General features: G+C 71.7%; 39 protein-coding genes and 2 tRNA genes (1 of these 41 running past the window's edge). 6 read left to right on the forward strand and 35 right to left on the reverse strand.

Translation table 11 applies throughout. From position 1 onward, the window contains the following. Window positions 1-107: 107 nt before the first annotated feature. Both ACZ6A9_RS19740 and lepA read right to left on the reverse strand, forming a co-directional pair. The gene (locus tag ACZ6A9_RS19740) at window positions 108-1,982 is read right to left on the reverse strand and encodes an AMP-dependent synthetase/ligase (protein WP_468987247.1); all 1,875 of its coding nucleotides are present in this window, start codon (window positions 1,980-1,982) and stop codon (window positions 108-110) included. Window positions 1,983-2,231: 249 nt separating this feature from the next. Beyond that, window positions 2,232-4,100, reverse strand: a complete 1,869-nt coding sequence (gene lepA, locus ACZ6A9_RS19745) for a translation elongation factor 4 (RefSeq protein ID WP_468987250.1) — start codon at window positions 4,098-4,100, stop codon at window positions 2,232-2,234. Between the two features lie 254 nt (window positions 4,101-4,354). Here lepA and rpsT point away from each other — a divergent pair, with 254 nt between their 5' ends. Further along, the gene (rpsT, locus tag ACZ6A9_RS19750; RefSeq protein WP_073931938.1) at window positions 4,355-4,621 is read left to right on the forward strand and encodes a 30S ribosomal protein S20; all 267 of its coding nucleotides are present in this window, start codon (window positions 4,355-4,357) and stop codon (window positions 4,619-4,621) included. Between the two features lie 217 nt (window positions 4,622-4,838). On the opposite strand, the gene ACZ6A9_RS19755 is transcribed toward rpsT, so the two are convergent. The 9 genes from ACZ6A9_RS19755 to leuS form a co-directional block, all read right to left on the reverse strand. After that, window positions 4,839-5,234 (reverse strand): nuclear transport factor 2 family protein, encoded by a 396-nt coding sequence (locus tag ACZ6A9_RS19755; RefSeq protein ID WP_468987253.1) that lies wholly within the window; start codon window positions 5,232-5,234, stop codon window positions 4,839-4,841. Window positions 5,235-5,338: 104 nt separating this feature from the next. Next, window positions 5,339-6,328, reverse strand: coding sequence for a DNA polymerase III subunit delta (holA, locus tag ACZ6A9_RS19760; RefSeq protein ID WP_468987255.1), 990 nt, complete (start codon window positions 6,326-6,328; stop codon window positions 5,339-5,341). Between the two features lie 55 nt (window positions 6,329-6,383). Continuing rightward, the gene (locus tag ACZ6A9_RS19765; protein ID WP_468987256.1) at window positions 6,384-6,629 is read right to left on the reverse strand and encodes a hypothetical protein; all 246 of its coding nucleotides are present in this window, start codon (window positions 6,627-6,629) and stop codon (window positions 6,384-6,386) included. Window positions 6,630-6,652: 23 nt separating this feature from the next. Further along, a complete protein-coding gene (locus tag ACZ6A9_RS19770) occupies window positions 6,653-7,504 on the reverse strand; it encodes an arylamine N-acetyltransferase family protein (RefSeq protein ID WP_468987258.1) in 852 nt (283 codons plus the stop codon). A 4-nt stretch (window positions 7,505-7,508) separates the two neighbouring features. After that, the gene (locus tag ACZ6A9_RS19775; RefSeq protein ID WP_468987261.1) at window positions 7,509-10,136 is read right to left on the reverse strand and encodes a ComEC/Rec2 family competence protein; all 2,628 of its coding nucleotides are present in this window, start codon (window positions 10,134-10,136) and stop codon (window positions 7,509-7,511) included. Then, a complete protein-coding gene (locus ACZ6A9_RS19780) occupies window positions 10,133-10,801 on the reverse strand; it encodes a ComEA family DNA-binding protein (RefSeq protein ID WP_468987263.1) in 669 nt (222 codons plus the stop codon). The genes ACZ6A9_RS19775 and ACZ6A9_RS19780 overlap by 4 nt, the downstream gene beginning before the upstream one ends. 1,351 nt (window positions 10,802-12,152) lie before the next feature. Further along, window positions 12,153-12,998, reverse strand: a complete 846-nt coding sequence (locus ACZ6A9_RS19785) for a DegV family protein (RefSeq protein ID WP_468987264.1) — start codon at window positions 12,996-12,998, stop codon at window positions 12,153-12,155. A 127-nt stretch (window positions 12,999-13,125) separates the two neighbouring features. Beyond that, window positions 13,126-13,875 (reverse strand): hypothetical protein, encoded by a 750-nt coding sequence (locus tag ACZ6A9_RS19790; protein WP_468987265.1) that lies wholly within the window; start codon window positions 13,873-13,875, stop codon window positions 13,126-13,128. A 160-nt stretch (window positions 13,876-14,035) separates the two neighbouring features. Next, window positions 14,036-16,909 carry a leucine--tRNA ligase gene (gene leuS, locus ACZ6A9_RS19795; protein ID WP_468987266.1) on the reverse strand — a complete coding sequence of 958 codons (2,874 nt, stop codon included), beginning with the start codon at window positions 16,907-16,909 and terminating at the stop codon, window positions 14,036-14,038. Between the two features lie 485 nt (window positions 16,910-17,394). Here leuS and ACZ6A9_RS19800 point away from each other — a divergent pair, with 485 nt between their 5' ends. Continuing rightward, complete coding sequence (locus ACZ6A9_RS19800; protein WP_468987268.1) at window positions 17,395-18,687, forward strand: cytochrome b/b6 domain-containing protein; 1,293 nt, start codon at window positions 17,395-17,397, stop codon at window positions 18,685-18,687. Then, entirely contained in the window at window positions 18,684-20,294 is a 1,611-nt protein-coding gene (locus ACZ6A9_RS19805; protein ID WP_467083378.1) for an NADH-ubiquinone oxidoreductase-F iron-sulfur binding region domain-containing protein, read from the forward strand. The genes ACZ6A9_RS19800 and ACZ6A9_RS19805 overlap by 4 nt, the downstream gene beginning before the upstream one ends. A 109-nt stretch (window positions 20,295-20,403) precedes the next feature. Here ACZ6A9_RS19805 and ACZ6A9_RS19810 read toward each other — a convergent pair. The 9 genes from ACZ6A9_RS19810 to ACZ6A9_RS19850 form a co-directional block, all read right to left on the reverse strand. Then, window positions 20,404-20,476 (reverse strand) — tRNA-Ala (locus ACZ6A9_RS19810). 123 nt (window positions 20,477-20,599) lie between these two features. Beyond that, window positions 20,600-20,833, reverse strand: a complete 234-nt coding sequence (locus ACZ6A9_RS19815; RefSeq protein WP_004931461.1) for a hypothetical protein — start codon at window positions 20,831-20,833, stop codon at window positions 20,600-20,602. Window positions 20,834-20,836: 3 nt separating this feature from the next. Further along, window positions 20,837-21,010: a hypothetical protein gene (locus tag ACZ6A9_RS19820; RefSeq protein ID WP_189555778.1), complete on the reverse strand. Its 174-nt coding sequence runs from the start codon at window positions 21,008-21,010 to the stop codon at window positions 20,837-20,839. Window positions 21,011-21,211: 201 nt separating this feature from the next. After that, window positions 21,212-21,284, reverse strand: a tRNA-Ala gene (locus ACZ6A9_RS19825). 132 nt (window positions 21,285-21,416) lie between these two features. Beyond that, the gene (locus ACZ6A9_RS19830) at window positions 21,417-22,082 is read right to left on the reverse strand and encodes a histidine phosphatase family protein (RefSeq protein WP_468987269.1); all 666 of its coding nucleotides are present in this window, start codon (window positions 22,080-22,082) and stop codon (window positions 21,417-21,419) included. After that, window positions 22,073-22,519: a ribosome silencing factor gene (rsfS, locus tag ACZ6A9_RS19835; protein WP_468987271.1), complete on the reverse strand. Its 447-nt coding sequence runs from the start codon at window positions 22,517-22,519 to the stop codon at window positions 22,073-22,075. The genes ACZ6A9_RS19830 and rsfS overlap by 10 nt, the downstream gene beginning before the upstream one ends. A gap of 95 nt (window positions 22,520-22,614) precedes the next feature. After that, window positions 22,615-24,336 carry a LytR C-terminal domain-containing protein gene (locus tag ACZ6A9_RS19840; RefSeq protein WP_468987272.1) on the reverse strand — a complete coding sequence of 574 codons (1,722 nt, stop codon included), beginning with the start codon at window positions 24,334-24,336 and terminating at the stop codon, window positions 22,615-22,617. A 16-nt stretch (window positions 24,337-24,352) separates the two neighbouring features. After that, window positions 24,353-24,991, reverse strand: coding sequence for a nicotinate-nucleotide adenylyltransferase (nadD, locus tag ACZ6A9_RS19845; protein WP_468987273.1), 639 nt, complete (start codon window positions 24,989-24,991; stop codon window positions 24,353-24,355). 70 nt (window positions 24,992-25,061) lie between these two features. Further along, a complete protein-coding gene (locus ACZ6A9_RS19850) occupies window positions 25,062-25,226 on the reverse strand; it encodes a hypothetical protein (protein ID WP_190095271.1) in 165 nt (54 codons plus the stop codon). Window positions 25,227-25,598: 372 nt separating this feature from the next. On the opposite strand from ACZ6A9_RS19850, the gene ACZ6A9_RS19855 reads away from it, so the two are divergent. Then, window positions 25,599-26,717 (forward strand): M48 family metallopeptidase, encoded by a 1,119-nt coding sequence (locus tag ACZ6A9_RS19855; protein WP_468987275.1) that lies wholly within the window; start codon window positions 25,599-25,601, stop codon window positions 26,715-26,717. A gap of 205 nt (window positions 26,718-26,922) precedes the next feature. Here the strand turns inward: ACZ6A9_RS19855 and ACZ6A9_RS19860 are convergent, their stop codons facing one another. The 5 genes from ACZ6A9_RS19860 to proB all read right to left on the reverse strand — a co-directional run bounded on the left by ACZ6A9_RS19860 (window position 26,923) and on the right by proB (window position 31,789). Further along, complete coding sequence (locus tag ACZ6A9_RS19860; RefSeq protein WP_468987276.1) at window positions 26,923-27,996, reverse strand: SCO2583 family membrane protein; 1,074 nt, start codon at window positions 27,994-27,996, stop codon at window positions 26,923-26,925. Window positions 27,997-28,071: 75 nt separating this feature from the next. Continuing rightward, on the reverse strand, window positions 28,072-28,638 hold the full coding sequence (locus ACZ6A9_RS19865) for an SCO2584 family spore wall biosynthesis protein (RefSeq protein WP_468987279.1): 567 nt from the start codon (window positions 28,636-28,638) through the stop codon (window positions 28,072-28,074). Between the two features lie 99 nt (window positions 28,639-28,737). After that, window positions 28,738-30,024, reverse strand: coding sequence for a glutamate-5-semialdehyde dehydrogenase (locus ACZ6A9_RS19870; protein ID WP_468987281.1), 1,287 nt, complete (start codon window positions 30,022-30,024; stop codon window positions 28,738-28,740). 64 nt (window positions 30,025-30,088) lie between these two features. Further along, window positions 30,089-30,541 carry a hypothetical protein gene (locus ACZ6A9_RS19875; protein ID WP_468987796.1) on the reverse strand — a complete coding sequence of 151 codons (453 nt, stop codon included), beginning with the start codon at window positions 30,539-30,541 and terminating at the stop codon, window positions 30,089-30,091. Between the two features lie 141 nt (window positions 30,542-30,682). After that, window positions 30,683-31,789: a glutamate 5-kinase gene (gene proB / locus ACZ6A9_RS19880; RefSeq protein WP_468987284.1), complete on the reverse strand. Its 1,107-nt coding sequence runs from the start codon at window positions 31,787-31,789 to the stop codon at window positions 30,683-30,685. A gap of 253 nt (window positions 31,790-32,042) precedes the next feature. Here proB and ACZ6A9_RS19885 point away from each other — a divergent pair, with 253 nt between their 5' ends. Next, complete coding sequence (locus ACZ6A9_RS19885) at window positions 32,043-34,160, forward strand: hypothetical protein (RefSeq protein ID WP_468987286.1); 2,118 nt, start codon at window positions 32,043-32,045, stop codon at window positions 34,158-34,160. Here the strand turns inward: ACZ6A9_RS19885 and ACZ6A9_RS19890 are convergent. The 10 genes from ACZ6A9_RS19890 to ACZ6A9_RS19935 all read right to left on the reverse strand — a co-directional run bounded on the left by ACZ6A9_RS19890 (window position 34,129) and on the right by ACZ6A9_RS19935 (window position 56,812). Further along, window positions 34,129-35,355: a glycosyltransferase family 2 protein gene (locus tag ACZ6A9_RS19890; RefSeq protein WP_468987289.1), complete on the reverse strand. Its 1,227-nt coding sequence runs from the start codon at window positions 35,353-35,355 to the stop codon at window positions 34,129-34,131. The genes ACZ6A9_RS19885 and ACZ6A9_RS19890 overlap by 32 nt on opposite strands. A 207-nt stretch (window positions 35,356-35,562) precedes the next feature. After that, window positions 35,563-37,668, reverse strand: a complete 2,106-nt coding sequence (locus ACZ6A9_RS19895) for a hypothetical protein (RefSeq protein ID WP_468987291.1) — start codon at window positions 37,666-37,668, stop codon at window positions 35,563-35,565. A gap of 148 nt (window positions 37,669-37,816) precedes the next feature. Further along, window positions 37,817-39,313, reverse strand: coding sequence for a D-ribitol-5-phosphate cytidylyltransferase (locus ACZ6A9_RS19900; RefSeq protein WP_468987294.1), 1,497 nt, complete (start codon window positions 39,311-39,313; stop codon window positions 37,817-37,819). 767 nt (window positions 39,314-40,080) lie between these two features. Next, entirely contained in the window at window positions 40,081-41,526 is a 1,446-nt protein-coding gene (gene obgE, locus ACZ6A9_RS19905; protein ID WP_468987296.1) for a GTPase ObgE, read from the reverse strand. Window positions 41,527-41,632: 106 nt separating this feature from the next. Beyond that, window positions 41,633-41,887, reverse strand: coding sequence for a 50S ribosomal protein L27 (rpmA, locus tag ACZ6A9_RS19910; protein ID WP_055632588.1), 255 nt, complete (start codon window positions 41,885-41,887; stop codon window positions 41,633-41,635). Between the two features lie 14 nt (window positions 41,888-41,901). After that, complete coding sequence (gene rplU, locus ACZ6A9_RS19915) at window positions 41,902-42,222, reverse strand: 50S ribosomal protein L21 (protein ID WP_004931419.1); 321 nt, start codon at window positions 42,220-42,222, stop codon at window positions 41,902-41,904. A gap of 642 nt (window positions 42,223-42,864) precedes the next feature. Next, window positions 42,865-49,779, reverse strand: a complete 6,915-nt coding sequence (locus ACZ6A9_RS19920) for an RHS repeat-associated core domain-containing protein (protein WP_468987299.1) — start codon at window positions 49,777-49,779, stop codon at window positions 42,865-42,867. Window positions 49,780-49,908: 129 nt separating this feature from the next. Next, window positions 49,909-53,559: a LamG domain-containing protein gene (locus tag ACZ6A9_RS19925; RefSeq protein WP_468987300.1), complete on the reverse strand. Its 3,651-nt coding sequence runs from the start codon at window positions 53,557-53,559 to the stop codon at window positions 49,909-49,911. Window positions 53,560-53,633: 74 nt separating this feature from the next. Beyond that, a complete protein-coding gene (locus tag ACZ6A9_RS19930; protein ID WP_468987301.1) occupies window positions 53,634-55,289 on the reverse strand; it encodes an FG-GAP repeat protein in 1,656 nt (551 codons plus the stop codon). Continuing rightward, window positions 55,286-56,812, reverse strand: a complete 1,527-nt coding sequence (locus ACZ6A9_RS19935) for a VCBS repeat-containing protein (RefSeq protein WP_468987302.1) — start codon at window positions 56,810-56,812, stop codon at window positions 55,286-55,288. Before ACZ6A9_RS19935 ends, ACZ6A9_RS19930 begins: the two co-directional genes overlap by 4 nt. Before the next feature lie 719 nt (window positions 56,813-57,531). On the opposite strand from ACZ6A9_RS19935, the gene ACZ6A9_RS19940 reads away from it, so the two are divergent. Next, window positions 57,532-57,671 carry the start of an acyltransferase gene (locus ACZ6A9_RS19940; protein ID WP_468987303.1) on the forward strand. 463 nt of this gene lie beyond the right edge of the window, so 140 of the gene's 603 nt are visible here — the first part of the coding sequence; the start codon lies at window positions 57,532-57,534; its stop codon lies beyond the right edge, outside the window.

Genomic DNA, 57,671 nt, shown 5'->3' on the forward strand with positions numbered 1-57,671 from the left:
TTTCCGGTTGGGTTCGGGGGGATCGGCCGATCCGCAGGCACCCCGCCCCCGCTCGTGCTCCGCGGGCAGCCCCTCACGGGGCGCCCGAGCGCCTCAGGCCGCGCGTCTCACGCCTCGCGGGCGCCCTCGTACATCTCCTCGATGAGGTGCTTGTATTCGCGCTCCACCACCGGGCGCTTCAGCTTGAGGCTCGGGGTGATCTCGCCGTGCTCGACGTCGAGGTCCCGGGGCAGGAGGCGGAACTTCTTGATGGTCTGCCAGCGCTGCAGGCCCTCGTTGAGCTGCTTGACGTAGCCGTCGACCATCTCGACCGTGGCGGGCGCGGCGACGATGTCCGCGTACGCCTTGCCCTCCATGCCGTTCTCGGCCGCCCAGGCCGTGAGGGCGGCCTCGTCGAGGGCGATGAGGGCGGTGCAGTAGTTCCGGTCGGCGCCGTGCACCAGGATGTTGGAGACGTACGGGCAGACCGCCTTGAACTGGCCCTCGACCTCGGCGGGGGCGATGTACTTGCCGCCGGAGGTCTTGATGAGGTCCTTCTTGCGGTCGGTGATGCGCAGGTAGCCGTCGGCGGACAGCTCGCCGATGTCGCCGGTGTGGAACCAGCCGTCCTCCTCCAGGACCTCGGCGGTCTTGTCGGGCAGGTTGTGGTAGCCCTGCATGATGCCGGGGCCGCGCAGCAGGATCTCGCCGTCGTCGGCGATGCGGACCTCGGTGCCGGGCAGCGGCTTGCCGACGGTGCCGGTGCGGTAGGCCTCGCCCGGGTTGCAGAAGGAGGCGGCGGAGGACTCGGTGAGGCCGTAGCCCTCCAGGATGTGGATGCCGGCGCCGGAGAAGAAGTAGCCGATCTCGGGGGCGAGGGCGGCGGAGCCGGAGACGCAGGCGCGCAGGTTGCCGCCGAAGGCCTCGCGGATCTTGGCGTAGACGAGTTTGTCCGCGACGGCGTGCTTGGTGCGCAGGCCCGCGGGGGCGCTCGCGGTGCCGGTGCGGCGGAAGTTGTCCTGGGTGACCTTGGCGTACTCGCGGGCGACGCCGGAGGCCCACTGGAAGATCTTGTACTTGGCGCCTCCGCCGGCCTTCGCCTTGGCGGCGACGCCGTTGTAGACCTTCTCGAAGATGCGGGGCACGGCCGCCATGTAGGTCGGCCGGACCACCGGCAGGTTCTCGATGATCTTGTCGACGCGGCCGTCGACGGCGGTGACGTGACCGACCTCGATCTGGCCGGAGGTGAGCACCTTGCCGAAGACGTGCGCCAGCGGCAGCCACAGGTACTGCACGTCGTCGCCGTTGACCAGGCCGGTCGCGGCGATCGCCTTGGCCATGTAGGACCAGTTGTCGTGGGGCAGGCGGACGCCCTTGGGGCGGCCGGTGGTGCCGGAGGTGTAGATGAGCGTGGCGAGCTGGTCCTTGGTGATCGCCGCGACCCGCTCCTTGATCAGCTCCGGCTCCTTCTGGAGCCGGCCGGCACCGAGCTTCTCCAGGTCGGCGAGGGTCATCACGAAGTCGTCGGTGTCGGCGCCCGCCGGGTCGATGACCACGACACGGGTGAGCTCGGGCAGCTCGGCGCGCTTGGCCACCGCCTTGGCCGCCTGCTCGGCGTTCTCCGCGATGAGCACCCGGCTCTGGGAGTCGGACAGGATGTAGGCGGACTCGTCGGCGTTGGTCTGCGGGTAGATCGTGGTGGTGGCGGCGCCCGCGCAGAGGATGCCGAGGTCGGCGAGGATCCACTCGACGCGGGTGGCGGCGGCCAGTGCCACGCGCTCCTCGGGCTGGACGCCCAGCTCGATCAGGCCGGCCGCGATGGCGTGGACCCGTTCGGCGGTGCCCGCCCAGGTGAGGGACTTCCAGTCGTCCGGGCCCTCGCCGGAGGCCGGCGGGACCGGGTAGCGGTAGGCCTCGGCGTCCGGTGTGGCCGCCACACGCTCCAGGAACAGGGCCGCCACGGTCGGCGGTCGGTTCTCGATCAGTGTCTGTGTGTCGCTCACGACGTCCTCCGGGGCCCGCGACGGTGCGGCTGGCTCAGTGTGCGGCTGGGGTTTCCTCGCGCCGTTGTTTAACTCGCGAGTAACTATCGAGCACGGACAGAGTAAAGGCCGACCGGCCTCGGCGTAAGGGGCCACGGCCTGTTACTTCATACAGAGGACCGCCCCGCTGACACGCGGGGGCCCGCCGCACCGACGTGCGACGGGCCCCCGTTCCGCCCGGTTCGCGGAGTGACCCGCGGTAACCTACGGCTACTTCTTGCCCTTGCCGGATCCCGCGCTCTCGTCGCTGGACAGCACGGCGATGAAGGCCTCCTGCGGGACCTCCACGGAGCCCACCATCTTCATCCGCTTCTTGCCCTCCTTCTGCTTCTCCAGCAGCTTCCGCTTGCGGGAGATGTCACCGCCGTAACACTTGGCGAGGACGTCCTTGCGGATGGCGCGGATGGTCTCGCGGGCGATGACCCGGGAGCCGATGGCGGCCTGGATGGGCACCTCGAAGGCCTGGCGCGGGATGAGTTCGCGCAGCTTGGCGACGAGCCGCACGCCGTACGCGTACGCCGCGTCCTTGTGGGTGATCGCGGAGAACGCGTCCACCTTGTCGCCGTGCAGCAGGATGTCGACCTTGACCAGGCTGGAGGTCTGCTCGCCGGTGGGCTCGTAGTCGAGGGAGGCGTAGCCGCGGGTCTTCGACTTCAGCTGGTCGAAGAAGTCGAAGACGATCTCGGCGAGGGGAAGGGTGTAGCGGATCTCCACCCGGTCCTCGGAGAGGTAGTCCATGCCGAGCAGGACACCGCGCCGGGTCTGGCACAGCTCCATGATGGAGCCGATGAACTCGCTGGGGGCCAGGATGGTGGCCCGCACGACCGGCTCGTAGACCTCGCTGATCTTCCCCTCGGGGAACTCGCTCGGGTTGGTGACGGTGTGCTCGGTGCCGTCCTCCATGAGGACGCGGTAGACCACGTTCGGCGCGGTGGCGATCAGGTCGAGGCCGAACTCGCGCTCCAGGCGCTCGCGGATCACGTCGAGGTGCAGCAGGCCGAGGAAGCCGACGCGGAAACCGAAGCCCAGGGCGGCGGAGGTCTCCGGCTCGTAGACCAGGGCCGCGTCGTTGAGCTGGAGCTTGTCGAGGGCCTCGCGCAGCTCCGGGTAGTCGGAGCCGTCGAGGGGGTAGAGGCCGGAGAACACCATGGGCTTGGGGTCCTTGTAGCCGCCCAGCGCCTCCTCGGCGCCCTTGTGCTGGCTGGTGACGGTGTCACCGACCTTGGACTGCCGGACGTCCTTCACCCCGGTGATCAGGTAGCCCACCTCGCCGACGCCGAGACCGTCGGCCGACAGCATCTCCGGCGAGTTGGTGCCGATCTCCAGCAGCTCGTGGGTGGCGCCCGTGGACATCATCCGGATGCGCTCGCGCTTGTTGAGCTGGCCGTCGATGACTCGGACGTACGTCACGACACCGCGGTAGGAGTCGTAGACCGAGTCGAAGATCATCGCGCGGGCGGGGGCGTCCTTGACGCCGACCGGGGCCGGCACCTCGGCGACCACGCGGTCCAGCAGCGCCTCGACGCCGAGACCGGTCTTCGCGGACACCTTGAGCACGTCGTCCGGGTCGCAGCCGACCAGGTTCGCCAGCTCCTCGGCGAACTTCTCCGGCTGCGCGGCCGGCAGGTCGATCTTGTTGAGGACCGGGATGATCGTGAGGTCGTTCTCCATCGCCAGGTAGAGGTTGGCGAGGGTCTGCGCCTCGATGCCCTGGGCCGCGTCCACGAGGAGGATCGTGCCCTCGCAGGCGGCGAGGGACCGGGAGACCTCGTAGGTGAAGTCGACGTGCCCGGGGGTGTCGATCATGTTGAGGATGTGCGTGTTGCCCTTGTCGTGGGTCGGCGCCCACGGCAGGCGCACGGCCTGGGACTTGATCGTGATGCCGCGCTCACGCTCGATGTCCATGCGGTCGAGGTACTGAGCGCGCATCTGCCGCTGCTCGACCACTCCGGTCAGCTGGAGCATCCGGTCGGCGAGCGTGGACTTGCCGTGGTCGATGTGGGCGATGATGCAGAAGTTGCGGATCAGCGCCGGGTCGGTACGGCTCGGCTCGGGCACATGGCTGGGGATCGCGGGCACGCAGGGTCCTGATTCTTGAGGCGTCCGCATACGTGTGCTTGTCCGTCTGCGGTCTCGGGTCGGATCGATACGTAGCTTCCATGGTCCCACGGCCGCGGACCCGGGACGGGTTTGGGCCACCGAATGGGCCGCTGGTAACGTGGGGGGCTGTGTCTCATGCCCTCTCGGTGAGAGGCACGTCTTCGGAAAATCACCCGGCGCAGGACCGTGCGGCACCCGTGCGGCCCCGTGCCAGAACCTGTAGAGGCTCATTCGTGGCGAACATCAAGTCCCAGATCAAGCGGAACAAGACCAACGAGAAGGCGCGGCTGCGCAACAAGGCCGTCAAGTCCTCTCTGAAGACCGCGATCCGCAAGGCCCGTGAGGCCGCTGCCGCGGGTGACGTCGAGAAGGCCACCGAGTACCAGCGCGTCGCCGCGCGTCAGCTCGACAAGGCCGTCTCGAAGGGCGTCATCCACAAGAACCAGGCCGCCAACAAGAAGTCGGCGCTGGCGCAGAAGGTCGCGGCCGTCAAGGGCTGAACAACCCTTTTGATCTGATCGCCGGCGGGACCCCGGGCGGGCCCTCTCTCTCCGCCCCCGGCCGGCACCCCGAGCCCGTACGCGGCCTGCGTTCGCCACGCGGGTACGGGCTCACACGCTTCATCCCGAAGGCCCCGCCGCCGCCCTTCCCCAGGGTCGGAGGACGGGGTCTTCGGTCGTTTCCCCCAGCACCGGACGTCGTCCCCGGCGGACGCCGTCAGGACCAGAAGTCGTCGGCCTCGTCGATGTCCTCGACGCACTCGTCGACGTCCGTGATCTTGTCGCCGACGATCCTGAAGACGTAACAGCCGGCCTGGTCGAAGGTTCTGCCCTGCCGCTCGGCATGTGTCCGGTGCACCGCCACCACGTGCCCCCGGCCGTCGACGAGGAGGTCACGCAACTCGACCTCGAGCGTCCCGCCGGCCTCGCGGGCGAGCCGTCCGTAGAAGTCGATGATCGCGTCCTGGCCCTTGAAGTCGCCCGCCAGGGGGTGGCGTCCGGGCACGTGATACGTGACGTCCGCGGCCATCAGGCCGCGCAAGGTCTCCATGTCGCCGCGCGAGAACGCCTCATACCCCTTGCGCGCGAGCATCGCGTGCGGATGTTCAGCCATAGCGCTCGCCACCTTCCCACTGCCGGGCGGTCGAAGGCTGACACGCCCCATTCTCCTCCCCGCCGGGCCGGAAGCGACCCGATCACGGACACCTGCCCCGGGTCCTACGCCCGGCCCTTCGACCGCGCCGCCCGCGCGATGGTGACGACCGCCTTCTCCAGGGCGTACTCCGGGTCGTCCCCGCCGCCCTTCACTCCCGCGTCCGCCTCGGCGACGGCACGCAGCGCCACGGCCACGCCGTCCGGGGTCCAGCCGCGCATCTGCTGCCGGACCCGGTCGATCTTCCAGGGCGGCATGCCCAGCTCCCGGGCGAGGTCGGCGGGCCTGCCGCCGCGCGCCGACGACAGTTTGCCGATCGCCCGCACTCCCTGGGCCAGCGCGCTGGTGATCAGCACCGGCGCCACCCCGGTCGACAGCGACCAGCGCAGGGCCTCCAGCGCCTCCGCCGCGCGGCCCTCGACCGCACGGTCGGCGACCGTGAAGCTGGAGGCCTCGGCCCGCCCGGTGTAGTAGCGGCCGACGACCGCCTCGTCGATGGTGCCCTCGACGTCCGCGACCAGCTGGGTCACAGCCGAGGCCAGCTCACGCAGATCGCTGCCGATGGCGTCGACCAGAGCCTGGCACGCCTCCGGGGTGGCCGAGCGCCCGGCGGTCCGGAACTCGCCCCGCACGAACGCCAGCCGGTCCGCCGGCTTGGTCATCTTCGGGCACGCCACCTCGCGCGCCCCCGCCTTGCGCGCCGCGTCGAGCAGTCCCTTGCCCTTGGCCCCGCCCGCGTGCAGCAGCACGAGGGTGATCTCCTCGGCGGGCGCCCCGAGGTACCCCTTGACGTCCTTGACGGTGTCCGCCGACAGATCCTGCGCGTTGCGCACGACGACGACCTTGCGCTCGGCGAAGAGCGACGGGCTGGTCAGTTCGGCGAGGGTGCCGGGCTGGAGCTGGTCCGGGGTCAGGTCACGGACGTCCGTGTCGGCGTCGGCGGCCTTCGCGGCGGCCACCACCTCCCGCACGGCACGGTCGAGCAGCAGGTCCTCCTGGCCCACGGCGAGCGTCACCGGGGCGAGGGGATCGTCGGTTGCGGTCTTCCTGGCCATCGCGACAAGCATCCCACGCGCCACCGACAACGCCGTCCGGGCGTCCGCGGTCCTCCTACGGCTCCTCCCGCCAGCCCTCCCACGCGGCGACGAACTCGTTCAGCTCACCCGCATCGAGCCGTTCCGCCTCGTCGCGCAGGACGACGAGCCACTGCGCGTCCTCCGCGTCGTCCTCCCCGGCGAGCGCGTCCCGCACCAGCCTTGGTTCCTCGTCCACGCCGAAGCGTTCCCCGAGCGCCTCGGCCACCTCCTCCGCGGCGTCACGGTCGGGCAGCACCAGCACATGTCGCACATCACTCACACGGGTCATTGTCCGGTACCGGTTCAGCCGCTCCGCCCGGTGACCTGCACCGTGGGCACCCGGTCCAGCGTGATCCCGAACCGGTCCCGGTAGAGCGCCAGCACCTCCTCGTCCGTCCCGGCCTCCCGCTGCCGCCGGGTCCCGTCGGGCGCCGTGACCGTGAACCGGCGGCCGCTGAGCGTGATCCGTCCTCCGTCGTCGGTGATCCGCGAGCAGACGAGGGACCGCGAGAAGTGGGAGGCCGGCGAGCTGCTGTGCCACCAGGCGCCGACCGTGAAGTCGTCGAGCACCCTCGGCCGCACCTCCAGGCGGTACACCGGCCGACCGTCGTGGATCACGTCCAGGTCCGCCGCTTCCACCGTGCCGTGCCCGCCGCGCACCCCGGCCGCGTCGGCTCCGGCCTCGACGATCCGGAAGGTGCCGCCGGGGTCCTGCTGCTCGCCCCGCTCCCCGAAGGCGAGCGGGAGGTGGAAGTGCGCCCCGAAGCCGACGTCGACCAGCCGGTCACCGCCGTCCACCGTCCGCACCCGCAGCGCGAGATGGCCGTAGGGGATGCCGAGCCGGCCCCCCTCCCCGTACACCCGCGCGGCGAGCAGGGTGACGTCGTAGCCGAGGGCGGCGAGCAACGCCCCGAACGCGCCGTTCAGTTCGTAGCAGAATCCGCCCCGCCGGGCCTCCACGACCTTGTCCAGCAGCCGCTTCTCCTCGAGCACGATCTCCTCGCCGAAATGGATGGACAGGTTCTCGAACGGCACGGTCCCCAGATGCCGCAGGTGCAGCTCGCGCAGGGCGTCCACGGTGGGCCAGGCGGGCTGTTCGGCGCCCAGCCGGCGCAGGTAGGCGTCGGTCGCCGCAGAGTCGATGCCGTCAGTCATGCCCTCAGTTTCGCGCCACGCCGAGCTCCGCGCCCCCTTCTTCGCCACTCCCGCCACCTGCGTTTCCGCCCCCTCCGTTCTTGTCGTTCTCGCTCCCGTCGTCGCCTCCGGTCACCGCCAGCGCTCCGTCCCGGTCGGTCCGCAGCACCTGCGCTCCCCCGGCGCGCAGCGCGGCGACCGTGCCGGGCGCCGGGTGTCCGTAGCTGTTGTCCCGGCCGGTGCTGATCAGCGCCAGGCGCGGGTCGGCCAGGCGCAGCAGGCCCGGGTCCTGGTGGGCGGAGCCGTGGTGGGCGACCTTGAGGACGTCCACGCCGGCCAGGCTCCGGGCCGCCGGTGACCTCGCCAGGGCTCGCTGGGCCGGGGGTTCGAGGTCACCGAGGAGCAGCAGGCGCAGGCCCGCCGTGCGGACGAGCATGGCCACGCTGGCGTCGTTGGGGCCCTCCGACGACGGCGGGTGGGTGCCGGACGGTGGCCACACCACCTCCCAGGACAGGCCGCCCGCGCGCCGGGCCTCACCGGCGGCGGCGTGGGTCAGGGGGATGCGGCGGGCGGCGGCGAGTCTCCGTACGAACGCGGCCTGGTCGGGGGGTTCCTCGAGGGCCGTCGTCCCGATGGCGCCCACCTGGCGTCCGCGCAGGACGCCGGGCAGGCCCGCCACATGGTCGGCGTGGAAGTGGGTCAGGACCACGAGCGGGACGCTGGTGACGGCGAGGGAGCGCAGGCAGCGGTCCACCAGGGCGGGGTCGGGGCCGGCGTCGACGACGACGGCGGACCCCTCGCCCGCCGCCAGCACCGTCGCGTCGCCCTGCCCCACGTCGCACATCACCATCCGCCAGCCCGGTGGCGGCCAGCCCGTGATCACCTTCGTGAGCGGGCGTGGCTGCACCACCAGCAGGATCAGCAGCAGGGCGGCGGCACCGCACCACCAGGGGTGTGCCAGGAGCCGGCGGCCCACGAACAGCGCGGCCAGGGTGGCGGCGCCGAGTGCTGCCGCTCCGGGCCATCCACCGGGCCAGTCCACGCCCGCGCCGGGCAGCGCCGCACCGGTTCTGGCGACCCCGGCGATCCACTCAGCGGGCCAGCTCGCGCACCAGGCCAGTGCCTTCGCCGCCGGCATCAGGGCCGGCGCCGTGGCCAGGGCCAGGAAGCCCAGCACCGTGGCCGGTGCGAGCGCGAACTCCGCGAGCAGGTTGCACGGGATCGCCACCAGGCTCACCCGGGCGGCGAGCACGGCGACCACCGGTGCGCAGAGTGCCTGGGCGGCGCCCGCGGCGGCCAGCGCCTCCGCGAGGCGGGGCGGTACGCCTCTGCGGCGCAGTGAAACGCTCCAGCGCGGAGCGAGGGTGAGCAGCGCGCCGGTGGCCAGTACGGAGAGGAGGAAGCCGTAACTGCGGGCCAGCCAGGGGTCGTAGAGCACCAGGAGCAGCACGGCCGTGGCCAGGGCGGGGATCAGCGATCTGCGGCGGCCGGTGGCGAGCGCGAGCAGGGCGACGGATCCGCAGGCCGCGGCCCGCAGCACGCTGGGGTCGGGCCGGCACACGACGACGAACGCGAGGGAGAGCGCCGCGCCCAGCAGTGCCGTGCTCCGCAGGGAGATGCCGAGTCGGGGGGCGAGTCCGCGGCGTTCGGCGTTCTGGGCCAGGCCGGGCGGGCCGAGGAGCAGGGCGAGGAGGATGGTGAAGTTGGCGCCGGAGACGGCGAGGGTGTGGGTGAGGTCGGTCTCCCGGAACGCCTCGTCCAGCTCCGGGGTGATTCTGGCGGTGTCGCCCACGACCAGTCCGGGCAGCAGTGCCCGGGCGTCGGACGGCAGTCCGTCGGTGGCCTCCCGCAGTCCGGCCCGCAGCCGGCCCGCCAGCCGCTGCGGGCCGGAGGGCCCGCTCACCGTCCGGGGTCCGTCGCGGCCCTTCACGCGCAGGACCGCCGCGAACCGGTCACCGCCCGCCCTCGCCGGGGCGAGCCGCGCCTCGACCCGCAGCCGGGTGGAGGGAAGCAGGCCGAGCCAGGGGGAGCTCCGCTCGCCTCGGGGCGCGGTGTGTGCGCCCGAGGGGAGGTCGACGATCAGCAGGACGGGTGCGCGGGTCTCCCGCGCCTCTCCCCCGGCCCGTTCCACGCGCCGCACGTCGGCCTCGATCAGTACGGACGCCTGGGCCACGTGAGGGCCGCTGACCCTGGGCCGGGTGAGCCGGGGGTCGGCGGTGACCACGGCCTCCGCGGTGAGCCGCGCGTACTCCCGCGCCAGCGCGGGGACGGGACCCCGCCTCAGGTCCGCGCCGTGCAGGCCCGCCGAGCCCGCGGCGGCGGCGACGCAGAGCAGCACGGCGGCGGTGGCGTGGGCGGTGGCCCGTGCCCGCTCCGAGCGGCGGTTCCGGGGCACCAGGAGCGCGCCGGCCACCAGGAGGCACAGGGCGACGGCCCCCGCCACGGGGGTGGGTGGCGCGTGCAGCGTCAGGGCCGCCGTGGCCCATGCGGCCAGGGCGGGCGGGACCAGTCGGAGGTCCGGCGGGCCCTCCTGCCTCGGATGCGCGGCGCCCAGTCGCTTGCCGGAGGCGGCGTGGACGGTCCGGCGGGTGGCGGCGGTCGGGGCGGCCGGGTCCGACGTCCCGCCGCCCGCGGCCGTGCGGGGTGCCGTCATGGCCGTACGCGGTCCCGGAGGTCCGCGAAGCGGCGGTCGCCGATGCCGTTGACTTCGCGGAGTTCGTCCACCGAGCGGAAACCGCCGTTCCGGGTGCGGTAGTCGATGATGTGCTGGGCCAGCACGGGGCCGACCCCGGGAAGGCCGTCGAGCTGGTCGAGCGTGGCGGTGCTGAGGGACACCGGAGCGGAGGGGCTGCCGGCTGCCGCGGCAGCACCGGGATCGCCGCCGGCGGGGGCCGCGCCCGGCGGCGCCGGGGCCCCGACGAGCAGGTGTTCGCCGTCGACGAGGAAGCGGGCGCGGTTGAGGGCGTCGGTCTTGGTGCCGGGGCGGACTCCGCCGGCCGCGCGGAGCGCGTCCTCGACGCGGGAACCGGCCGGCAGGCGGTGGATTCCGGGCTGCCGTACCTTGCCGCCGACGTCGACCACGATCTCGGGCGCCGCCGGGCCGCCGGACCGCGCCGCGGCGGCTGCCGGTGCCGACGTCGGGCTGTCCGCCGCTTCCGCCCCCTCCCCGCCGGGGACGGCCGCCCGGACCACTTCCGGGGCCCGCACCGGCTGGGTACGGCCCGCCCAGAAGTGCTGCACGGCGAATCCGAGGACGAGCACGAGCAGCGCCGACAGGGCGAGCACGCTGCGCCGCTCCAGGCCGCATCGCGTCTGCATCCACAGGGGAAGCCGCTCCCGCAGCGCGAACGCCGCCCGGTACGGTCGCCGGATCGGAGGATCCTCCGGCTCGCGGCTCGCGGGCGGCCCGGGCTCGGGCGCTCCCTCGGGCCTCCCTCGACCGGCGGGATCCGGGCCGTCCGTCCGGTCGGCGCCGACAGCGGCCCGAGTCGGCAAAGGTCCTTGGGCAACCGTCCTGCCCACCGTCCCCGAACGCCCTGGGACCACTGACGCCTCCGCCCTCACCGGGCCTCCCGGAGCGGCCGCGCCCGGGCGGGCACACGAACCCACCGAGCCCCGCGGAGGCGTCCCGGCCGCCCGCCGCTCCCCCACCACAGCGCCCCCGGCAGCCGCGCCCGGGCCCCCGCCCGACCGCACGGAGTCCCAGAGAGGTGCCACGGCCGCCCGAAAGTCCACCACCACGCCATCACCGGCATCCGCTCCTGGGCCGACACCCGGGCGTCCCGGCCCGAGCGAACGTGCCACCGCCGCCCGCCGGTCCACCAGCACCCTGCGGTCCGCAGGGGCTACGCGTGGAGGAGCGCCCGGACCCCGCGCTGCCGGCGGAGGTGCCACGACCGTCCGGCGGCGGCCCCTCGCGGTGAGGTCCCTCCCCTCCCCGGCCGTCCCGGGCGGCGGAGCACCCGCGCTTCCTGAGGCGAACGCCCGTGCCACCGCTGCCCGTCGCTCAGCCCTGGTCCGGATCGCGGCCCCAGGGCCCGCGGGAACCTCACGGCCCGCGGGAGCCTCACGGCCCGTGGGAGCCTCACGGTCACCGCCCCGGAGCCGGGCCTCCCCGGCAGCACCCTCCGGAAGCCCGGGTGCGGAAGCCTCGCGGTCGTCTCCGGCGGCCCTCTGCGCACCGGAGGTGTGAGGCGCCCCGGCGCCGGGTGCCCGCTGCCCCGTCGTCGCAAGGCCGGCGGCGGCCGACCGGTCCGCGGGAGTGGAACGGTGCACGGCCGCCTGCCCCACGGCCTGCCCACCGTGGTCGGGTCCGCTCCGTGCCCAGCTCGGGGCCCGCCTGGTGCCTGCGCCTCCGGCCGGGGCGGGACCCCTTTCGTCGCCGCCTTCGCCGAACAGGGCCTCGGCACGCCGCCGGAGTTCCTCCGCCGAGGCGTGCTGTGCGTGTCGCGCCCGGGACCGGGGCCTGCCGTCGCGGCGGTGGCGGGCGCGGCTGTCGGAGCCCGGGCCGCGGCCCGGCCCGCCGGTGGGGGTCGCCGTGCGTGAGCGTGATCGAAGTGCCATGCGAGGAGGATCCGGCACATCGGCCCATTCGCGTCGATCTTGGTGGATTCCCGTGGACGACTGCCGGGTTGTGGACAACTCCGTCACCCGTGCGAGCGGGCCGGCCTCACCGGGCGGAGACGACGACCCCCAGCAGCCCGGGGCCCGTGTGTGCCCCGATCACCGCGCCCACCTCGCTGACGTGCAGGTCGGCCAGTCCCGGCAGCCGGGTGCGCAGCCGGTCCGCGAGGGCCGACGCGCGGTCGGGGGCGGCGAGGTGGTGGACGGCGACGTCGACCTCCGCGCCGCCCGCCCGGTCGGCGGCGATCTCCTCCAGGCGGGCGATCGCCTTGGACGCCGTACGTACCTTCTCCAGCGGTTCGATGCGGCCCCCCGCCAGCTGCAGCAGCGGCTTGACCGCGAGCGCCGAGCCCAGCAGGGCCTGCGCGGCGCCGATCCGGCCGCCCCGGCGCAGATAGTCGAGCGTGTCGACGTAGAAGTAGGCCGAGGTGCCCGCCGCCCGTTTCTCCGCGGACGTGACCGCTTCGTCGACGGTGCCGCCCGCTTCCGCGGTCTCCGCCGCCGCCAGCGCGCAGAACCCGAGCGCCATGGCGATCATCTGGGTGTCCACCACCCGGACCGGCACCGGTGCCTGGCGGGCGGCGACGACGGCCGCGTCGTAGGTTCCGGAGAGCTCGGCGGAGAGGTGCAGGGAGACGATGCCCCTCGCGCCGGACTCGGCGGCCCTGCGGTAGGTCTCGGCGAAGACCTCGGGGCCGGGCCGGGACGTCGTCACCGGGCGCCGCTTCTGCAGAGCCTGGGCGAGGGAGCGGGTGGAGATCTCGGTGCCCTCTTCCAGGGCGCGGTCGCCCAGCACCACGGTCAGGGGTACCGCCGTGATGCGGTGCCGCTCCATCGTCCGGGCCGGAAGGTAGGCCGTTGAATCGGTGACGATCGCGACATGGCGGGACATGAGCTGGAGGTTACCTGGCGTGGTGCCCGTGCGGCAGTCCGGCCCGGCGGGCCGTGTCCGGCCGTGGCCGGAACACACCCCGCTCACACACCGCTCGTCCGCCGCTCGTCCGCCGCTCGGGCGGTCCTCAGGTGGTGCTCTCGGGGCGCGGCTTCTTCTGCCAGGGGTAGGTGGGACGCGGCGCGGGCGGGTCGAGGGCGGGCCGCGCGGCGTCCTGTTCGGCCCGGTGCTCGGGAGAGGCGGCCTCCGGGGCGTCCGGCCAGGTCTGGCCGGCCGTCGGGGCGTCGGCGGCGGGGGCGTCGGGCCAGCGCGGGGGCGCGGCCGGCTGTTCCGTCGTGGTCCAGTGGCGCAGCGCCCCGGTCTCCACGTCGATCTGCCGGCTCAGGGAGTCCAGGTCGTCGCCGGAGAAGCGGTGGGCACGGTCGCGGACCGCCCAGCGCAGGGAGTCGGCGGAGCTCGTGATGCGCTCGGTGCGCTCGCGCAGTTCGGGCAGGCGCGCGGAGAGGGTGGTGCGGTCCGGTTCGGACTCCAGGCGCCTGAGTTCGCCGTCCAGTTCGTGGCCGTGTGCGCTCAGGCGCTGGAAGAGGCCGAGGGACTCCTTGACCGACTCGTCCTCTCTCGCCGCGGCCTCCAGCGCATCCTGCGTGGCGCGCATGGAGGTGCGCAGCTTGAGGCGGAGCTGGGCGATCTCCCCGGCCGGGCCGGTCTGGGCGAAGGCCTTGGCCCTCAGGGTGTGGTCCTCGACCGTGCGGCGGGCCTGGGTGATGTGCCGGTCGGCGCTGCGCTTGGCGGCGCCGACGACCTTCACCGTGGCGTAGACACCGAGCACCACCAAGAGCACGAAGAGCAGGGCGACCACTGCGAACACCGCTTCCACGAGGCTCCTCCTCCGGGCCCTTCGGCCTGTACCGGCGCACTCCGCGCCGCTCTTCAACGGTAAACGCAACGGGCAGGTCAGGAGTTCCTCCAGAACCCCGAACCTGCCCGTAGGGGACTGCCCGGAGCCGCCGGTGAACGCCCGGCCCCGCGCGCTCACCTCACGCCGGGACGATGTTGACCAGCTTCGGCGCCCGCACGATCACCTTGCGGATCCCGGCGCCGTCCAGCGCCGCGACCACGCGCTCGTCGGCCAGCGCGGTCTTCTCCAGCTCCTCCTCGGAGATGCCCGGGGACACCTCCAGGCGCGCCTTGACCTTGCCCTTGATCTGCACGACGCAGGTCACGCTCTCGTCGACCACGTACGCCGGGTCGGCCACCGGGAAGTCCCGGTGCACCACCGAGCCGGTGTGCCCCAGCCTGCGCCACAGCTCCTCGGCGACGTGCGGGGCCAGCGGGGCGATCAGCAGCACCAGGGACTCCGCGACCGTGCGCGGCAGCGCCCGGCCCCGCTTGGTCAGGTGGTTGTTCAGCTCGGTGACCTTGGCGATGGCGGTGTTGAAACGCATGCCCTCCAGGTCGCCGCGCACCCCGTCGATCGCCTTGTGCAGGGCGCGCAGGGTGTCCTCGTCGACCTCGTCGGTGTCGGCGACGGTCACCTCGCCGGTCGTCTCGTCGACGATGTTGCGCCACAGCCGCTGCAGCAGCCGGAACTGGCCGACCACCGCGCGGGTGTCCCACGGCCGCGACACGTCCAGCGGGCCCATGGCCATCTCGTACAGGCGCAGGGTGTCGGCGCCGTACTCGGCGCAGATCTCGTCCGGAGTGACCGCGTTCTTCAGGGACTTGCCCATCTTGCCCAGCAGCCGGGAGACCCGCTCGCCCTGGTACCAGTAGCCGCCGTCGTGCTCCTCCACCTCGGCGGCCGGTACGGCGATGCCCCGGCTGTCGCGGTAGACGTAGGCCTGGATCATGCCCTGGTTGAACAGCTTGTGGAACGGTTCCGCCGAGGAGACGTGCCCCAGGTCGAACAGCACCTTGGACCAGAAGCGGGCGTACAGCAGGTGCAGCACGGCGTGCTCGGCGCCGCCGACGTACAGGTCGACACCCCCGTGCGGCATGCCCTCGCGCGGGCCCATCCAGTACTGCTCGATCTCCGGGTCGACCAGCTTCCCGGAGTTGTGCGGGTCAAGGTAGCGCAGCTCGTACCAGCAGGAACCGGCCCAGTTGGGCATGGTGTTGGTCTCGCGGCGGTACCGTCGCGGGCCGCGGCCGTCGCCCAGGTCCAGGGTGACGTTCACCCAGTCCGCGTTGCGGGACAGCGGCGTCTCGGGCTGGGTGTCGGCGTCGTCCGGGTCGAAGGTGCGGGGGCTGTAGTCCTCGACCTCGGGCAGTTCCAGCGGCAGCATCGACTCGGGCAGGGCGTGGGCGATGCCGTCCTCGTCGTAGACGATCGGGAAGGGCTCACCCCAGTAGCGCTGGCGGCTGAACAGCCAGTCCCGCAGGCGGAAGTTGACGGTGCCCTCGCCGTGACCCCCGCGCTCCAGCCACTCGATGATGCGGGTCTTGGCCTCGGCGACGCCCAGGCCGTCCAGGGAGACCTCGTCGTTCGACGAGTCGATGATCTTCGCGTCGTGGGAGGAGAAGGCGTTCTCCCAGGTGGAGGTGTCGGTGCCGCGGCCGTCGGTCGGCTCCACGATGCAGCGGATCGGCAGCTCGAAGGCGCGCGCGAACTCGAAGTCGCGCTGGTCGCCCGCCGGTACGGCCATGATGGCGCCGGTGCCGTAGCCCATCAGCACGTAGTCGGCGATGAAGACGGGGACCTGCTCGCCGTTGACCGGGTTGGTGGCGTAGGCGCCGATGAAGACACCGGTCTTGTCCTTGGCCTCGGCCTGTCGCTCGACGTCGGACTTGGAGGCGGCCTGCGCGCGGTAGGCGGCGACGGCCTCGGCCGGGGTCGCGTGGCCGCCGGTCCACACGTCGTGGGTGCCCTCCGGCCACTCCTGGGGCGTGAACTTCTCCACCAGCGGGTGCTCGGGCGCCAGCACCATGTAGGTGGCGCCGAACAGGGTGTCGGGGCGGGTGGTGAAGACGGTGATGCTCTCCCCGTCGATGGGGAAGCCGACGCGGGCGCCCTCGGAGCGGCCGATCCAGTTGCGCTGCTGCAGCTTGATCGCCTCGGGCCAGTCCAGGGCGTCCAGGTCGTCGAGCAGCCGGTCCGCGTAAGCCGTGATGCGCATGTTCCACTGGCGCAGCTTGGCCTTGAACACGGGGAAGTTGCCGCGCTCGGAGCGGCCGTCGGCGGTGACCTCCTCGTTGGCCAGCACGGTGCCCAGGCCGGGGCACCAGTTGACGGGCGCGTCGGAGGCGTAGGCCAGGCGGTACTGGCCCAGCACGTCGGCGCGCTCGGCCTCGCTCAGCTCGCCCCAGGAGCGGTCGCCGGGGACGCCGCGCTCACCGGATTCGAACAGCTCGACCAGTTCGGCGATCGGGCGGGCGCGCTTCGCCTCGTCGTCGTACCAGGAGTTGAAGATCTGCAGGAAGATCCACTGGGTCCACTTGTAGTAGTCCGGGTCGATCGTGGCGAACGACCGGCGCTTGTCGTGGCCCAGGCCCAGCCGGCGCAGCTGGGCCTTCATGTTCTCCATGTTGGCCTCGGTGGACACGCGCGGATGCGTGCCGGTCTGCACCGCGTACTGCTCGGCGGGCAGGCCGAAGGCGTCGAAGCCCAGGGTGTGCAGGACGTTGTGCCCGGTCATGCGCTGGAAGCGGGCGAAGACGTCGGTGGCGATGTACCCCAGGGGGTGGCCCACGTGCAGGCCGGCACCGGAGGGGTAGGGGAACATGTCCATGATGAACTTCTTGGGGCGGGCGGCCAGCTCCGCGTCGCCCGCCAGGTCACCCTTGGGGTTGGGAGCCGCGTACGTCCCCTCGGCGTCCCAGAAGTCCTGCCAGCGTGCCTCGATCTCGGCGGCCAGGGCGGCCGTGTAGCGGTGCGGCGCGGCCTCCGCGGCTGCGGGGTTCGTCTCGCTCATGATCCTCAATGCTCCATCGATCGTCTCTGCCTGCTGCTGCGGCTGGGCGGAAATGAAAAATCCCCTCGCACAGGAGGGGACGCCGCGCCGATTCCGGCCTGCCGGGTCACCGGCGGTCGGGACTGATCAGCGCGGCTCGCTAAGCAGAAGGCGTACGGCACGCATGGCGTCAGGGTACCGCAGCAGCCGATCCGGCCGCGACGCACGCACCCGCCCGTTTTGACCCAAGGTCAAAGGTTACTTCGCGTAACAACCGCTGAGGGGCATCACAACGGCCGGATCGTCTTTTGATAACAGCGCAATAACTCAAACCTCGTACTGATCGGTACGCCGAGGCTTAGAGTTCGGCAGCGGGACCGCTTTACCGAACCGTTCGGAGTTGCCCCCATGAACCCTCGTCCAGACAGCAGCCCTCCCCCCGCTCGGGGCCGGTCGGCTGCGACTCCGTCGTGCCCGCTCCACGTCGTGACGTCGGGAGGTAGGTCGTGAGGCCGGACGACAGCACGGCGGACGACTGGTTCGCCGAGTTCCTCAACTTCGGCGTGGGCGTCCTCTCGCTCGTCTGCCTCAGCTGCTCGGTGATCTGGGGCCTGGTCGCCCAGGACCGCATCCTGCTCGGACCGCGCCAGCGGATCCTGGCGCAGGCGGTGCACCGCACCACCGCGGTCGCCTCGGTCGTCTTCCTGCTGATCCACATCGTCATCAAGCTGGCCCTGGACCACACCACCTGGATCGCCGCGGTGATCCCCTTCGGACTGGCGCTCACCGACGACGAGGCCGTCGCCGGCCGGTCCTTCCTCATCGGACTCGGCACCCTCGCCGGAATGCTGATGATCTTCGTCGCCATCACCGGCGTGCTGCGCAACCGCTTCGCCTCCCCGGCGCCGGTCGCGGCCCGCTGGCGGGCGATGCACATGCTGGCCTACCCGGCCTGGTGCGCGGCACTGATCCACGGCCTCTACGCGGGTCGAGCGGCCAAGCCGATCTTCCTGATCCTCTACGGGCTGTCGCTGCTCGGCGTCATGGCGGCCCTGCTCGTGCGCGCCTCCCCGCCGCACGTCAAGCGCAGAATCGCCGACCGGATCACCGCCCTGCTCGGCACCTCCGACCCGTGGGGCCGTGAGCAGCTGGAGGAGAGCCGGGCCCGGACGGCCGAGTCCGCCCTGCCCGGATACGACGGCGGTCGCGGCTCGGCACGGGGCGAGCGGCGCCCGCGCGGCGAACGCCCGTCGTACGACACCGGTGAGCGCCCGATGTACGGGGGCGGCGGCCCGCTGTACGAGACCGCCGAGCGCGCGCCCGCCCCGGAACCGGCGAACGGTTTCGCGGCCGCCTACCGCGCGGTGTCGACGCCCGGCCGGCCCCCGGCCGCCCAGCAGCCCCTCACCGACGCGACCGCCCGCATGGAACTGCCGCTGGACCTCCAGCCCACGGATGCCTTCCCGCGCGTGGACGGACCCTCCAGCACCTCGGGCAGCTGGCCCATCCCGTCCCCGCCGCCGGTCGGTGAGGCCCCGCCCTCGGCGTACGACCCGCTCAACGACACGGGATACACCATCCCGGCGTATGACAATTCGGTCGGCTCCGGTTTCGGTTCGAGTGATGTGTACGACACCGGTGAGACGAACGGCCTCTACGGCACGTACAACCCGGGTGACACGTACAACAGCGGTCCCGCCAATGAACCACTCCCCGGTGCGTCGCCGTCGTCCTCCTACGACTTCGACGCACCGGGTTCGGGCGAACCTTGGAACACGCCCTCCGGAGGCTTTAAGTGAACGAGGCCCTGCCCGACGTACCCGAAGTCCGCGTGGTCGGCCTTCCCCAGCTCACGTCGGGCTTCGACCTTGTCGACCGGCTCGATCTGCCCATGCACCTCAAGGTGCACGGGCCGCTCGAGCCCCTGGGCGGTGAGCAGCTCGCGCAGCTCGCCGAACGCATCAACCTCAGGGGCCGCGGCGGCGCGGGCTTCCCCTTCCACAAGAAGCTGCGCTCGGTGGCCGAGACGGCCATCAAGCGCGGCGTGCGGCCGGTCGTCGTCGTCAACGGAAGCGAGGACGAACCGGCCTGCCGCAAGGACACGGTGCTCATCAACCGTGCTCCGCACCTCATCCTGGACGGCGCGCTGCTGTGCGCCGAGGCCATGGGTGCCCGCACGCTCGTGGTGGGGGTCACCCGGGAGTCCACCCAGCGCTCCATGGAGGCCGCGCTCGCCGAGCGCGGCCTGAACAACGGCCGCCGCTCCGCGCTGCGCGCCCGCGTGCAGCGCAACCCGGTCCGCATGGTGACGGGGGCCGCGGCCTCCCTGATCCGGTCCATCGACGGCGGTCCGGCGATCCCGCCCGGCCGCAAGACCAGCGCCTCGAAGAACGGTGTCGGCGGCGCGCCCACACTGCTGTCCAACGCCGAGACGTTCGCGCAGCTCGCCATCGCCGCCCGCATCGGCCCGGAGCGCTACGGCAACACGGGGCTGTACGACGAACCGGGCACCGTGATGCTCACGGTGTCCGGGGCGGTGGCCCGCCCGATGGTGATCGAGGTGCCGACGGGTGTGCCGCTGCGCTACGTCCTCCAGCTCGCCGGTGCCCCGCCGATGCCGCAGGGGGTGCTGACGGGCGGCTACCACGGCAAGTGGATCGACGCGGCGACCGTCAACGAGGCGATCGTCTCCCGCAACTCCCTGGACGCGGTGGGAGGTTCGCTGGGCGCGGGCGCGATCCTGCCGATCAGTCAGGACACCTGCCCGCTGGGCGAGTCGCTGCGGGTCGCGCAGTGGCTGGCCGAGGAGAGCGCCGGCCAGTGCGGCCCCTGCTACCTGGGGCTGCCGGCGGCCGCGCGCGGACTGGAGGACATCCTCAACGGGGGCGGTCCGGCCGCCCTGGAGGCCGTCAAGCAGGTCGCCAGGAACGTGAAGCGGCGGGGCGCCTGTTCGCACCCCGACGGCTCCGCGATGTTCCTGGAGTCCACCGTCAAGGCGTTCACCGACGACCTCGCCGCCCATGTCCTCGGCAACGGCTGCGGACGGCCCGTGGCGGGCGTCCTGCCCCTCTTCGAGGGAGGCAGGGCCCCTACGGGCATTCCGGGCGGCGGGGGCGAGGAGAACGGGCCCAGCCGCCAGAAGATCTACGTCGACTGGACGCTGTGCCGGGGCCACGGCCTGTGCGCGGACATCCTCCCGGAGGTCTTCCAGCTCGGCGCGGACGGCTTCCCGACGGTGGCTCAGGCGCAGGTGCCGCGTTTCGCGGAGGCCAAGGCGCTGCGCGCGGTGCGCCGCTGTCCGGCGCTGGCGCTGCGCATCGAGGACGAGGCCCCGCAGGCCAAGGCGCCGTCGCGCAACCTGCCGGTGCTGTCCCAGGGGCGCGGCCGGCGGGCCCTGGGCCGCTGAGACCCGGGGGGGTTCGTCCGGCGTCACCCGCCGGGCGGGCCCTCGCACCTGCCGGCCCCCAACGAGCGAGGGCGGACCATCCGTTCGGATGGTCCGCCCTCGACTTCTGTGGAGCTAAGGAGAATTGAACTCCTGACCTCCTGCATGCCATGCAGGCGCTCTACCAACTGAGCTATAGCCCCTTGCCCTGCTCCGCCCGGTTTCCCCGGCGGCGTCGCCAACTTTACACGGTCCACCCGGTCCAACACCAAATCGGTTTCGCTCCGCCCGGCCATGTCCGGAATGCCCCAGGGTCACGGGCGGGATCACGCGGTGACGAACGAATAGAAACGCTTGAGCGTGCAGTGCTCCTCGAGCAGCCGCCCGTAGATCGGCTCACCCTCGAGTTCGCGGTACGTCTCGATGGGGTCGCCTTTTATGATCAGCGCCCGCGCGCACTCCTCGCACCAGTACTGGTACTCGGGATTGATCGGCTCCATGTCGCGGACGATGGGCGTGCCGCTGCCGCACCAGTCGCACTTCCGCCTGTGTGCACCCATCGATCAGCTCCAGCTGTGGCCGCAGGCCGTGCACACGAAGGAGATCCCGCCGTTGTCCCCGAGCACCTGGGCGACGTGCGCGGAACCGCAGGAAGGGCAGCTGAGCCGGGTCGAGGTCCGTCGGGTCGACACCGCTCCGAGGAGGTGGTCGACCTCCTCGAGGATGCTCCCTGGCATCACAACTCCCTCCCGTCGGGCCGCGCCCCCTTCCGGTCGTTTGATTCTGCCACGACCGGGCCGACACGGTCAGCGACGCCGTGGTACCGGTCGGGACACGGCTGGACGTCTCGCGGAGGTATACGCCCGAGGGGGCCGTCCTGCTCATCGGCGGACAACGAAAAAACCCGCCTCCCTGAGGGAGGCGGGATCTTCGTCATGTGGAGCTAAGGAGAATTGAACTCCTGACCTCCTGCATGCCATGCAGGCGCTCTACCAACTGAGCTATAGCCCCTGGTTGCCGCGGAGTGCGGCTTCCCGGTGTTTCGCCCCGCTCCGCGGGGCGAACAAGAAGAACTCTAGCCTGCGACCTGCCAGAAAGTGAAATCCGGGTCCCGGGGCGTCCCGGGGCCGGATCGGGGAGCTCTCAGTCGTCGTCGCCGAGCACGGGTTCCGGCAGGGTGCCGGCGTTGTGCTCCAGCAGGCGCCAGCCCCGTGCGCCCTCGCCCAGGACGGACCAGCAGCAGTTGGTGAGGCCGCCCAGGCCCTCCCAGTTGCGCGGGTCCATGCCGAGCAGCCGGCCGATGGTGGTGCGGATGGTGCCGCCGTGGCTGACCACGACGAGCGTGCCGTCCTCCGGTAGCTTCTCGGCGTGCCGGAGCACCACGGGGGCGGCACGGTCGGCGACCTCGGTCTCCAGCTCTCCCCCGCCGCGGCGGACGGGCTCGCCGCGCTTCCACGCGGTGTACTCGTCGCCGTACCTGGCGATGATCTCGTCGTGCGTCAGCCCCTGCCAGACGCCCGCGTAGGTCTCCCGCAGTGCCTCGTCGTGGGTGACGTCGAGGCCGGTGAGCGCGGAGAGCTCCGCGGCGGTGGCCGCGGCCCGCTTCAGGTCCGAGGCGACGATCGCGTCGGGCCGCAGACCCGCCAGGAGGCGGGCGGCCCTGCGGGCCTGGGCGAAGCCGGTCTCGGTGAGTTCGACGTCCGTGGAGCCCTGGAAGCGCCGCTCCACGTTCCACGCGGTCTGGCCGTGCCGCCACAGGATGAGGCGGCGGCCCCGGCGCTCGCCCTCACCGGTGGCGCTCACCGCCACTCACCACCCGGCTGCGCCGCCTCCTCGGCCTCCTGCTGCTGGGCGTGCTCGGCGGCCTTGCCCTTGGTGGCGCGGGCGTCCTCGGGCAGCTCCAGCTCGGGGCAGTCCTTCCACAGCCGCTCCAGGGCGTAGAAGACACGCTCCTCGCTGTGCTGGACGTGGACGACGATGTCGACGTAGTCGAGCAGCACCCAGCGGGCCTCGCGGTCGCCCTCGCGGCGGACCGGCTTGGCGCCGAGTTCCTTGCTGAGCCGCTCCTCGATCTCGTCGACGATCGACTTGACCTGGCGGTCGTTGGGTGCGGAGGCCAGCAGGAAGGCGTCGGTGATGGACAGCACGTCACTGACGTCGTAGGCGACGATGTCGTGCGCGAGCTTGTCGGCGGCCGCCTGGGCGGCGGTGTGGACGAGCTCGAGGGAACGGTCGGTTGCGGTCACTGCCAGGCTTTCGGTAGGCGGTCGTTTGCCCTCAAGGGTCTCACGGACCGCCCGGCGCACCCCACGTGATAGGACGCGGGGTGCGCGGGGGCCGGCTAGGAGCCGGGGTCGTAGTCCTGGCCCAGGACCACCGAGACGCGGGCGTTCGCGGAGGTCTTGCCCTGGCTCACGGAGTCGGCGGGCAGCCCCAGGGTCTTGGCGACCTCGCCGGCGTTCTCCTTGTCGGCGGCGTCCGCGTAGACGACCTCGGAGGTGGCCTCCGCGTCGGCGGTGCCGGCCTCACGGAAGGTGAAGCCGCCGTTGAGGAGGACCACGCGGGCCTTCTCGGTGCGGTCGTCGACCCCGGTGGCGTTGCGCACGGAGACGCTGACGGCGGCGTCCGGGTCGGGGCTCTTCGCGGTGCCGCCGAGGACGTCCTTGACCACGCCGTCGCTCGCCTCGGCGGTGAGCGTGCCGTCGTCGCGCACGGGCAGCAGGGCGGTCTTGTGGTCGCCGCCCTTGGCGAGGTCGGAGAGCCGGGCGAGGAAGGAGCCGAGGTCCTTGTCGGTGAGGGGCGGCTCGATGATCTGCCCGAGGGTCTGGATGGTGAGGGTGGCGGCGTCCGGGTCGGAGGTCATCTTGCGCAGGACGCCGTGCAGGACCTGTCCGAACCGCTCCAGCTGGGCGTTCTGGGCCTCGCCCGAGCCGAGGTGGGTGGCGTAGGCGACGGCCGCCTTGCCGCTGAGGGTCTGCTTCTTCCCCTTCTTGACCAGAGGTGCCTCGCCCTTCTTCGCGTCCGGGTCGGGCACGTCGGTGTCGGTGTCGACCTCGATGTTGCCGACGAGGTCGACGAGGGTGAGCAGGAACGGGGTGTCCAGCCTCCAGGTGCCCTCGATGTCGGTGCCGAGGACGGTGTCGAGGGAGGTCCGGGTGCCCTCGGAGCCGTCGTCCTCGACCGACTTGGCGAGCGTGGTGGTGCCGCCGTCGTCGGCGGTGAGGGCGAGGGAGTTGGGCAGCAGGACGGTGGTGCCCTGCTTGGTGGTGGTGTTGTCGACGAGCAGGGCGGTGGTGGTGCCGCCCCGTTCGGTGTCGTGCAGGTGGACGACGAGCACGTCCCGCTTCTGGGCGCCGGCCGCGGTGGTGGTGCCGGTCTCCGGACCGGAGGACAGTCCCGGCAGCTTCCCCGCGTACCAGAGGTAGCCGACGCCGCCGGCCACGACCAGGGCGAAGGCGACGACGAGGGCGATGACGCGGCTGCGGGCGCGGCGCTTGGCCTCCTCGCGGCGCTCGGTGCGGTTCTCGGTGAACTTGAGCCAGTCGATGACGTCCTCGGAGTCGCCGTCGGGCTCCTCGACGAAGGCGAACTGCTCGGTGCGGTAGTCCCGGCCGGGCTCGTCCTGCGCCGGGTCCTCGTCGACCGGTCCCGCCTGCTGCGGGATGTGCGCGGTCTGTTCGGCGACCCGGGGCTGCTGCCCCGTGCCGCTCTGCGCCGTCTGCCCGTAGGGGTCGTAGGACGGCTGCTGGTGTCCGCCCGTGCCGTACGGGTCGTAGGAGTCGTAGGACCCGTAGGAGGGTGGCTGGGGCTGCTGCGGGGCGCCGCCGGTCGCGTAGGGGTCGTACGAGGGCTGCGGGTGTCCGCCGGTGGCGTACGGGTCGTAGCCGTAGTCCTGCCGGCCCTGCTGCTGGTAGCCGTCGTACTGCTGCGGCTGCTGGTAGCCGTCGTCCTGCTGCGGCTGCCGGTCCGTGGCCTGGCGGTAGACAGGCCGGCCGTACTCGTCGTAGCCGACGAGCTCGTACGGGGCGCCGTCCCCGTATCCCGCGTCGTATCGGTCGTTCACCGGTGCCCCTCTCGGATCACTCGCCGCGGTACAGCTCGCGCTTGTCGATGTAGCGCACGACTCCGTCCGGCACCAGATACCAGACGGGTGCTCCCTTGGCGACTCTCGCACGGCAGTCCGTCGAGGAGATGGCGAGGGCGGGAACCTCCACCAGGGAGACACCGCCCTCGGGGAGTCCGGCGTCGCTCAGGTGGTGTCCGGGCCGGGTCACGCCGATGAAGTGGGACAGGGAGAAGAGTTCCTCGCTGTCGCGCCAGGTGAGGATCTGGGCCAGGGCGTCGGCGCCGGTGATGAAGAACAGGTCCGTGTCCGGGTTGAGGGCGCTCAGGTCGCGCAGGGTGTCCACGGTGTAGGTGGGGCCGCCGCGGTCGATGTCGATGCGGCTCACCGAGAACTGCGGGTTCTCGGCGGTCGCGATGACCGTCATCAGGTAGCGGTCCTCGGCGGCGGAGACCGCCCGGTGGCTCTTCTGCCACGGCTGGCCGGTGGGGACGAAGACCACTTCGTCCAGGTGGAACTGCGCGGCGACCTCGCTGGCCGCCACCAGGTGCCCGTGGTGGATCGGGTCGAAGGTGCCGCCCATCACACCCAGACGGCGCTTGCCCCGCTCGGCCGGGCCACTGCCGGGGCCGGTAGGCATGTCCTGCTCTCCCATGCGTGCAGACCCTACCGGCCCGGCCCGGGCGCCCCGTCCGCCAGTGCCCTCCCGGGCCGGCCGACGAGGATCAGCGGTCCCGGTTGAAGCGGGTGGTGATCCACAGCAGGGTCAGCAGGGCCAGCAGGACCAGGCCGCCGACGAGGTAGGGGTTGAGACTTTCGTGGTTGCCGCTGTGCTCTCCGCCCTCGGAGGCGAGGGTGACCAACTGGGCAGCGGCGCTGTGGAAGCTCATCTTCGGCAGAACCAATCGCGTGGGCGGGACAAGGACGTCGGCTCATCGTATGCGGGCGTCTCCGCGACGATCACGCCGACTCCACCGTTGCGGGCGTCCGTGGCGTCCTTCAGCGCCGCGGCAGGAACCTTGCCGGGCTCTCAGTCGTCCTTCCGGCTGTAGCCGCGCAACAGGAACCACGCGGTGAGCGCACAACCCACCAGCATGACGACCAGAACGATCCGGATCACGATTCCCGCGCCTCCTCGGCCCCGCAGAGCGTCCGTACTGCCCGTCCACGGTATCTCCGCCTAGGCTGGGGCTTCGCCGCGGGGGAGCGAAGGGCCGCGACGCGGGGCCCGTACAGGTCACTCAGACGCACATGGGGGAAACATGTCCGACGGCCACCAGCACAACGGGCACGAGAGCGTGCCGAGCAGGCAGCGCAGGCGCTTCCCCGGAATCTCCTCGCGTGCGTACGAACACCCCGCCGACCGCTCCGCACTGGTGGCGCTGCGGAAGCTGAGCGGCTTCGACACGGTCTTCAAGGCGCTCAGCGGGCTGCTGCCCGAGCGCAGCCTGCGGCTGCTGTTCCTGTCCGACTCGGTACGGGTCTCGGACCGGCAGTTCGCCCACCTCAACGACATGCTGCGGGACGCCTGTTACATCCTGGACCTGGAGAAGGTCCCGCCGATGTACGTCAACCAGGACCCGAACCCGAACGCCATGTGCATCGGTCTCGACGAGCCGATCATCGTGGTGACGACGGGACTGGTGGAGCTGCTCGACGAGGAGGAGATGCGGGCGGTCGTCGGGCACGAGGTCGGGCACGCCCTGTCCGGGCACGCCGTGTACCGGACGATCCTGCTGTTCCTGACGTCGCTGGCGGTCCGGGTCGCGTGGATCCCGCTCGGCAACTTCGCGATCATGGCGATCGTGACGGCGCTGCGCGAGTGGTTCCGCAAGTCGGAGCTCTCCGCGGACCGTGCGGGGCTGCTGGTCGGCCAGGACCTGCGGGCGTCGATGCGCGGTCTGATGAAGATCGCGGGCGGCAACCACCTGCACGAGATGAACGTGGACGCGTTCCTGGAGCAGGCCGAGGAGTACGAGGCCGGGGGCGATCTGCGCGACTCCGTGCTGAAGATCCTCAACGTACTGCCCCGCTCGCACCCGTTCACCACGGTGCGGGCCGCCGAGCTGAAGAAGTGGGAGGCCTCCCGGGACTACCAGCGCATCCTGGACGGCCACTACCCGCGCCGCGACGAGGACAAGGACGCCTCGGTGAGGGACTCCTGGCGGGAGTCGGCGAGCGCCTACGCGGGCGAGGTGAAGAACTCCAAGGACCCGCTGATGAAGCTGGTCAGCGACCTCGCGGGCGGTGCCGGCGACCTGGGCGACCGGGTCCGCCGCGGCTTCGGCGGCTTCGCGTCCCCGGGCCCGGGGCAGGGACCGGCGCAGCCGGACGGCCCGGCGGACCCGGACGCCGGAGGCCCGCCGCGCGGCGACGCCTGACGTCCCGCGGCCTCGGCCCCGCGCCGGGACGCGCCGGGACGCCCTGCCGGAACCCCTCACCGACCCCGACGGCTGGGGGAGCCGGTGACTGGACCGGGGACGGGGGCGGGCGGCTGTCCGCCGGGCGGGTCGTGGGTCCTGGCCGACGGCGGGGACCGGGATCCCGTGCGAGGCCCCGGGGACGGTGACCGCGCGTCGGGGGCGCTCAGAGGTCCGGCTGGGCGGCGGGTGACAGGGAGCCGCACACGGCCGGGGCCGTGTCGGTGGTGTAGGGGTCGGTGCCGACGGGGGCGTCCTTCTCGGCCGTCTGGCCGGCGAGCAGCGGGCGCAGCCGGCCGGCGGCGTCCTCGGCGCAGGACAGGGGTCCGGCCTGGAGGTGGGCGACGACGAGCTCGGCCTGGTGCAGGCGCAGGTCGTCGTGGTCGAAGCGGAAGTGCAGTTCGCGGCGGACGGTGAACAGCGACGCCTCGGCGTCCCGGCCGGCGCCGGCCGGCCGCACCGCGTACACGAAGGTGTGGGCGGTGGTCACCTCGAGGGTGGTGGAGTCGGCCTCGGCCGCCCGCATGGTGCCGCGGACGCGGATGCCCTGGTCGGCCAGTTCCACCCGGGAGGGGTCGAAGCGGACCAGCCATCCGGTGGGCGCGTGCCGTCCGTCCGCGGCCGGCCGGTCGAAGCTCCGGTCGAACTGGCCGTGCTGCCCGGAGTCGAGCAGCAGCCGTACGGGGCGGGTCTCCCCGCCGGTGAGCACCCCCGGGTCGAGGGAGGACCGTACGAGATAGTCCTTCGCGGTGAGCAGGGCGGTGACGACCTGGCTGTCGGAGAAGTGCTCGGTGCTCCGGGACGGCGGGAGGGGCACGCCGTCGGCGCCGGTGTTGAAGGGGGCCGCGGGGCTGCGCGCGTACAGCCGCTCGACGTCGGTGGTGCCGGGCACCTCGCCCTGGGGGGCGAGCGGGACGACGGCCGTCCGCAGCGGCTCGGCGGGCCGCTGGCCCGCGGGACTCCGGTAGGGGCTGCGCACGCCCAGGTAGACGGCGGTGCCGAAGGCCACCGCGATCAGCAGGACCAGGATCAGTGCCTGCCGGGACAGTCCGCCCCTGCGCAGGGGTGGACTGCGGCGGACGGCCGGGGCGTGGGCGGTGATGCGCTCCCGTGCGGAGTACTCCTGGAGCCGGGCAGCCCGGACGAAGGACTCGTCGAAGACGACGGACCGGTACTCGTCCTCTCCGCCTCCGGGGGCTCCCTCGGGTGTCCCCTCGGGCGGGTCAGAAGGCCCTCCCATATCTTCAGGGTAGGTCCGGGGGCGGCGCGGTAAACGCCCGCCGGGTCTCGAGTTCCCGCCGGCCCGCGGCGGGTCTCAGGGGCCGCCGCCGGGGATCACCGGGACGGCCGGCTGGGAGTAGTCGGCCGACGCGGAGGGCACGGCGGCGCTGCCCAGCTCCACACCGGTGGTGGCGGGTGGCGGGGCGGGGTCCTGCCGGCCCGCGGAGCCGCCCCGGTAGACGGCCGAGAAGGCGAGCGCGACCATGCCGATGCCCATCACCAGGGCGAGCACCCAGGCGACGGGACGGTGCCAGCGCACCTGCCTGCCGAACGGGCCCAGGGAGCCGTAGTCGTCCTCCAGTGCGTCCGCGTCGGCGTCCGGGTCGTCGTGGTGCGGGCCGCCCCGGTAGCCGCCGTACGCGTCGTCGTAGCGCTCGCGGCGCGCGCGGGTGCGGTGGGCCTCGGCCTCGCTGGCCTCGGCTCTGGCCTGGGCGGCGGCCAGGAGGCGTTCGACGGCGGTCGGCTCGTGCACCTTGGCCGCGCGTACGAAGTCCTCGTCGAAGACCACGGAGGCGAACTCTTCGTCCGACACCCCGCGGTCGTGGTCGTCGTCGGGCTCCCTGCCGTCCGGGAACGGCGTGCCCCCCACGTCCTCCGGCACGCGTCCAGGGTAGACCTGGGGGGTCGTTTTGGGCAGACGGTATGGAAATTCATCCATCTGCCGGGACGCCCGTCGCGGCGGGCGTCCGCCGCGCTCGCTTCAGCGCCGTACGTGGCCGTCGCCCGTGACGATGTACTTGGTGCTGGTCAGCTCGGGCAGGCCCATCGGGCCCCGGGCGTGCAGCTTCTGGGTGGAGATGCCGATCTCCGCGCCGAAGCCGAACTGGCCGCCGTCGGTGAAACGGGTCGAGGCGTTCACCGCGACCGTGGTGGAGTCCACCAACTGGGTGAAGCGGCGGGCGGCCTGCTGCGAGGTGGTGACGATGGCCTCGGTGTGTCCCGAGGTCCACAGCCGGATGTGCTCGACGGCCCGGTCGAGGGAGTCGACGACGGCGGCGGCGATGTCGTGGGAGAGGTACTCGGTCTCCCAGTCCTCCGTGGTGGCCTCGACGACGGTGGCGCGGGAGTCCTTCGCGTACGCCATGACGCGCTCGTCGGCGTGCACGGTCACCCCGGCGTCGGCGAGGGCGTCCAGGGCGCGGGGCAGGAACTCGGCGGCGATGTCCTGGTGGACCAGGAGGGTCTCCGCGGCGTTGCACACGCCGACCCGCTGGGCCTTGGAGTTGACCAGGACCTCGACGGCCGTGTCGAGGTCGGCCTGCGCGTCGACGTAGACGTGGCAGTTGCCGGTCCCGGTCTCGATGACCGGGACGACCGACTCCCGCACGACCGTGTCGATGAGGGAGGCGCCGCCGCGCGGGATGAGCACGTCGACCAGGCCCCGGGCGCGCATCAGCTCGCGCACGCTGTCGCGGCTCTCGCCGGGCACCAGCTGCACGGCGTCGGCGGGCAGCCCGGCGCCGTGCACGGCGTCGCGCAGGACCTTCACCAGGGCGGTGTTCGAGCGGTACGCGGAGGAGGAGCCGCGCAGCAGGACCGCGTTGCCGGACTTCAGGCAGAGGGCGGCGGCGTCGACCGTCACGTTCGGCCGGCCCTCGTAGATGATGCCGACGACGCCGAGCGGCACCCGGACCTGGCGCAGGTCGATGCCGTTGGGCAGGGTGGAGCCGCGGACGACCTCGCCGACGGGGTCGGGCAGCGCGGCCACGTCCCGTACGTCGGCGGCGATGGCGCGCACCCGCTCCGGGGTGAGCGTGAGCCGGTCGATCATGCCCTCGCTCAGGCCGCTCTCGCGGGCCTTGGCCACGTCCTGGGCGTTGGCCTCGACGATCTCGCCCGCGCGGACCTCCAGCGCGTCGGCGATGGCGAGCAGCGCGTCGTCCTTGGCGGCGCGCGGCAGCGGCGCGAGGGTGGCCGCGGCGCCCTTGGCCCGGTAGGCGGCCTGGTCGACCGGGGACATCGAGTCGTACGGCGAGAGCGTGGTCATACAGGGAAGGGTAGTGCGGGCGGCGGGCGTGGTCGGCGGTCGTTCCGAACCATGAGACCCGTGTTCAGAAGGGGTGGACGCCGACGGGGGTGGCGAGGACCGGTCCGTATCCGGCGGCGACGCGCTGGTGGTAGGTCGGCCGGTCGATGACCTCCAGGCCGACGATCTCCCACGGCGGCAGGCCCGCGGTCTGCCGGTGCTCGCCCCACAGGCGCAGCGCCACGGCGGCCGCGTCGTGCAGGTCGCGGGCCTCCTCCCAGTAGCGGATCTCCGCGTGGTCCTCGGCGTAGCGGCTGGTCAGCAGGAAGGGGTGGTCGTGGGCCAGTTGTTCCAGGGCCCGGCGGAGCTCCGCGACGGGGGCCGGCGCGCCGGAGACGCTGAGGGTGACGTGCCACAGCCGCGGGAGGTCGTGCGGTTCGCCGCCCGGGAACCGGTCCCCGGCCGCGACGGCGGTCAGGGCGCGCTCCTCGCCGCCCGCGCGGTCGCCACCGCGGGACGCCGTCGTACCGGGGCGCACTCGTCTCACGACGGCCTCCTTCACACGCGGACCGCCCGGGGGTCGGGCGGGCTTGTCCCTGCGACAAAGTTGAGCAGCCCGCCGCGGATCGCGGGGCGATTTTGCGGAACGTCCACCACCGAGGGCGGACGTTCCGGCACATTACGGATGCAGGACCACCAGATCGTCCCTGTGTACGACCTCGCGTTCGTACTCACGTCCGAGATCCCGGGCGAGTTCGCGGGTGGAGCGGCCGATCAGGAGGGGGATCTCCTTGGCGTCGAAGTTGACCAGCCCCCGGGCCACCGCGCGCCCCTCGCGGTCCCGCAGCTCGACCGGGTCGCCCGCGCTGAAATCGCCCTCGACGCCGGCGATGCCGGCCGGCAGCAGCGACTTGCGGCCCTGGACGACCGCGCGCACGGCGCCGTCGTCGAGGGTGAGCGAGCCCTGCGGGGTGGAGGCGTGCTGGAGCCAGAGCAGCCGTTCGGCGGAGCGGCGCCCGGTGGGGTGGAAGTAGGTGCCGGTGTCGCCGCCGGCCAGGGCCTCGGCAGCGTGCACCGTGCTGGTCAGGACCACCTGGATGCCGGCGGCGGCGGCGATCCGTGCGGCCTCGACCTTGGTGACCATGCCGCCGGTGCCGACGCCCGCCTTGCCCGCGCTGCCGATCTCCACGTGCGCGAGGTCCCCGGGGCCCCTGACCTCCGCTATGCGCGAGGTGCCGGGGCGGGAGGGGTCGCCGTCGTAGACGCCGTCCACGTCGGACAGCAGCACCAGCAGGTCGGCGTGGACCAGGTGGGCGACGAGGGCGGCGAGCCGGTCGTTGTCGCCGAAGCGGATCTCGTCGGTGGCGACGGTGTCGTTCTCGTTGACCACCGGGAGGGCGCCCATCGCGAGCAGCTTGTCCAGGGTGCGGGAGGCGTTGCGGTGGTGGGCGCGGCGGCTCATGTCGTCGCTGGTCAGCAGCACCTGCCCGACCCGGACGCCGTAGCGCGCGAAGGAGGCGGTGTAGCGGGCGACCAGCAGCCCCTGGCCGACGCTGGCGGCGGCCTGCTGCCGTGCCAGGTCCCTGGGGCGGCGGCGCAGGCCCAGCGGGGCGAGTCCGGCGGCGATGGCGCCGGACGAGACCAGGACGATCTCCCGCTCTCCCCCGCTCCGCACTTTCGCCAGCACGTCGACGAGCGCGTCCACGCGGTCCGCGTCCAGACCGCCCGCCGCGGTGGTCAGCGACGAGGAGCCGACCTTGACGACGATCCTGCGTGCCTCGCCCACGGCCCGCCTTGCCCCTGCCACCTTGCCGCACGTCCCCTCACGTCGATCGTCTCACCCGCCAGGCAATCTACGCGAAGCAGAGCGAAGGACGCTCGGCGATATCAGCGACCGGACGGGTCCGGGCCGGCGCCCGGAACAGGGCCGTGCCGCACGGCGGACACGGGTGCCGGGGTTCCCGGACACGCGCGTGTCGTCCGGTGGTCGGCGGGCGTTAACCCGGGCGCACGCCCGTGACGACCCTGGAGTGACCGCAGTGCCCGTACCCACACCCCCTCGGCGGTTCGGGGCGGCGATCCGCCTGCCCCGCTTCCCGCTGCTCCGTCCGACCGGCCGTCCCGCCGTCGTCCAGGCACTGGTGGCGGCCGCCCTGGTCGGGGCCTGCGCGGCCCAGGCCGTGGCGGCCCTGTCCCCGCACGCACCGCTGCTGGTCGCGGCGACGGCCCTGTCCCTGGCCGTCGAGGGTGTGCTGTACCGGTGGCAGCGGGGGGTGCTGACCGTGTTCGCGAAGGCGCACGCCGACATCACCGTCCGCCATGTGCTGCGCGATCTGCTGCTGGTGGTGGGCCTGCTGCGGCTGGGGGAACAGCACCGGGAGGGCGAGTACGCGGCGATCGCCGCCGGGCTGCTGGTCTGCTACGCCCTGCACTGCGCCGTCCAGGCGGTGTCGGTGCTGGTCCGCCGTTCCCGCACGCTGCCCGTGGTGACCCGCAACATCGACGTCTCGGCGCTGCGCCTGACCCCCGCCCCGCCCGCCCTGCTGCGCCGTCCGGGCCACCGGCTGCTGGTGCTGGGCCTGCCCGCGACGGCCGGTCTGGCGGCGACCGCGGCCGCCGACGACACCCGGTGGGCGGCGGCCGGTGTCACGCTGTCGCTGGTGCTCACCCTGGCCGGTCTGGCCGCCCTGCTGCTGCGGCTGCTGCCCGGGCGGCGGCCGGCGGACGAGCGGGAGGTGCTCGACTGGTTCGACACGTGGCTGGCGGAGTACCGGCCGACGGTCGGGCTGTACTTCTCCGGCGGGGCGGCCTCCGCCTACCAGGCCGGCATGTGGCTGGAGCCCCTCGCCCGGCTGGGCGCCCGTCCGGTCATCATCCTGCGGGAGCGGTTCATGGTGTCCAGGCTCGCGCCGACCGACATCCCCGTCGTGTGCCTGCCGAAGGTGCCCACGCTGATGCGGCTGGAGCACTCCACGCTCCAGGTGCTCATCCACCCCTCCAACTCCGGCAAGACCTCGCAGGTGCTGCGCATCCCCACGATCAAGCACGCCTTCGTCAACCACGGCGAGAGCGACAAGCTGTCGTCCTGCAACCCGTACGCGAAGGCGTACGACGAGGTGTGGGTGGCAGGTCCGGCGGCGCGGGAGCGCTACGCGCTGGCCGAGGTGGGCGTGGAGGACAAGGACGTGGTGGAGATCGGCCGCCCGCAACTGGACGCCGTGCGCCCCTACGCGGGCCCGCCCGCCGGATCACGTACGACGGTGCTGTACGCGCCGACCTGGGAGGGCTGGGACGGCAACCCGGGGAACACGTCGGTGGTCGCGGCCGGCGAGAACCTCGTACGGGCGCTGCTCGCGGATCCCGGGGTGCGGCTGCTGTACAAGCCGCACCCGCTGACCGGCTCGGTGGACCCGCGGGCGGGCGCCGCGGACCGCCGCATCCGTGAGCTGATCCACGCGGCGAACCGGTCCCGGACCGGCCGGGTCGCGGAGCCGTCGGCGGAACTGGCGCGGCTCACGGCGGAGCTGGACCGGCTCACCACGTCCGATGTCCGGGCGGGCGCCGACCAGGTGGAGCGGATGCTCGCCCAGAGCGCCCCCGAGCCGGGCCGTGCGGAGGCGGTGACGCGCCTGACCGCGGCCTGGGAGGAGACGTACTGGGCCGTGCTGCCCAAGGAGGAGCACCAGGTCGTCACCGACGCCCGGCCCTCCCTCTACGCCTGCTTCAACGTCGCCGATCTGCTGATCAGCGACGTGTCCAGTGTGATCACCGACTTCCTGGCCAGCGGCAAGCCCTACGCGGTGGCCAACACCGGGGACCTCACGGAGCCGGAGTTCCGCGAAGCCTTCCCGACGGTGGCGGCGGCGACCGTCCTGACGCCGGACGCGGCCGGGGTGCCCGCGCTGCTGGACACCGTGCGGCATCCGGAGAAGGACGAACTGTTCCAGGCGCGAGCGGAGTTGAAGCTGCGGCTGCTCGGCCCGGCCGTCCCGGCGTCCCAGGAGCGCTTCGCGGCGGCCGTCGAGGCCCTGTGCGCGGCGGCCCGGGAGCACCGGGCCCGCACCTCGCACACCGCGGAACTGCCCGGTCAGCGCCGGGAGACCGCCGGGGCGGGGCCCGCGACGCTCACAGCGCGGCGGCCTTCCCCCGGGGTCTGACCTGGCGGGACGCGCGCAGGATCCGGCGGACCCTGCGGGCGGCGCGGCGCACCGGGGAGGGCGTGCCGTCCTCGCAGTAGCCGGGGATGGCGCGGGCCTCGTGCGGGGAAGCCCGGTACACGGCGTCGGGTATGCCCGCCGCACGGTCCCGGAAGTGCGGGTAGGCGAGGTAGGCGTGGCGGCCCCGGCGCTTGAGCACGGCCGGCGGCTGCTGCTTCGAGCGGAGGAACTCCAGTACGTCGATGAGGAGTTCCGGCCGCCGCTCGGCCACCAGGTGCAGCCGCAGCCGCTCCTGCACCTTGAGCAGCCGGGCGACGCCCTCGGTCCAGTGGCGTTCCATCAGCGGCCGCGCCAGTTCGAGTTTGCGCTCGCGGACCTCGGCGGTGTCCCTGAGGAACACGGGGCCGAACTGGGGCAGCAGGGTGATCGTGAACGGCCGCAGCATCAGCAGGTCGCGGCGGGGGCCCGCGGGGACGAGGCCGGCGATCAGGTCCATCAGGGCGCGGGCGGAGTCGAAGCGCAGGGTGTAGCCGCCGCTCTTGGTGACGTGCTTGCCGTCGTCGCGGCCCACCAGGTAGTAGCAGGTGTAGTCGGCGACCACCGAGACGCCGTCCGCGCGCAGGTAGGCCTCCATGGTGAACAGCGCGTCCTCGCCGGTCCACAGGGACTCGTCGAACCGCATGCCGTGCCGTTCGAGCAGTGCGCGGCGGAACAGCTTCTGCGCGCTGAGGGTGTACTTGATGTTGGACGAGTAGACGTCGGTGCGCTCCAGCGTCCTGCCCCACATGGACTTCGGCGCGCCGCGGTTGACGCCCTCGATCCGGCCCAGGACGACATCGGTCCCGGCACGGTCGGCCATGTCGACCATCCGCTCGAGGGCCTCGGGTCCGAGCCGGTCGTCGGCGTCGAGGAAGAAGACGTAGCGGCCGCTCGCCTTGTCCAGGCCGACGTTGCGCGGGCCGCTGGGGCCGCCCGAGTTCGGCTGCCGGATCACGGTGACCGGCATGGGGGCGCGGGCCGCGAACTCCTCCAGGCACTGTCCCGTGCCGTCGGTCGAACCGTCGTCGACCGCGACGATCTCGACGCGCTCCGGGCCGATGGTCTGCGCCTCGACGGACGCGAGGCACTCGACCAGGTACGGCATCGCCTCGTATGCACCGATGATCACGGTGACATCAGGCTGTGCCACGGTCACGCTCCCTCTTCACAGGATTTTTCCCTTGCATCGCCTCAATATCTGTGTGTTAGACGGGTGTTCGAAGCAAAGGGTTGTGCCGGCCCTCCGCTTCAGTGGCTCAGGTCACAGCGTGGCCGCGGATTCTCCGGGGTGTCCGAAGGGGCCGGGTTCACGAAAGTCTTTCGTGAACCCAGCCCCTTCGGCTGCCGTGCGGGGGGGGTCTGGTCAGCGCGCCTCGACGCCCTCCGTCTCGCTCTCCGCCGACGTCCGGGGGGCGGGCACCACATCCACCGGTTCCACTTCGGGACCGCCGGCCGTGATCCGGTTCTCCTGGCCGAGGTTGCGCGCCTCGGCCTTCAGGGCGAGCTGCGCGACGGCGGCGTTGAACCGGTCGATGGAGGTCGGTTCGTCCGGGCCGAGCAGGTAGTGCTTGAGCTCCTCGCGGTTTCCGGCCAGCGGGTCGGCGGCCCTGTCGCGGACGGCGTCGAGCAGTACGCCGAGCTGCGCCGCGTCGTTGGAGAGGATCACCGCGGCCCGCACCGCCGTGTTCTGCCGCCTGAACTCCTCCGCGCCGAGTTCCGCGGAGTCGGTGACCGCGTACGGCTTGCCGCTGGCGATGAAGTCGGACACCACGCTGGAGATGTCCGAGACCATCGCGTCGGAGACGTTGAAGCAGTCGTACAGGCGCGGCTCGGCGCCGGTGATGACGCGGTGCTCCCACTCGGGGAAGGAGCTCCAGTAGGCGGCGTTCCACTCGGCGCGCAGCCGGGCGGTCTCCTCGTGCCGGGCGATGTCGACCAGCCCGTCGCGGGTGGCCTCGGCCTCGTCGCTCTTGTCGACGACGCCGGTCAGCCGGGCCAGCCGGGCCTCGATGCGCGCCAGTTCGGCCTTGGCGCGCGACTGGGCGGCGGTGTCGGCGCGGTAGCGGGGGTCGGCCGCGCGGGCGGCGGCGGCCTTCTCGACCAGCGCGGTGATCCGCTGGTGGGCGGCCTTCGCCTTCGCGCTGCGGGTGCCGGTGAAGGGGTGCGGCTTGTACAGGACGCGCACCGCCGGGTCGGTCTCGACCAGCTTCCGCACGATGTTCTCGCCGGCGAGCAGGAGCGAGGTGTTGCCGGGGTTGTCGTCCCAGCCCTCCCAGGTGGGCGCGTACAGGATCGTCGGCATGCGGTCGCCGGGGACGTCCTGCCGGGACCGGATCGGGGCCAGCTGCGGGCGGCCGACCTCGACGATGTCCTCGTCGCGGATGCCGACGTCGGCGATGGCGTAGCGGTCGCGGCCCGCGCGGCCGGCCGTCCACACCTCGTCGTAGACCTTGCTGAACGGGTTGACGCTGGCGAGCTTGTCGCTGTCGCCGTGCCCGATGAAGACGTGCTTCATGGTGGGGACGCGCAGCAGGTGGATGTTCTTGCCGACGTTCGCCGGATACAGCGCGACCCGCACGGTGGACAGGTCCATGTTCATCAGGTGCACCCCTCCGGGCACGCAGACGACGGGGACCGTGGTGGGCGCCAGCTTCTCCAGGATGACGTTCTCGCGCAGGATGACCAGCGGCCGGGTGTCCAGCCGCGCCATGGTCTCCAGCCACATGTTGACCTGGTAGGCGGAGTCCTTGGAGCCGGAGAAGTACAGCACGGTCTCCGGGCGGTAGTCGCGCAGCCAGCCGTCCAGGGCGCCGAGTACCTTCTTGGCGTTCGGCGGGACCCTGCGGCCGCGCAGGTAGGGCAGCAGGGCGAGGAGGTACAGGACGGCCACGCCGACGGTGATGCCGATGCCGGTGTAGCCGATGGCGGCCGAGTCCAGGGAGGCGCCGACGAGGATGCCGGCGACGGCCGCGAGGTCGAGGTGGAGCATCTTCTCGGCGGCCCGGTGGGTCAGCGCGCGCGGCGGGGCGTTCGGGATGCGGATGCGGGAGACCAGGTCGACGTTGCGGGTGGCGACCGGCAGGCTGCGGCGGTGGCGGATCAGGGTGGTGACCGCTCCGTGGCAGACCTGGAGTCCGTAGAACGCGACGAAGCAGGCGATCGCCCCGTAGTAGATCAGGTTGTCCGCGAGGGCGAGGCGGGCCAGCAGCAGGATCAGCAGGAGCTGCCGGATCAGGAAGCGGATCGACAGGCCCGCCCGCACCTTGCTGAGGCGGTTGACCAGGTAGCTGCCCTTGCGGTGCAGATAGTGGTCCGCCAGGTACGTCACGGCGGCCGCGGCGGCGAAGGCGGGGATGCTCGGGACGAGCGCGGCCAGCATGAGGCCGGCGTAGCCCAGCGTCATGAGGACCGCCGCGGCCAGTTCGGCCGCGCTGCCCACCCGGGCGACGCGTATAGCGGTGGATATCACGGAGAAACCTGCTCTGGGAGGGGAGTGCCGGTTTTTGAGTCTGCGTATGGGATGGCTACGGATTCAGGCCCCCGCGAAGCCCCGTTTCTGCATTGTTAACGGGAGACCGCAGAGGCCTGAATTTCCGGAGTCTAATGGGCTGTGATTATTACACGCCGTCCTGTCGGTCCAGCACGGAGGCCAGCGCGCCCTCGAATCCGGAGGCCCGCGCGGCGTCCGCCGTCGGGTCCTGCTGCCGTACGTCGATGACGTGCCCGGTGAGCTCCGACAGCAGTACGTCCAGCGAGGTCCGCGCCACCGCCTCGGAGGACAGCAGGCTGCCCGCGGGCTCCTGGCCGAACGCCTTGGTGCGCATCGGCGTGGCGGTGCGCTCCGGGTTGATGCAGTTGACGCGGACGCCGTCGCCGGCCCACTCGTCGGAGAGGGCCTGGGTGAGGTTCACCATGGCGGCCTTGGTCGAGGAGTAGAGGCTGTACTCGGCGCGTCCGCGGGTGTAGCTGCTGGAGGTGTACAGCAGCAACTGGCCCTTGGTCTCGGCGAGGTACTTGTAGGCGGAGCGGGCGATCTGCACGGGGGCCAGGTAGTTGACCTTCAGCGCCTCCTCGATGGTGGCGTTGTCGGTCTCTGCCAGCTTCCCTATGCGCAGGACGCCCGCGGTGTTGACGACGTAGTCGATGCGGCCCGTCTCGGCGTACGCCTTGGACAGCGCGTCGTCGACCTCCTCCGGGTTCTCCACGTGGGTGCCGGTGGTGGAGCGGCCGAGCGCGAAGACGGTGGCGCCGTAGGACTCGGCGAGCTGGGCGATGTCCTGGCCGATGCCGTAGGAACCGCCGAAGACCACCACGGTCTTGCCGGTGAGCAGCTGGCGGTAGGCCTCCTCGCCGTTCTGCTCGGGGGCGGCGGTGGAGCCGAGCTGGAAGAGCTTGTCGGCGATGAAGACGTCGACGGGCTGGGTGACCTTCATGTTGTACTCGTCACCGGCCACGACGTGGATCGGCACGTCCGGCAGGTACTTGAGCACCACGGAACAGTCGTCCGTCGCCTGGAAGTTGGGGTCGCCCGCGGCGACCTCGTAGGCGTGGCGGATGGTGGACAGCTTGAAGGCCTGCGGGGTCTGGCCGCGGCGCAGCCGGGAGCGGTCCGGGATCTCGGTGATGAACTCGCCGTCCTCGCCGTGGGTGCGGGTGACGATGATGGTGTCCGCGGACGGGATGGCCACGTCGACGGCCTGGTACCGCTCCAGCGCGGTCACGCAGTCGTCGATGACGCGCTGCGACAGCAGGGGGCGTACGGCGTCGTGGAAGAGGACGTTGCGGTCCTCGCCCTCGGCCAGGCCCTCGCCGAGCGCCGCGATGGCCCGCTCGGTGGTCTCGTTCCGCGTCGCGCCGCCCTCGATGATCCGGGTCACCTTGGTGAAGCCGGCCTTGGCGACGATCTTCTCCACGTCGGGCACGTATCCCGGGGCCATCAGCACGATGATGTCGTCGATCGAGCCGGCCTTCTCGAAGGTGGCCAGGGTGTGCTCGATGACTGCCTTGCCGGCGATCTTCAGCAGCTGCTTGGGAATCGACAGACCCACCCGCTGGCCGGTGCCACCGGCCAGGATCACTGCGGTGGTTCGGGGCTTGGCTATGTGCTGGGACACAGGTGACCTACCTTGGGGCGACAGGGAACTTCGAAATGGTCCCACTTGTGGTTACCGCAGTGCAAGGTGAGAGCCCCCCGCCGCCAATGCGCTCGCAACCTGTCATTCACCTAGGACTCCTGGCACTTCGTGAGGGTTCCCCGAACGTGCCGTGAATTGTTGTGAGTAACTGCACAGGAGTTATGCCATTGCCGTGCGTGACGAGTGGGACACGCTCGGCGCTCCGGCGCAGCCCACGTTCTCTTCGTGCAGCGGTGACCGAGGACCTTCGCACGTTCCTTCGACGATGTCCGGTGAACGGTACGCCCTGTGCCCGCGTGCGTCGTCATCGCGGGGTCGGCCGGGTGTCCCGCACGGGGCTCGTGCCGCCCCTCCGGTGGGGTGGGCCGCGACTCCGGTGCCGGTACGGCGGGCGGGCGCGCGGGCAGGTGGCGGCGCACGGGTCCGAGGGGCCGGGCGCCCGGGGACACGCGCGGGCGTGCCGCCGGGCCGCCGGGAGCGCTCCCGGGGTCGCTCAGGGCTCGTTCCGGCGCCGACGCCGCGGGTGCGCGGATCTTCAGCCGGGGGGCGGGGCTGCACGAATTCTTCGCATATTCGATCGCGCCGTTCCACACGATCTTCGAATACGCCATTCACCGGACGCTCATTGCCGTGGAAATTCCATGTTGAGATTCCGGGGCATTGCCGTTTCGTCCGCGCTCTGCCGCCATGAGAGGAGCCCGGCACCCGCGTGGGTGCCGGGCTCATCCTGTCGGGCCGCCGTACGGCTAGAACGGCTCGAAGTCGTCGAACTCCCGCTGGACCTCGTCCCGCTCGGCCTGGCGGTCGCGGCGGCGCTGGGCGGCCGGGCGGGGGGCCTCGAAGCGGTGGTCCTCGCCGCGGCGGCCGAGCATCTCCGCGCCCGCCGTCGCGGTCGGCTCCCAGTCGAAGACGACCGCGTTGTCCTCGGGACCGATGGCGACGCCGTCGCCGGTGCGGGCGCCGGCCTTCATCAGCTGGTCCTCGACACCGAGGCGGTTGAGCCGGTCGGCGAGGTAGCCGACGGCCTCGTCGTTGTTGAAGTCGGTCTGGCGGACCCAGCGTTCGGGCTTCTCACCGCGCACGCGGAAGAGCGGCTCCCCGCCGGTCTCCTCGCGGGTGACGGTGAAGCCCGCGTCGTCGACGGCCTTGGGCCGGATGACGATGCGGGTCGCCTCCTCCTTCGGCTTGGCGGCCCGCGCCTGAGCGACGAGGTCGGCGAGCGCGTACGACAGTTCCTTCAGCCCCATGTGGGCGACGGCCGACACCTCGAAGACGCGGTAGCCGCGCGCCTCCAGGTCGGGCCGCACCATCTCGGCGAGGTCCTTGCCGTCGGGCACGTCGATCTTGTTCAGGACGACCATGCGGGGGCGGTTGTCCAGGCCGCCGTACTGCCGCAGCTCCTCCTCGATGATGTCGAGGTCGGTAAGGGGGTCGCGTTCGGACTCCAGTGTGGCGGTGTCCAGCACGTGCACGAGCACGCTGCACCGCTCGACGTGCCGCAGGAACTCCAGCCCGAGGCCCTTGCCCTGGCTGGCGCCCGGGATCAGCCCCGGCACGTCGGCGATGGTGTAGACGGTCGACCCGGCGGTGACGACGCCGAGGTTCGGGACGAGGGTGGTGAAGGGGTAGTCGGCGATCTTCGGCTTGGCCGCGGAGAGCACGGAGATCAGCGAGGACTTGCCGGCGCTCGGGTAGCCGACGAGGGCCACGTCGGCGACGGTCTTCAGTTCCAGGACGACGTCCCTGAGGTCCCCCGGCTCGCCGAGCAGCGCGAACCCGGGTGCCTTGCGGCGCGCGGAGGCGAGGGCGGCGTTGCCGAGCCCGCCGCGTCCGCCCTGAGCGGCGACGAACGACGTGCCGTGGCCCACCAGGTCGGCGAGCACGTTCCCCGCCTTGTCGAGGACGACGGTGCCGTCCGGCACGGGCAGGACCAGGTCCTGGCCGTCCTTGCCGCTGCGGTTGCCGCCCTCACCGGGCTTGCCGTTGGTGGCCTTGCGGTGCGGGGAGTGGTGGTAGTCGAGGAGGGTCGTCACGGACTGGTCGACGGTGAGGATGACGTCGCCGCCGCGTCCGCCGTTCCCGCCGTCGGGTCCACCGAGCGGCTTGAACTTCTCACGGTGGACGGAGGCACAGCCGTGGCCTCCGCTACCCGCGGCGACGTGCAGCTCGACGCGGTCCACGAAGGTGGTCATGGTGGGGTGCCTCCAGAGACGTATGAGCGGTTCTTTGTCTTAACACGCGAAAGGCGGACCCGCCTTCCCGACCGGGAAGTGAGGTCCGCCTCGCGAAAGCTTCCGATCAGGCGACCGGAACGATGTTCACGACCTTGCGGCCACGGTGGGTGCCGAACTGCACCGCACCGGCGGCCAGGGCGAACAGCGTGTCGTCGCCGCCGCGGCCGACGCCGGCGCCCGGGTGGAAGTGGGTGCCGCGCTGGCGGACCAGGATCTCGCCCGCGTTCACGACCTGACCGCCGAAGCGCTTCACGCCGAGGCGCTGAGCGTTGGAGTCACGACCGTTACGGGTGGACGATGCGCCCTTCTTGTGTGCCATCTCTCCTCAGTCCCTTACTTCGCAGCCGCGGGGATCTCAGTGACCTTGATCGCCGTGTACTGCTGGCGGTGGCCCTGACGACGGCGGTAGCCGGTCTTGTTCTTGTAGCGCAGAATGTCGATCTTCTGGCCCTTGTGGTGGTCCACGACCTCGGCCTGGACCTTGATGCCGGCCAGGACCCACGGGTCGCTGGTCACGGCGTCGCCGTCGACGACGAGCAGGGTCGAGAGCTCGACCGTGTCGCCCACCTTGGCGGTGGAAATCTTGTCAACCTCAACGATGTCGCCGACAGCAACCTTGTGCTGGCGACCACCGCTGCGCACGATGGCGTACACGCGGATCTCACTCTCACTCGAAGAACGGCACCCCCGCAGGCCAGCCACCCGGCAATGAACACGGACGACCTCTCCCGGCCACCGAGGCACCCGGAAGGAAGAGGTTTACGGGGATGTGGCGGCCCCGATGGACACGCCGACGGTCAAGGTTACGGGGCCCGGCTTGAGGGGTCAAACCGGGCCCCGCGCGTCTTGCGCCTCGCCACCGGCAGCTATGCCGGCATCAGCACTCTTCCAGGTCCTCCGCGTGCGTCGGCTTGATACCGAAGCACGCAACGACCGACCTCATCGAGGGGGCAAGGAAAAGCTGAAAGTAATAACCGCCTCGCCTGCGGTCATCGATGAATCCCAGAGCCAGCTCGCCACCCTCGAACAAACGTAGCTCATTGAGCGCACGTTGGAATCCGATGGACGGTTGACCGGACCGCTGCGCAGCCCGCTGGCGCCTTCCAAAGATGCTCGCCAGGCGGCCCACTGGTACGGCTTCGCCTTCCACCTCATACCCAGCGCCCTCGGCCAGAGCAGCTCGAGCGAGAAGCCGCACTTCATCATCTCCAGCCAGAAGCTCCACAAGGTGGCTTCTGGCGATACGTCCTTCTGCGCCGCGGCCGCTCACGGGGACGCCCTGCCCCTCGCTTGGACTCATCCGCCGCCTCCCGGCTTACGCCAAGGGCCTCTGTCAATGCTAATTTCAGCACCTTCAATGACACCACGCAACGCATGCTCCATTTCTTCATAGACTTCATAGTCAGTGTCATGAATCTGAACATCTCGACCGGCCGGGACGCTGGACCTGGGAATTCTCAACACGACCCCCCCGGGACCCAATTCATCGGCTGCGTCAAGGGCGACGTCTTCGTAATCGTGTGTCCACGAAGTGAATTCACTATCGGTATTCCCGCCCGCGTGTCGGCCCGGGTCAGAATGGCCTCCGAGCGGCACGGCGCGGCCCTCCAACGCGTCATCGTACTTGTAGTGCTCGTTGGGCACTCCGCGGTACAAGTAGTCACCGCCCACGTCGCAATTGTGAACGAGGAGGGGCGTGGTGCCAGCCAGGACGTAGTAGGCGTGGATGCCCGTGACAGTGAGATCGTGGGTGCGCTGGCGCTTCTCGAAGTGGCGGTTGGCCGTGACCTCGACCGCCTCACCCGACGGCGTGTGGAGCGTCATGCCCGGCTCGAGATCGCCAGCCCTGATCCAGGCCTGCTCCGACGTCACCCAGAACGGGTGGGTGGTCGTGGCGACCAGAGCCTGGGACTTGCCCGCGGAGGTCTTCACCGTGAGGTCGGAGAAGTGCTTGTCGTCCTCGGTGACGATGGTGCCGGCGACCTCGCGGACCGTCTTCTCGCCGGTCTTGGTGTCGGTGGTGACGACCTTGTCGCCCAGCTTCACCTTCTCGATCGGCTTGGTCTTGCCGTTGGCCAGCAGGACCTTCGTGCCGGGCAGGAAGCTATGGCACTCGGGCTTTTTCCTCTTGAGTGCTGCTGTCGCCTTCTTCCTGGCGTCCGCTAGTTTGTCCTTGGCCTTGGCCAGCGCGGCCTGAGCCTTGCCCAGGGCTTTGTTCGCCTTGTAGAGGGCTTTCGTCCCGCCGATCAGGTCCCCGATGAGCCCGGTCACCCGCTTGGCGAGTTTGACGGCCTTGGCCCAGTTCCACGGTGTCCCGTACTTGGCGAGGATCTTGCCCGCCAGGCCGCCCGCGAAGCTGCCGGCGATGTTGAGCAGGGTCTCGCCACAGGCTCCGACGTCACCGCTGGAGATGCAGTCCAGGGCCGCGTCGACCCCGAGGATGTCGCGGACGATCTTGACCAGGGCCTTGCCCGCCGTCTTGATGCGCTGCTTGGCCTGCGCCTGCTGCGTCTTCGCCGCTGCCACGTTCTGGGCTGCTCCGTCGACCTCCGCCTGGGCCTCAGCGACCTTTCCGCGATCGTGGTAGGTGCTGCCGCCGCAGACGCCGTTCGGAGAGCGCTTGGTGGCGCAGGGCTCCAGGCCGTCGGGGTCGGAGAGGGTGACCGGGGTGTTGTCGGCGTAGGCGTAGCCGTTGATCTGATGCGGCCGGGTGTAGTCGATGATCGGATCGACCGAGATGAACTTGCCGAGGTGTGGGTCGTATTCGCGGGCTCCCAGGTGCGTGAGCCCCGTCTGCGCGTCGATCGTGCCGCCGACGAAGCCCTTCTCCCCCGGCCAGGAGCCGGTCTTCTCCCCACGCTCGACGCCGTAGGGGTCGAAGCGCCGCTGGGAGATCGCACCGGTGGCCGCGTCGATCGCCAGCTCGCCCGTGCCGTGATGGTCCGAGGCGACGAAGGAGAGCTTGCCGTCGGTGCGGACGGCGACCGACTGGCCGGCGTACGAGTAGTGGCGGGTGGCCGACGTCTTCGTGCCGTCGGCCGACAGCTTCAGCTCGGTGCCGGGGAGGTAGACGGTCGTCCCCGAGGAGTCCTTGCGCAGGATCCGGCTTCCGGAACCGTCGTACAGGTAGCTGGTCTTCGAGCCGTTTGCCTCGGTGACCTCCCGCACCTTCCCGGTGTCCGTCCAGGCCAGGGTCTGGGCGTCGCCGCCGATGGTGCGCTTGGTGGTGTTGCCCGCGTCGTCGTACTCGTACGTCGACTGCCGGTCCCCGGTCGGGGTCTTCTCCACCACCTTCGTGACCTGGTGCGGGCCGTCGCCCTGGGAGCCCGCACCGCCGTACTCGTAGCTGCGGGTGATGTTCTTCGAGGCGTCGAGTCCGGTGTCGTGCTGCGTCTCCGAGACGCGGTTGCCGATGGCGTCGGTCTCGTAGGACTTCCAGTACGGGGCCGGACCGCCCAACGCGCTGGTTCCGGGTGCGGCGTCACAGGCCGCCGGGCCGCTGCCGTCCACCGGGGTGGTGGAGCCGCGCGTGCCCATGCCGGCCGCGGTCGCCTCGGTGGCCTTCGGCGTCCAGGCATCCTTCAGGCGCTGCCGGGTGTCGTAGGCGAAGCACTGCATGTCCGGCGAGGCGGTGTCGGCGGTGTCCGCGATCGACAGGACGTTGCCGGCCTGGTCGTAGGAGTAGCGCGAGTCCTTCGCCGGGGCGGTCGCGCCGTAGACGTCGACCACCGAGCGGGTGAGCCGTTGGGTGCCCTTCTCGTACTCGAAGGTCTGCCAGACCTTCTTGCCGCTGCCGGTGGACAGCTGCAACTGCTGCAGCGCGCTGTCGCGGGAGTAGACGGTGTCGGTGACGTACGAGGTGGTGCCCTTCATCGACTTCGGACGCTGCAGCGCGTCGTAGGTGTAGGTCAGCACCTCCTCCGGCATGTCCGCGATGGCCGGCAGGCCGGTGCTCTGGAGGGTTCCGTCCTTGTTGTAGGTGGAGGTGAAGGTGTAGGTGCCGGCCAGGGCGCCCTGTGAGGCGGGGACCTGATAGGCGGTCTGCAACGGGCGGTAGAAGGCGTCCATCGACTTGACGGCCGTGCCGAAGTACTCGGTGGGTGACGTGTAGCTGAGGAAGGCATAGGGCTGGCCCAGCCAGTCCGCCCTGTCGTACCGGGTCTCGGTGAGCTTCGTACCCGTGTGGGGGTCGCCCTGCCAGGTGGTCAGGACACGGCCGAGGCCGTCGTAGACCGTGGAGGTCTTCTTGTCCCGGCCGTCGTACGCGGCGACCGGACGGTCCAGCGCGTCGTACTCCGTGCGCGAGGTGCCCGCGTCGGGGTCGACCGACTTCGTCTTGCGGCCCAGCTGGTCGTACTCGTACCGCCACACGTTGCCCTTGGCGTCGGTGACCGTCTCGAGCTTGCCCGCCGGGGTGTACGTGTACTTCGTCGACTCGTACGGCACGCCCACGCCGGGCGAGGAGCCGCGGTGGTGACGGATCTCGGCGGTGTTGCCCTGACCGTCGGTGACCGTCGTGGTCGGCAGGGCGCCGGTCGGCGGGTCCACATGGGTCAGCTCGCCGTCGTACGTGGTGGTGGTGCGCCACTGCTCCGCGCCGCTGACCGCGGCGATCTCAGCGGTGGGCCTGCCCAGCCCGTCGTACGTCAGGAGCGTCTGCGCGCCGACCTCGCTGTCCCTGACGGCCAGCAGCTCACTGGAGGCCGCGCCCGCCGCGTTGTACGTCGCGTTGGTCTTCTTGATGTTGCCGGTGCCGTCGTAGAACGTGTCGGCGACCATCCGGGTCCCGTCCGGGCCCTCGGTCTGGATCTGGCGCGGCCTGAGCAGGGCGTCGTAGAGCTGGTACTCGGCGCCGTAGGACCCGTCGTTCTCGACCTTCTCGGTCTTGATCGCGGTGACCTTGTCCTTGCGGACGGTGTACGAGTACTTGATGCTCGGCGCCTTGTCGGACGGCCGGTCCGCCAGCCACACCGACGTCAGACGGCCCAGCGCGTCGTACGCGAGGTCGGTGCGCTTGCCGTTGGGGTCGGTCTGGCCGGACGACATGCCCCAGGCGGGGGCGTAGTCGGTGGTGGTGTTGTGGCCGAGGGCGTTGGTGACGATCGTCCGCGTCAGCAGGCCGTTGGTCTCGGTGTACCTGGTCTTCGTCTCGTTCTGTCCGGCGTCCTTCTGGGACAGCGGACGACCGAGGGCGTCGTAGGTCGTGGTGCCGGTGACCTGGTACGTCGCGGTGGTGCCGTTGTGCGACGTCATCCGCTCGGTCCTGGTCGCGTCGCCCTTGACCGGCGCCGCGCCGAAGGCTCCGTTGTCGTAGGAGGTGCGCTCGTCGGCGAGGACCTGCGTCCTGCGGTCGGGAGTGGTGGAGCACTTCACCGAGACGGACTCGCTGCGCGCGGGCAGCGCGAGGATGTTCTTCGCCGCGTTGTCCGCGTAGGTGGTGCGGGTGCAGGTGTCGTCCTTGGCGGTGGAGACGTCGCCCTGGTCGTCGACCTGCGTCACGCGGCCGGTGCGGTTGCCGGTCTCGTAGGTGGTCGTGGACTTCGTCTCGCGCCAGGTCCCGTCGGAGAGCAGGTTGAAGCCCCGGCCGGTCTGGGTGCGGACGATCGACGCGCGGGTGGTGCCCCAGCTCTTGGTCCGGGTGGCGGTGTAGTGCTTCCAGGGGGTGCTGATCGTCTTGGAGATCAGCTTGCCGCCGTCGTAGGTGGCCGCCTCCAGCTCGTGGCCGGTGAACTCCTCCGCGTCGGTGTGCTCCGCTCCGGTGGAGTCCTTGACCTTCACCGACCGGGTTCCGCCGGCCGGGTCCTTGTCACCGTCCATGCCCTGGAGGAAGGTGTGGTCGACCCGCGTGGTCTGCTGGTCGGCGGTCCCGCTGGTGACCTTGACCTTGCCGTAGCCCTGCCAGCCGCCCCAGGTGAGGTACTTCTCCTCGGTGATGCCGTCCGGCTTCGCCTTACGCCAGGCGGCGTCGCCCTGGTAGGAGTAGCGGGTGACCATGCCGTCGCTGCCGCCGGTGCGGTCGGTCTCGATGACCGCGGCGACGACGTACTTGTGGAACCAGTCGGTGATCGGCTCGATGGAGCCGGGCGGTGCCCACTTCACCGGGTAACAGCGCTTCGTCGACTCGCCGGGCTTGGGCAGCGTCGCTTTGGTGCAGTCGGCGGGCGCGTAGTTGACGTCGAGCTGGGCGCCGGTCTCGCTGAGCACGGCGGAGAGCCGGTAGCGGTGGAAGGGCGCGATGTTGTCGCCGATGGCGTCGACGCGGTTGGCGAGCTGCTCGCCGAAGAGGTCGACGGAGGGCAGCTTCACGGCGGTGCCGGCCCGGCCCTCGTGGTCGATCTTCGACAGCCAGAGGGTCTTGGAGTCGTCACCGTTGTCGGTGAACAGGTGCGTGAAGGTCCAGGCGTCCACGTCCTGGTAGCCCGTGGCGTCCTTGCGCATCTGCGTGACGATCGACGTCAGGCGCTTGGTGGTGAAGAACGTCTGCACGGGCGAGGTGCACTTGGCGTCGGCCTTGCACTCCTGGTCGACCGGTACGTCCGGCCAGCGGGCGGCGTCGGCCTTGGTGCGCTTGCTCTCCGCGCAGTCGAAGTCACTGGTGGGGAGGCAGCGTTCGGCCGTGTTGAACACGATGCGGGCCGGGGCCTTCGCCGCGTACACCTGGCCGTCGCGCTGACCGTAGTCGACGCGCTCGAGCCAGCCGCCGCGGTGGTACGCCGTGCCGTTGACGTCCGTCTTGCCGTTGAGCGCGTAGTGGTTGGTCTCGCGCTCGTAGTAGTAGGACATCACGTTGCCGTGGGTGTCCTTGACGTAGTCCAGGCTCCAGCGCCATGCCTGCTTGCAGTGGGCGGAGGTGAACGTGGCGTTGTAGCAGGGCTCACCGGAGTCGTCGCCGAAGACGGGGGCCGTCCAGACGGAGGCGGTCTCCTCGTTGCCCGTGGCCCAGCCCGGCAGGCGGTTCTTCCCGAAGTAGTACTCGGTGCCCTCGGGCGTGGTGATGCGCCAGTGCTCGCCGTCGTTGTCGCCGTTGACGGCACCGGTCAGCCGCTCGACCTTGGTGCCGTCGTCGGACGACATGTGCCACTCGCCGGTGGTGTCGTCCTTGACCAGCTCACCGGACATCCCGTTGAGCATGACGGTGGCGTTGTCGTACGCCCAGCACTGCTCTCCGGAGCCGCTGTGGCCGTCGTCGGAGCAGGGCTTGTAGCGGCGCTCGATGTAGCCCGGGTCGTAGGAGAAGCCCTCGCCGATCCAGGAGCCCTGGTTGTTGGTGGCCGCCGTGCGCCCGTCCGCCGACTGGGAGGAGTAGCCGAGGCCCACGGTGGGCGTGAGGCCGCCGGGGGTCGGGACGGTGCGCAGCGGATAGTTCCAGCTGAACCCGCCGGAGGAGGTGGCGACGGTCCATTCCGCCGACGGGGACAACGCGGTCGCCTTGTACGTGCCCTGGGCGCCCGACGGTCCCGCCGCGACCGCCACCAGGGAGGCCGCGCCGGCGGCCATGGTGGAGGCGCCCTCCGCCGGGGCGGGGGCGGCGGTGACGTCGGCGGAGACCGTGCCGGTCCTCACGTCGTTCACCGTGGGCAGCACCTTGGGCTGCTCGGGGCACTCCTTGCTGCCCGGTGCGGCGACGGTGGCGCAGGCGGGGAGCTGGACCAGTCGGAGGCGGGAGGCGTAGGAGCCGCCGAAGCCCTCGGCGAAGTCCGAGTAGTCCACGGTCAGGCGGACCTTCGCGGGCGCCTCGGCCTCGCCGTCGGCGCGTTCGACGCCCAGCAGGACGCCCGCGCCGAGCCGCGCGGCGCGGGCCGGGTCGAGGACGTCGACGCGGACGCTCTCGGCGGCCGCCGCCTTCGCACCGGCGGCGGCCTTCGCCTTGCCCTTGGCCGACGCGGTCCCGGTCCCGGCGCTTGCCTTGCCGACCGTGACCGGCAGCCCTCCGACCTCGGTCGGGCCGGCCGCGCCGACGGTCAGCTCGGCGCCGCCCTGCCGCGGCCACGCCGCCTCGTCGAGGCCCTTGACCGCGGCCGCACGGGCCGGATCGGAGGGGCGGGGCTTCGCCTTGGCCGAGGTTCCCTTGGCGGGATCCCCGTCGTCCTGAACCCCGGGGCGGCTGGTGCGGCCCCGGTTCCCGTCGTCGAGCACCACTGCCTCGACCGACGACGCGGACAGCGCGAGCGAGAGCCCGAGCACTGTCGCGACGACCGTCGGTCTGGGCATGCGGCGGCTCAGTGAGCGGCCACGGAAGAACATCCGTCAACTTCCTGATCGTAGGGGGTGGGAGAAGAGCAGGCGGGACGGGTGTGCCGGGCCCTGGTGGACCCGGCACACCTCACATATGACGGTCCGTCACATGTCGGGGAGGGCCGTCAGCGCGGCCATCTGCTGCACCGCGACCTGGTCGGCCGCGCCGCCGTACACCCGCACCTCGTCGATCGCGCCGGCGAAGTACTCGCTCGCCCCGCGCAGCGAGCGGCCCACCTGGAGGCCGCCCGTGGCGGCCCAGAGGGTGGTGTCGTCGCCGTGGGCGCCGGCGACGAGCTGGCCGTCGACGTACAGCCGGATCGTGTTGGAGAAGGCGTCGTAGACGACCGCGAGGTGCTGGCCGGAGCCGCCGGTGTCGGGCAGTGCCTGGTCGTCGGTGAAGGTGACGACCTCGGGCGCGGCCACGTCGGTGCGGGCCACCGCCAGCTCCCACTGCTGCGTCGCGGCCTGGTAGCGGACCTGGACGCGGTTGGCGTTGGCGCCCGGCAGGGACAGCACCGTCTGCGACTTCTCCGGGTCCAGCGAGGTGAGCTGGGCGCGGGCGGACACGGTGAAGCTGCCGGTGCCGGTGACCGGGGCGGTGGCGGTGGACGCGTAGTCGCCGTCACCGTCCAGGACGAGGTTGCCGTCGCCGACCAGGGCGGCGATGTCGAACAGCGGGTCGGCCGGGCGGTAGATCGAGGCGTTGCCCGCGAGGGTCAGCGCCTGTCCGCCACCGGTCTCCGCGGACGCGCCGTTCACGGCCTCGTCGAGCTGCCAGTAGCCCTTGCGTTCCGGCTTGACCGTCATCAGCTCGCCGACCTGGGCGGCCGGCAGGACGCGGTCGAAGACGCGGACCTCGGCGAGGTCACCGGTGAAGTGGTCCCGGTAGCCGCTCTTGGCCGTGGCCCGGCCGATCTGCAGCGGTCCGTACGACTTCCAGGTGGAGCGGCGCTGGGCGGCCCACTTCGACTCCTGGTTGATGTAGAGCCGCAGTTCCGGACCGCCGGCCTTCTGGGCGTCGTACACGCCGGTCAGCAGCACCCACTGGTCCTTCAGGACCGTGGTGCCGCTGGCGACGGCTTTCCACTCGCCCAGCGAGTCCACGTCGTTGACGGGGACGGAGAACTTCCAGGCCTTGGCGGTCGCGTCGTAGCCGAGGGTGAAGCCGGGCTCCCCGGTGCCGTCCTGGCTGACGACGGCCATGTCCCGGTCGAGCGCGGTGGGCCGCACCCAGGCGCTGACGCTGAAGCTCCTTGCGGTGTCCAGCACGGTCTCGCTGACGTCGAGGTAGGCGTCGGCGCTGCCGTCGAAGTGGGCGGCCTTGTCCACCGTGCCGCCGGGGCCGTCCGCGCCGAAGGCGACGGCGGTGCCGGCGGTCGCCGAGAACTGGCCGCTCTCGTCGTGGGCCTCGGTGCCGTCGGACGGGTCGGCGAGGTTCCACTGGGCGACGACGGGGCTGCCCTCGCTCACCAGGAAGTCGTACAGGGTGCTGCTGGCGTGGCCCGCCTTGTCGACGGCGGTCACCTCCAGCACCTGGCGCCCGGAGCGGGTCGGCATCCACTGCGTCGACACCGGGCCGCCGGCCTTCGCCGGGGTCAGCGTGGCGAGGGCGGCGCCGTTGAAGCCGTACTGGTACTTGACGACGTCGGTGTCCGGGATGGTGTCGTTCGGGTTGGGCGAGAAGGTGAAGGTGCCGTAGGTGCCCACGCCGTCGTGGTAGACGGTGTCGGACGGGTACTCCTTGGACAGCACCAGCGGCTTGCCCGGCCACGTCTTGTCGTAGACGAACTCGCAGCGCTGGGCGGGGTCCCCGGCCGAGCTCCACGGGCCGTAGCCGTCACCGTCGGTCGCCCGGGCGCTCCAGTAGATGACCGTGTTCTGCGGGATCGTCGACGTGACGGTGTGCTCGAACTTGGTGGCGGGGGTCGGCGAGAGCCAGTCCTTGGTCAGATAGGAGTAGGTCTTCGCCTCCTTGGTGACGGGGTCGGTCCAGTCCACCTTGAACTCGACCTTCACCTTGTCGGTCCTGCCGTTGCCGTGGTCGGGGTCGCTCGCGATGGCCTTCAGGGTCGGCGGCCGGTCGGCGGTCGGACGGCCCGCGCCCCACTTGCACACACCGCCCGGGTCCGTGGACATGTCCGCCGTCCGGATCTGGCGGGGCAGGTTGTTGTACTTGATCGACAGGTAGGCGTTGCCGCAGATCCGCTTCCACTCGGCGAAGCGGGACTCGTCGGCGGCGCGCAGGCCCAGCGTCATCGAGTTCCAGCCGTCCGCGGCCGCGGTCTTGATCTCGCTGGTCAGCTCGCCGCTCTCGCCGGCCTCGAAGTGGAGGTTGGCCTGGCTGGAGCAGGAGGTCGGGGAGATCGCCTTGTCGACGGTCCCGATGTGGTCGTCCCAGTCGTCCGAGGTGTTGGACCAGTTGCTGGACGAGGTGATCGTGTGGTTCTTGCCGCCGATCCGGTAGAGCCGGATGGGCTCCGCGGTCGGTTTGGCGCTGTAGATGTGCTCCACCCGGGCGGAGAAGGTGGCGCCCTTGATCTGCTTCCCCTTGTAGAAGGAGAGCGGCATGGTGAACAGCACGCGGCGGGTGCCGACGCCGTTGCAGGAGACGGGGTTGTAGTCGGTGGGGCACTTGCCCACGCCGGCACTGCCCGAGTACTTCCAGTCCTGCTCCGAGGGCATACCGGACATCACGCCGGTCCAGGCGGTGCGGGGCGTGGTCCGCGTGATGGGGTCGATGACGACGGGGAAGACGGTGTCGTCGCCCCGGAGCAGTTTCTGGTCGGGGATGAGGCTGAGCCGTCCCTTGGCGACCTCGATGTCCAGCGGGGCGACGCGTCCACCGCCGCCGGGTCCTTCGAGCGCCGGCTCGGGCGCGGCCTGCGGACCGGGGGTGGCGGTGGAGGCCGCCTCCTCCCCGGCTCCGGCCACCGCGGCCCGCAGCGCCTTGGCGACGGCCTTCGGTCCCTGCTTCGCGGCTGCCGCCTCCCGTACGGCGGCCGAGTCCCACATGGCCGGCTTGCCGGCCTGGAAGACGGTGCCGCCGACGGCGGTGTCCTCGGCGACGATCGCGCCGGTGGCGTCCTCCGAGACCTTCAGGCCGTCGGCCTTCAGGCCCAGATCGAGTCGGGCGAGGCGCGGGTCGGCCGCCGCCTCGGGCGTCTTGACGACGAGGAGGTGACCGAAGCCGTCGGTCTCGGCCCGCACGGCCAGGTCGACGCCGGGCAGCACCTCGGCGTAGGTGGCGGTGTCCCCGTCGACGCGCGGCTCGGGCAGCTTCCCGTACGGCCAGGAGAGGGCGAATTCGCGGCCCGCCTTCCGCATCGTCACGAACGGCCGGCCCGCCTGGGCGGCGGAGAAGGTGAGGTCGACGGTGGCGGCCTTCGGGCTCCAGGTGCCGTCGGCCCGCTTCACCAGCCCCGGGTCGACCTTGACCCATGTGCCGCCCTGGACCGTGCGCACGGGCTCGGTGTACTCCCGGGCCGTGAAGCTTCCGTCGGGCTCGGCGAAGATCTCGCGGCGCTCGCCGCGCAGCCCGACGACCTCGGTCTGCTTGCCGGTCTTCCGGGCCGCGGCGAGCGCCTGCTGCTCGGTCACCACCGGCTGGTCGGCCGCGACCGGTGCCGGTCGCTCCGGGCCGCCGCCGTCCGGCAGGGCCACCGCTCCCGCCACCACCGCTCCGGCGACGGCGGCCGCCACGGCGGCGCGCAGCGCGAAGGCGCGCCGTACCGGTCTGTGTCTGTCTGCGGACACGCGTCCACTCTCCCGTTCGTTCATGTCTGTCCCGCCCCTGCGGCCGCCGACCGCGTCGGTTTTTGAAGATGTCGTCATCGGACCGTCGCCCCGAAGGCGGTGCCGGTCGCCGGGATGCCGCCCTCGCCGGGTTTCCACGTCTGCGCCGGGGCGCTGCCCGAGGCCGCGTTCCACGGGAAGCCGTGGACCGCGTGGCCGTCGGCCGGGCCGTAGGGGACACCGACGTAGAGCAGCGACGGACTGCCGCCGAGGCTGATGCCCGCGTAGGTGCGGGAGGCCGGACCGGAGGGGATCCCGTTGCCGGGCTCCAGCCAGGCGTCGGAGGCACCGGGCGCCCCGATCGCCGGGAGGATCTGCACACCGCCCGCCTCGGGGGCGGCCTCCGTCGACTCCTCGCCGGGTACGCCGACGGCCAGGCGCAGGGTGGCCGCCGTGCTGACCACGTTGGTGGCGGTGTTCACCGCCGCGAGCCGCTGGCCGAAGAAGTCACCGGACTCCGCCTCGCCCTCGACGCCGTCCATGTTCTGGTCGATCCAGTTGAGCAGCGCCACCGTGCCGTCCGCCTTGACGTGGTAGACGTGCACGGCTCCGGCGTCGACGGCGGTGCCGAGGTCCTCCCCGGGGACGCCGACGGCCAGCACCGAGTCGGTGACCGTGGGCGCCCCGGAGGGACGGTACGGGGCCATGGCGAGTGCGGTGCCGAAGCGGTCGTCGGTCTGGGCCGCGCTGTCCGGTCCGGGTGTGCGGCCCTGTCCCATGCCGAAGAGCGGGTCGGGTATGCCGAGTTCGTTGATCGACGGCCGGAAGGCCACCACGGCGCCCGCGAAGGCGACCGTGCCCAGGCTTTCGCCGGGGGCGGAGACCACGAAGTGCCGGTCCGTGGCGGCGATCGCCGCACCGAAGCGGTCGTACGGTTCCGCGTCCTCCCAGACCCCGGTGGTGTCCTGGCTCACCGAGGCGGCCTGGTAGTCGGTGCCCCAGACGTAGCCGATCAGGCCCATGTCGGTCCCGCCGCCTCCGTCCTCGCCCGGAACCCCGATGACCAGGAACGGATAGCCGGTCGGCGAGGTGCCGGCCGCGACCGCGTAGCCGAGCCAGTCCTCGGGCTCAGGGCCGCCGCCCAGGGGCTGGTTCTCACCCTGGATGAAGCCCCGGCTGGGGAACTCCTGTCCGACCGCGGTGGTGGACCCGTAGATGACCTGCACGTAGCCCGCGTCCCGGACGGTTCCCACGTCCTCGTACGGGACGCCGACGGCCAGGTCGCTGCACCCGTCCTTGTTCGCGTCGTACACCGCGAGCGAGAAGCCGAAGCGGTCCCCCGTCTCCGGGCCGTCGGCCACGTTGGGGGTGTCCTGGGATATCTCGACGACTCCCTTGCCGCCGCCGAGCACGATGTGGACCAGGCCGGCCTTCTCCCGCCCCGCGACCGTGGCGTCGGGATCGGCTATCGCCGTATCCCGTATGCCGTCCCCGTTGAAGTCCGATGGGGTGCCGGCGCAGGCGGCGGCCGCCGTGGCGGGGGTCTCGCCGGTGAGAGGGCCGAAGCCCAGCAGGAGCGCCGCAGCCGCCGCGGTCGCGGCACGGCGCAGCCACGGCTTCCTGCGGCGCGGCGGCCGTCCGAGGGGCGGCGTGAGCGGATGCCGGCGTGCCTCGTGTCCCGTCGGGGGCAGGGGTTGCCTCTTTCCTGTCCTGGTGCCGGTGCGGTCCGGCGGCGGTACGGGCGCCGTCATCGGACCGTCGCTCCGAAGGCGGCGCTGGCCTCGGGGAGGCCACCTTCACCTGGCCTGAGCGTCACCGTCGGGGCTCCGCCGGAGGCCACGTTCCACGGGAAGCCGTGGACCGCCCGGCCTTCGGCGGGGCCGTACGGCATGCCGACGTAGAGCAGCGCGGGGGTCGCTGCGAGGGAGAGGCCGGCGAGCTGACGGTGGTCGGGGACGCCCGGGATCCCGTACCCGGGGTCGATCCACTCGTCGGAGGCGCCGGGCGGACCGATCAGGGGGATGATGTGCACGCCGCCCTTGTCCCGGTGCTCGTCGGAGGACTCCTCGCCGGGCACGCCGACGGCCAGCCGGGTGTTCGCGGCGGTGGAGGTGGCGTTCGGTGCGGTGTTGACGGCGGCGAGCTGCTGGCCGAAGAAGTCACCGGCCTCCGTGTCCTCGGCCACGTCCGTGCTGTTCTGGTCGATCCAGGCGACCTCGTCGTAGGTGCCGTTCGCCGCGATCCGGAAGACCTGGACGGCGCCCGCGTCGACCGTCGTCGACAGGTCCTCGCCCGGGACGCCGACCGCGAGCAGCACCTGGGTCGTGGTGGTGGCGCCGGAAGACCGGTACGGGACCATGGCGAGCGAGGCGCCGAACTGGTCGCCGACCTCCTCGGCCCCGCTGATCCCGTCCAGGTCCTGGGACAGCCCGCCGAGCGGCTTGGGGTAGCCGGAGGTGAGCGCGTGGCTGAAGTACCCGGCGCCTCCGGCGAAGGGGGTGGTGCCGATCGCCTCGCCGGGGTTGCCGACGGCGAAGTGGGTGGGTGTCGCGGCGATCGCGGAGCCGAAGCGGTCGTCCACCTCGGCCACGCCGGCCACCGCGCCGGCCTTGTCGGTGTCCTGGTGGTTGAGGGTGGCCGTCTGCGCGGTGCCGCTGACGTAGTGGAAGCCGCCCGCGTCCTCGATGTCGCCGATCGACTCGCCCGGGCAGCCGATCAGCAGATAGGGCGTGCCGGAGGCGGTCTCCCCCGCCGCGAGCGCGTAGCCGACCCAGTCCTCGGCCTCGGGGCCCCCGCTCAGGGGCTTGTCCGAGCCCTGGAGGAACTCCTTGACGGCCTTGCCGCCGTTGAGCCCGGAGGGGGAACCGTAGAGGAGTTGCACGACTCCGGCGTCGGGGACCGTGCCCAGGTCCTCGTACGGTGTGCCGATCACCAGGTCGCTGCAGCCGTCGAGGTCGGCGTCGTAGACGGCCAGCGCGTGGCCGAACCTGTCGCCCGTCTCGGGGCCTCCCGGCAGGCTGTCCAGCGCCTGGGAGACGGTCAGCGTGCCCTTGCCACCGCCGTAGACGACGTGGACCTCGCCGGCTTTCCGCACTCCGGTCACCGTGGCCTCCGGGTCGGCGATCGCCGTGTCCCTGACTCCGTCGCCGTTGAAGTCCGATTCGACGCCGGAGGGACATGCGACGGCGGCCGCGGCGGGCGTACCGCCGGCTCCCACGCCGAACGTCAGCAGCGCTCCGACGAGGACGGCGACAGAGCTCCGCCGCCTCCACATTTTCCCCACCCTTGACACAGATGCCCCGCAAACAAGAAGGAACAAAAATTGAATGGATCATTGCTTCACGCGAAGTGGGGAGGCAATAGCCGCCCATCTTTCGATGGCCATGACATAAATCACAGGAAGCGCACAGGTTCTTCAGGACTCGGCCACAGCCCGCCGCCCCCCCTCCCTCGCTTCCCCGTACGCTCTCGCGGCGTAAATCCGGCGAAGAGCCACCAGCTCGACAATCCCTCCACCGCCGCGTCCCCGTCGGCGTCGCCGATCGCTCCACTCTTGCCCGCACATGCAGCAATTGCGGCTACCGGCTGTTCACGTGGGCTCGCCGCTCCGTCGCCGCGGCCGGTCCGTGTGCCGTGGTCCGGCACGCCGCCGTCCGGGGCGGACCGGCGGCCGTTTCGAGGCGCGAGCGAAGGAATGACCGGAAACAGTCGTGCCAGAAAAGGATCGGCCGGATAATGGGGACGGCCGCCTCATCCACCGCCTTCCCGCCCATTTCACGCATGCGCGGCGCGCGGGGCGTCCGGATTTTCGGAAGGATTCCTGCGGAATTCCGGTCGGGAGATCCCGCGCGGTGATTTCGAGTCTCCGGGGAGGGCGGGCCGGCATCGGGCCCCGCACCGCAGGCGTGCGCGTGACCGTGCGGGCGACGGCCACCGGCACCGGCCGCGTATGCTCACCGGGCGTAGCAGCCATCCCGGAAGCGAGAAGACGAAGTGAACTACAGGGTCCAGCCCAGCGCCCAGGTCGACGAGAGCGCCGAGATAGGCACCGGGAGCAGCGTCTGGGACCTCGCGCAGATCCGCGAGGGTGCGGTCCTCGGCGAGGGCTGCGTGATCGGCCGCGGCGCGTACGT

It is taken from the genome of Streptomyces sp. NPDC041124 (genome assembly GCF_055592385.1).

Excerpts from the sequence above, each read along its gene's own strand:
- obgE (WP_468987296.1), bottom strand. The coding sequence starts at position 41,526 with ATGACCACCTTCGTGGACCGCGTCGAGCTGCACGTCGCCGCGGGTAGC.
- rpmA (WP_055632588.1), bottom strand. The coding sequence starts at position 41,887 with ATGGCACACAAGAAGGGCGCATCGTCCACCCGTAACGGTCGTGACTCC.
- ACZ6A9_RS19870 (WP_468987281.1), bottom strand. The coding sequence starts at position 30,024 with ATGACCACGCTCTCGCCGTACGACTCGATGTCCCCGGTCGACCAGGCC.
- ACZ6A9_RS19820 (WP_189555778.1), bottom strand. The coding sequence starts at position 21,010 with ATGCCAGGGAGCATCCTCGAGGAGGTCGACCACCTCCTCGGAGCGGTG.
- nadD (WP_468987273.1), bottom strand. The coding sequence starts at position 24,991 with ATGGGAGAGCAGGACATGCCTACCGGCCCCGGCAGTGGCCCGGCCGAG.
- ACZ6A9_RS19935 (WP_468987302.1), bottom strand. The coding sequence starts at position 56,812 with ATGTGGAGGCGGCGGAGCTCTGTCGCCGTCCTCGTCGGAGCGCTGCTG.
- holA (WP_468987255.1), bottom strand. The coding sequence starts at position 6,328 with ATGGCCAGGAAGACCGCAACCGACGATCCCCTCGCCCCGGTGACGCTC.
- ACZ6A9_RS19755 (WP_468987253.1), bottom strand. The coding sequence starts at position 5,234 with ATGGCTGAACATCCGCACGCGATGCTCGCGCGCAAGGGGTATGAGGCG.
- ACZ6A9_RS19775 (WP_468987261.1), bottom strand. The coding sequence starts at position 10,136 with ATGACGGCACCCCGCACGGCCGCGGGCGGCGGGACGTCGGACCCGGCC.
- leuS (WP_468987266.1), bottom strand. The coding sequence starts at position 16,909 with ATGAGCGAGACGAACCCCGCAGCCGCGGAGGCCGCGCCGCACCGCTAC.
- ACZ6A9_RS19930 (WP_468987301.1), bottom strand. The coding sequence starts at position 55,289 with ATGACGGCGCCCGTACCGCCGCCGGACCGCACCGGCACCAGGACAGGA.
- ACZ6A9_RS19860 (WP_468987276.1), bottom strand. The coding sequence starts at position 27,996 with ATGGGAGGGCCTTCTGACCCGCCCGAGGGGACACCCGAGGGAGCCCCC.
- ACZ6A9_RS19815 (WP_004931461.1), bottom strand. The coding sequence starts at position 20,833 with ATGGGTGCACACAGGCGGAAGTGCGACTGGTGCGGCAGCGGCACGCCC.
- ACZ6A9_RS19850 (WP_190095271.1), bottom strand. The coding sequence starts at position 25,226 with ATGAGCTTCCACAGCGCCGCTGCCCAGTTGGTCACCCTCGCCTCCGAG.
- ACZ6A9_RS19920 (WP_468987299.1), bottom strand. The coding sequence starts at position 49,779 with ATGCCCAGACCGACGGTCGTCGCGACAGTGCTCGGGCTCTCGCTCGCG.
- ACZ6A9_RS19855 (WP_468987275.1), top strand. The coding sequence starts at position 25,599 with ATGTCCGACGGCCACCAGCACAACGGGCACGAGAGCGTGCCGAGCAGG.
- ACZ6A9_RS19770 (WP_468987258.1), bottom strand. The coding sequence starts at position 7,504 with ATGACTGACGGCATCGACTCTGCGGCGACCGACGCCTACCTGCGCCGG.
- ACZ6A9_RS19785 (WP_468987264.1), bottom strand. The coding sequence starts at position 12,998 with ATGTCCCGCCATGTCGCGATCGTCACCGATTCAACGGCCTACCTTCCG.
- ACZ6A9_RS19780 (WP_468987263.1), bottom strand. The coding sequence starts at position 10,801 with ATGCAGACGCGATGCGGCCTGGAGCGGCGCAGCGTGCTCGCCCTGTCG.